This window comes from Nocardioides sp. Z24_21 (genome assembly GCF_058134345.1).
In genome coordinates, this window is the sequence record NZ_JBYTTH010000008.1 from 1 (window position 1) to 54222 (window position 54222).

The following is a 54222-nucleotide window of genomic DNA, read 5'->3' on the forward strand; positions in this document are numbered from 1 at the left end:
CGCTGACTGGGGGGGGTATTCCGACATTGGGGGGGGGTGGAAACGCTCTAGGGGTGGTGGGGTCCCTGTGGGGGGGGGGCCTCCGCCACGACCGACCAACACCCGCAGCCGGCGACGCGCCCAGAGCCCGGATCAGAGGCGGGCGAGCACCACGCTCGCCCCGGGGCCTGAGAGCTCGGCGGGGGCGGGCGCGCGGCCGTGGAGCAGGAGGAGCACCGCCTCCGCGCTCGTGCGGACCTCGGGGCCCGAGCCGTGGGACCAGCCGGCGTCCTCGGCGACGAGGCGTACGCCCGCCACCCGGCGCCGCGCGCTGCCGCCGACCACGGCGGTCAGCGGCCACGGCGTGCGGAGGGCGAAGTCGGCCACCGGGGCCAGGGCCTCCGGCGGCACCGCGTGGGGCAGGCCGAGCGGGCGGCGCACGTCGAGGCCGTGCACGACGGCGTCGGCCAGGGCGGCGACCACCGGCATCCCCGCCGGGCGGGCGTAATCGGCGAGGTTGCGCTCGAGCCGGTCCAGGATCGCCTTGTGCCCGCGACCGGACCACTCGACCGCCGACCGCTCGATCATCCGGTTGATCGAGAAGCCGTGGCGGGCCAGCGCGGCCGCGGCGGCGCCGGGGCCGAGGACGGGCGCCCATGCCAGGTGGGCGGCGACGTCGACCACCCGCCAGCCGGCGCAGAGGGACGGCACCTGCCACCGGGCGTCGTCCAGCGCGCGCAGCGTGTCGATCAACGCGCCTCGCTCGGTCCGGAGGAGGTCGAGAAGTGCGGAGTCGGTGGTCATGGCGCTCTCCTGCCGAGGGCGACGTCCGGGACCTGCCCGGGTCAGTCGAGTGGACGGTTCTCGTAGGGGGTCGACAGCACGATCGTGGTGCGGGTCGACACGCTCGCGGCCGCGCGGATCCGGGCCAGCATCTCCTCGAGCGCGTACGGCGTGGCGACGCGGATCTTGAGGATGTAGGACTCCTCGCCGGCGACCGACCAGCACGACTCGATCTCCGAGATGCCCATCAGCCGCTCGGGGTAGTCGTCGGGCTGGGAGGGGTCGATCGGGGTGATCGAGATGAACGCCGTGAGCGGGCGGCCGAGCTGCTCGTGGTCGATCGTCGCGCCGTAGCCCTTGATCAGCCCGCGTTGCTCGAGCCGCTTGACGCGCTGGTGCACCGCGGAGGTCGACAGGTCGGTCGCCTTGCCGAGGTCGGTGAACGACATCCGGCCGTCGGTCGCCAGCAGCGCGAGGATCTGGCGGTCCTTGGCGTCGACCTCGGAGGAGCTCACGCTCGCCACCCTAGTCCGATCCCGACAGCGCCTGCACGAGGCGCACGGCAGACGAGCCGAGGCCCCAGCGGGCGTCGAGGGCGACCACCGCGTCGTGGTCGGCGGGCGTACGCGGGCGGGTCAGGTCGGGCGAGCCGAGGTCGAGGTCGCGACGCACGGCGACCACGCGCGGCGCCACCGCCAGGTAGTCGGCGGCGGCCTTGATCTTGCCCCGCGGACCGGGTCCCATGTCGGAGTCGGGGTCGCCCGCCGCCGCGATGATCGCCTCGACCGTGCCGAACCTGCCGAGCAGCGTCGCAGCCGTCTTGTCGCCGACCCCGGCGACGCCGGGGAGGCCGTCGGAGGCGTCGCCTCGCAACGTGGCGAGGTCGGCGTACTGCCGGGCGTCGACGCCGTACTTGGCGCGCACCCAGGCGTTGTCGACCCGCTCGTGCTTGCTGACGCCGCGCGCGACGTAGAGCACCCGCACCTCGGCCTCGTCGTCGACGAGCTGGAACAGGTCACGGTCGCCGGTGACGATGTCGACCGGCATCCCCGCGCCGGTGGCCAGGGTGCCGATGACGTCGTCGGCCTCCATCTCGGCGTGTCCCACCACGGGAATGCCGTAGGCCGCGAGCACCTCGCGGATGACCGGCACCTGCGCCTCGAGCGGGTCGGGCACCTCCTCGACGTCGGGCCGCGGGCCAGGCACCTCGCGCACCACCCGGTGCGCCTTGTAGGACGGGAGCAGGTCGACGCGCCACTGCGGGCGCCAGTCGTCGTCCCAGCAGCAGGCCAGGTGCGTCGGGTCGTACTCCCCCACCAGCCGGCTGATGAAGTCCATCAGCCCACGCACCGCGTTGACCGGCGTCCCGTCGGGCGCCTTGACCGAGTCGGGCACGCCGAAGAACGCCCGGAAGTAGAGCGAGGCGGTGTCGAGCAGCAGGAGGCGGTCGCCGGTGGCCATGGCCGGAAGCCTTCCACATCCGGGCGTCGGCGACCGGCCGCACCGGTCGCCGACTCGCGGGGTCGTCAGTCGGCCAGGACGCTGTAGGCGATCACACCGCGCTTGAGCAGGCGGGCCGTCGCGCGGGCCGTCTCGCGCAGCTCACGCTCGCCCGCCGCGTCGGCCACCTGGCCGCAGAGGTCGAGGAGCTGCTTCATCCAGCGGACGAAGTCGCCGGCCGACAGCCCGGTCACCATCAGCACGTCGTCGAGGTCGTCGCCCTCGGCCCAGCGCCACGCCGCCCACGCGAACCCGAGGTCGGGCTCGCGGAGGAAGTCGAGGCGGTGGTCGCGCTCCAGCGCGTCGAGCTGGCCCCAGACGCGCACGAGCTCGGCCAGCACCGGCCGCACCTGCCCGCCGGGCATCTTCGGCGAGGAGGCGTCGTCGGCGCGGCGCGCCTCGAAGACCAGCGCCGAGAGCACCGCCGCCAGCTCCGACGGTGCGAGGTCGTCGAAGAGCCCGGCCCGGATCGCCTCGGCGGCGACGAGGTCCATGTCGGTGTAGAGGCGCCGCAGGTGCGAGCCCTTCTCGGTGACCGTGTCGCCCTCGAGGTAGTCGAGCGCCGTCAGCACGTCGCACACCCGGTCGAAGGTGCGCGCGACGGTGTTGGTGCGGTTGTCGACGCGGCGCTTGAGCGTCTCGGTGTCACGCTCGAGCTTGTACCAGCGCTCGGCCCAGCGGGCGTGGTCCTCGCGCTCGGGGCACTGGTGGCACGGGTGGGCCTTCAGCTCCGCGCGCAGCCGGCCGATCTCCCGGTCGGTGGGGGTGTCGCTGAACGAGTCGCGCTGACGGGTGCGGCGCGCGCCGGGGGCGTCGAGGCCGTGGGCCTTGGCGCGCAGCGCGGTGGCGAGGTCGCGCCGCATGGCGGGGTTGCGGCCGTTGAACGACTTGGGGATCCGCAGGCGCCCGATCGCCTCGACCGGGGTCGGGAAGTCCATCGGCGCAAGTCGCCGGGCCTGTCGGTCGGCGGTGACGACGTAGGGGCGGGGCTCGTCGCCGGAGTGGCCCGGGTCGATCACCACGGCGAGCCCGCTGAACTTGCCCGCCGGCACGTGGATCACGTCGCCGGGCCGCAGCTTGCCGAGGGACTTCATCGCCTCCTCGCGCCGGTCGAGGCGGCGCTCGCGCGCGGCGCCCTTCTCGAGGTCGGAGATGCGGCGGCGCAGGCCGGCGTACTCCATGAAGTCGCCGAGGTGGCACGTCGCCGCCTCGCGGTAGCCGTCGAGGGCCTCCTCCGCCTTGTGCACCTGCCGGGCCAGACCGACGACGGCCTTGTCGGCCTGGAACTGGGCGAACGACTGCTCGAGCAGCTCACGTGAGCGCGCGCGGCCGAACTGGTGCACCAGGTTGACGGCCATGTTGTAGGACGGGCGGAACGAGGAGCGCAGCGGGTAGGTGCGGGTGGAGGCGAGCCCGGCGACCTCGCCCGGGTTCATCCCGGGCTGGTAGAGCACGACGCCGTGTCCCTCGATGTCGAGCCCGCGACGACCGGCCCGCCCGGTGAGCTGGGTGTACTCCCCCGGGGTCAGCTCGGCGTGGGTCTCGCCGTTCCACTTCGAGAGCTTCTCGATCACGACCGTGCGCGCGGGCATGTTGATGCCGAGCGCCAGCGTCTCGGTGGCGAAGACGACCTTGACCAGGCCGTCCTGGAACAGCTCCTCGACGACCTGCTTGAACGCCGGCAGCAGCCCGGCGTGGTGGGCGGCGACGCCGCGGGTGAGGCCGTCGAGGAACTCGTGGTAGCCCAGGACGTGGAGGTCCTCCTCGGGCAGGGTGCGCGAGGCCTCCTCGACCCGCGCGAAGATCTCGTCGCGCTCGGCCGCCGTCGTGAGCCGGATGTTGGCCTGCACGAGCTGGGTGACGGCGGCGTCGCAGCCGGCCCGGCTGAAGATGAAGACGATCGCCGGGAGCAGGCCCTCGCGGTCGAGGCGCTCGACGACGTCGACGCGGCTCGGGATCCACACCCGGCGGCCGTTGCCGACGGCACGGGGGTTCTTCGACGAGCCTGGCCTGCCCTTGCGGGGCGAGCGCCGGTCGCGCATCAACCGGGAGCTGGCCCAGTCGTCGCGTGCGATGCGGGTGAGCTCGTCGTTGACCGGGGCCCCCTCCTTGACGAAGCCGGCGCTCGCGTCGACGTCGGAGGAGGCGAACAGGTCGAGCAGGCGGCGCCCCACCATGACGTGCTGGAACAGCGGCACCGGCCGCTTCTCCTCCACGATGGTGGTGGTCTCGCCGCGCACGGTCTCCAGCCACTCGCCGAACTCCTCGGCGTTGGACACCGTCGCCGACAGCGACACCAGCGTCACCGACTCGGGCAGGTGGATGATCACCTCCTCCCACACCGCGCCGCGCATCCGGTCGGCGAGGTAGTGGACCTCGTCCATCACGACGAAGCCGAGGTTGAGCAGCGTGCGCGAGCCGGCGTAGAGCATGTTGCGCAGCACCTCGGTGGTCATCACGACCACGGGTGCCTCGCCGTTGACGACGTTGTCGCCGGTCAGCAGGCCGACGTTGGCGGCGCCGTAGCGCTTGACCAGGTCGTGGTACTTCTGGTTGGACAGCGCCTTGATGGGCGTGGTGTAGAACGCCTTGCGCCCGGTCTGCAGGGCGAGGTGGATGGCGAACTCGCCGACGATCGTCTTGCCCGAGCCGGTCGGGGCCGCGACGAGCACTCCGCGCCCGTCCTCGATCTCGCGGCAGGCACGCACCTGGAAGTCGTCGAGCTCGAAGCCGTAGAGGCCGGCGAAGTCCTTGAGCATCGGGTAGGGCTTGTCGCGACGGAACGCGGCGTAGCGCTCCGCCGGGGTGGACTGGTCGTCGTGCTCGCTCATGCGATCACCTCCAGGGCGCCGGGGACGCAGTCGATGGTCAGGGGCAGTGGGCCGAAGCGCTCGCCGTCGGCGTACGACACGATGCCGGGCGCCGCGACCGTCACCGAGCGCACCCGGCGGTGGACGTACTCGGCGACGCCGTGGACCTTGCCGGTGAACAGCCGCGGGTAGGAGCGCACCAGCTTGGTCTTGCTCATCCGGGTGATCACGACGACGTCGAGCAGCCCGTCGTCGAGCAGCGCGCCCTCGGTGATGCGCATCCCGCCCCCGAACGACGGACCGTTGCCCACCGCGACGAGCATCGCCTCGTGCTCGACGGTGTCGTCGTCGAGCTGCAGCACGTAGGGAATCGGCCGGAACGTGCGCAGCTCGGCGAGGGTGGCGAGGGTGTAGCGCATCTGCCCGCGCGGCCACGTCATCGCGTTGGCGCGCTCGTTGACGATCGCGTCGAACCCGGCGGCGAGCACCGTGACGAACCAGCGGTCGCCGCTGCGGGCGAGGTCGATGGTGCGTCGCCGCGAGGCGATCACCCGATCGGCGGCCGCTGCCGGGTCGGTGCGCGGGAGGCCGAGGTAGCGCGCGACGTCGTTGCCGGTGCCGCTCGGGATCAGGCCGAGGGGTACGCCGGTGCCGGCCACGGCCTGCAGGCCGAGGTGGACCAGCCCGTCACCGCCGCACAGCACGAGCGCCTCGACACCGTCGGCGACGCAGGCGCTGGCCAGGTCGGCCGCCTCGTCAGCGTCGCGGCCCTGGAGGTTGCGCACCACGAACCCGGCCTCGCGGAGCCGGGCCAGCGCGACGTCGCGGTGCCGGGCTCCGCGGCCGCCGCCGGCCGTCGGGTTGGTCAGCAGGGCGATCTCGCGCCCTCGCACCTGGTGCTCGGGAGCCGCGGGGTGGAGCATGGCGCGACCCTATCCCCCGGCACCGACTCGGGCGGGCGGGCACGTCGCCGGTGCGCGCCGCGAGGGGTCAGCCGAGCCGCAGCAGGGCGGCGTAGCGCTCCGGGCGGGCCCCCACCGCGCGGGCCAGACGCCCGAGGGCCTCCAGGACCAGCTCGGGGCCGAAGCCGGTGCCCGGGACGGCCAGGGCCAGCCGCGACCCGCGCTCACCGACCATCACCTGGCCGTGCCGCCAGGCCTGGTGCACCCGCAGCCGCGTCGGGTCGTCGACCACCGGGGCGGGGTAGGCCTCGTCGACCGCCAGCAGGTCGCACACGATCTCCTGCGCCGGGTCGTCGGCGGCCGTCAACCGGCCCTCCACCAGGTGCCCGGTGCGCAGCCCGGCGTCGGCGCGCCAGACCACGTCACTGGTGCCCAGCCACTCCGGCAGGTCGAACGGGTCGATGTCGGTGAGGGCGGCGTGCTGCATGGCACCACCCTGTCAGAGCGCCCTCAGAGGGGTGACAGCTCGTCCGGCGCGAGGCCCGCGTTGGGCGCGCGCCGCTCGCGTCGCCGGTCGTTGAACCGGGCGATCGCCTCGGAGGCGAAGAACAGCAGCACCATCGGCACCGCCATCAGCGTCATGGTGAAGGGGTCGGCCGAGGGCGTCGCGACGGCGGCGAAGATGAAGGTGCCGATGACGATCCACGGCCGGTAGGCCTTGAGGGCGGAGCCCTTGACGACGCCCGCGAAGTTGAGCAGCACCACGAACACGGGGATGTTGAACGCCAGCCCGAACACGAACAGGGTGCGGGTGAAGAACTGCAGGTAGTCGTTGAAGTCGATGAGGTTGGTGACGCCCTCGGGGTTGAAGCCGATGAGCACCTCGAGGGCCACGGGCAGCGTCACGTAGCCCAGGACGATGCCGGCGAGGAAGAGGGGCCCGGCGACCGCCACGAAGATGCGGCTCATCCGCCGCTCCTGCTCGTAGAGCCCGGGGAGGACGAACGCCCAGATCTGGTAGAGCCAGTAGGGCGCGGTCACGATGGCGGCGGCGAACCCGCACAGGGTCAGCCAGAGCAGCAGGCCGGCTCCGGCGCCGCTGGTGGTCGCGGTGGTGGTGCCCTCGGGGAGCTTGGCCTGCGCGTCCTCGTAGGGGCCGTAGACGAGGTCGATCAGGAAGTGCCGGAACACCAGCGCCACGGCCAGTGCCAGCACGAAGACGAGCAGGCACCGCAGCAGCCGGGCCCGGAACTCGCGGAAGTGGTCGGCGAGCGCCATCCGGCCGTCGGGGCCCACGGCGTCCTTCGGCGGCCCCTTGAACAGGCCGACGAGACCGGCGATCCTCACGCTCCTCGGGACTCCTGGACTCAGGCGGTGGTGTCGTCGCGCCGCTCGCGGAGCACCTCACCCGACGCGTCACCGCGGGGCGCGCGGTCGAGGGTCTGGTCGTGGGACTGGCCGTGGGTCTGGTCGCGGGCGGCGTCGGCGGCCTTGGCGCGCGCCTCGATCTCGCGCTGCTCGGGCGTCTTGTCGGTGTCGTCGTCGCGCAGGCCCTTGGTCTCCGTCTTGAAGATGCGGAGCGCCTGTCCGGAGCTGCGGGCGAGGTCGGGCAGCTTGGCGGCACCGAACACGAGCACCACGATCGCCAGGATCACGAGCCACTCGAGACCCTGCGGCATGCCGATCATCGGGTTGAACATGGTCTCACTCCGTCATTCGTGCGGTTGTGTGGATGTCGCTCGGGCGATCAGTCGGAGTCTACGCCGTCGTGCGCGTAGAGGCGGAGCGCCGCCCGGGCGGCCGCCGTGAACGCCTCGGCCCAGGCCGTCGGCGCGAGCAGGGTGGCGTGGGGCGCCAGCCGCAGCAGCAGCGACTTGGCCCACTCCTCGCTGGCGACCTCCAGGTCGACGTCGAGCGTGCCGTCCGGGCCGGGACGGCGCCCCGTCACCGGGTAGTACTCGGCCACCCACCGCGCGGGGGGCGCCAGGCGCAGCGTCACGGTGGTGGTCTCGGCGTCGGTGAACCAGCCGCCGGTGAGGTCGCGGGCGCGCGCCCCGGGGTCGGCGACGGGGCTGTCGAGCTCGGTGGCGGCCACGATGCGGTCGACCCGGAACGCCCGGTCGCCGCCGGCCGTGTGGCACCAGGCGTCGAGGTAGAGCAGGTCCTCGACGCGGGCGAGGCCGCGCGGGTCGACGACCCGCTGGGACTCCTGGTCGCGCGACGGCACGTGGTAGGTGATCTCGACCTGGTGGCCGTGGGAGATGGCCGACTCCAGGACCGGCACCACGGCGCTGCGCTCGAGCGGGGTGGGGGCGACGTGGAGGCGCAGGAGGCCCTCGTCGTCCTGGCCCGCCGCCTCCTCCAGCTTGGCGAGGGTGCGCTCGATGAGCTCGCGGGCCTCGGCCGGGGCGGTGTCGACCATGGTGCGGAGCGCGACGACGAGCGAGGTGGCCTCGGCGGGCGAGAAGCGCACCGGACGGGCGAGGTAGTCGGCGTTGTCGACGCGGATGACCCGGTCGCCCTCGAGCGCGTCGAGGTCCACCTCGATCAGGTCGCCGGGCAGCCCCGGGGAGAGCCCGGTCATGAACAGCAGCCGCAGATCACGCTCGATCTGCTCGGCGTCGGTGCCGAAGTGCGCCGCGGCGTCCTCGAGGCGCACCTCGCCGCGGGCGAGCAGGTAGGGCACCAGCGCGAGCAGGCGCGCGACCTGGTCGGGCGCGGTGTCTCCGGCCTGCGCGGTCATCGGTCCTCCCCCGCTCCGGCCACGGCGCGCAGCCGGGCGACGACCTCGTCGCGCAGCGACTGCGGCGCCTCGGCGACCGCGTCGGCGCCGCAGGTGAGCACCTCGTCGGACAGCTCGGGCACCGTGCCCTCGACCACCACGGCGTCCCAGCCGGGACGGTCCGCGAGCGGGGTGACCGACTCCGCGCGCCGGCGCAGCCCGACACCCGTGCCCTGGCGCACCCGGATCTCCGCGCGGACCGACGGCACCGACGGCGAGAGCCGCCGCGCGACCTCACGGACGTCGGTGCCCGCGGGGACGTCGTACGCCCCGGACCGGCCGCTGGCCCGGACCGGGCCGACGATGCGCGAGAGCCGGAAGACGCGCTCGGCGCCGCGGTCGACGTCGAAGCCGACGACGTACCAGCGGCCCGACGACCGCACCAGGCCCCACGGCTGGACGCGGCGGGTGGTCGGCTCGGTCTCGTCGGCGCGCTGGTAGGGGAAGCTGACCTGTCGGCGCTTGCCGGTCGCGTCCCACAGCGGCTCGAACGCCGGCTCGTCGGCGGTGATGGCGGGAGCGACGACCTCGAGGCGCGAGGGGTCGATCTCGACGCCCTGTCCCTTCAGCTTGGCCAGGGCGCGGCCGGTCGCCTTGGCCAGCGTCGCCTGCTGCCAGACCTGCGCGGCGAGGCCCAGCACGGCGGCCTCGTCGGACTCGAAGCGGATCTCGGGGAGCGACGTCTGCTCGGTGGGGATGCGGTAGCCGATCTCGTCGTCGAAGAACGCGTCCGCGCTGCCGACCTCGATGACCGCGCCGATCTGGCGCAGCGCGTCCTTGTCGCGCTCGAAGGCCCGTTCGAACGCCTCGTCGCCGGCCGGCCCGCGGGGGTGCTCGGGATAGCACGCCTCGCGGATCGCGTCCTTGCCGATGAAGCGCTTGGCTCCGAGCAGCAGGATGTGCAGGTTCATCAGCCGCTCTGCTCGTGGCGTCGCCATGCCTGCCCCGCTCCTCCCGCCGGCCCCTCGGATCAGGAGGCGGCCAGGATGTCGACGACGAAGAACAGGGTGTCGGTGCCCTTGATGCCGGCCTGGTCGTTGCCCTTGCCACCGTAGCCCTTGGCCGGCGGGATCTCGATGATCACCCGCGAGCCGACGGTGCGCCCGACCAGTCGCTCGTCCCAGCCCGGGATGACCTGCCCGACGCCGATGGGGAACTCGGCCGGCTCGCCGCTGTAGGACTCGTCGAAGGGCGCGTCGGCCCCGTAGACCTGGCCGAGGTAGTCGACGGTCAGGGTCTGCCCCGCCTTCACCTTGGCGCCGTCGCCCTTGACGAGCGTGGTGGCGATCAGCTCGCCGCTGGGCTCGTGAGCCGTCGTGAAATCGAGGCCGGTGATCACGCCGTCCTTCTCGACCAGGCTCGGCGCCCAGCCCGCGGGCTTCTTCTTCTCGCCCTGGGGGCCGTCGAGGGGCGGCACGGTCTCGGCCGTGCCGAGGATGTCGACGACCGCCAGCACGGCGTCGCGGTTGCCGATGCCGATGTCGGGGCGGCCGCCCTCGCCGAACGCCTTCTCGGCCGAGGTCAGCAGCACCACGCGGTCGCCCACCTGGTTGCCGATGATGGCCTCCCGCAGGAACGGCAGCACGTCGTCGGCCATCTCCACCGACTTGGTCCCGCCGCCCTTGGTCCAGGTGCTCTGCGCCTCCTCCTCGGTGAAGCCGTTGCCGATCCACCAGTTGGCCTGCACGGTGTCGCCGTCGGCGACCTCGTCGCCGTCTCCCTCGACGAGGACCTCGGTCTCGTCCTTCGAGCCGTCGAGGCGCCCGTCGAAGGTCACCTTGGGCTCCTCGCCCTGCTTGCCCTCGATGGTCACCGAGCTGAGCGGCGCGCCACCCTCGTCGGTGTCGCTGGACTCCGAGCCGCACGCGGCCAGTCCGAGCATGCTGAGGGCGAGGACACCGCTGAGGGCAGCGGAACGTACACGAGACACGGATTCACCTGTTCGATCGGTCGGCGTTGCCCGGTCACCCTATCCAGCGATCCCCACCCGGCAGGCCCCGACACCGCCACGCGCGGCGTCGAGGATCCTCACATGCCGTCGATCAGCCGCTGGACGCGCTCGTCGTAGGCCTTGAACGGGTCCTTGCAGAGCACGGTGCGCTGGGCCTGGTCGTTGAGCTTGAGGTGCACCCAGTCGACGGTGAAGTCGCGGCGGCGCTCCTGCGCGCGGCGGATGAACTCGCCACGCAGCCGGGCGCGGGTGTTCTGCGGCGGCACGCTCTTGGCCTCGAAGATCTTGAGGTCGCTGCTGACCCGGGCGACGGCCCCGCGCTTCTCCAGCAGGTAGTAGAGGCCCCGGCCTCGGTGGATGTCGTGGTAGGCGAGGTCGAGCTGCGCGATCCGGGCGTCGCCCAGCGAGAGCCCGTGCTTGGCGCGGTAGCGCTCGATCAGCTTGAGCTTGATGACCCAGTCGATCTCGCGGTCCACCAGGCCCAGGTCGTCGGACTCGACGGCCTTGAGGCCGCGCTCCCACAGGTCGAGCGCCCGCTCGATCGTGGGGGTGGAGATCTGACGGCGGTCGACGAAGTCGCGGGCCTTGGACAGGTATTCGGCCTGGATCTCCAGCGCGCTCGCCTCGCGACCGTTGGCGAGGCGGACCTTGCGGCGCCCGGTGGTGTCGTGGCTGATCTCGCGGATGGCGCGGATGGGGTTCTCCATGCTGAGGTCGCGCATCACCACCCCCTCCTCGATCATCCGGAGCACGAGGTCGCAGGAGGCGACCTTGAGCAGGGTGGTCGTCTCGCTCATGTTGGAGTCGCCGACGATCACGTGCAGGCGGCGGAACCGCTCGGCGTCGGCGTGCGGCTCGTCGCGGGTGTTGATGATCGGGCGGCTGCGCGTCGTGGCGCTGCTGACGCCCTCCCAGATGTGCTCCGCGCGCTGGCTCACGCTGTAGGACGCGCCGCGCGGGGTCATCACGACCTTGCCGGCGCCGACCACGATCTGGCGCGTCACCAGGAACGGGATCAGGATGTCGGCCAGTCGGCTGAACTCGCCGGCGCGGCCGACCAGGTAGTTCTCGTGGCAGCCGTAGGAGTTGCCGGCGGAGTCGGTGTTGTTCTTGAACAGGTAGATGTCGCCCGCGATGCCCTCCTCGTGGAGGCGCTGCTCGGCGTCGAGGAGCAGGCCCTCGAGGATCCGCTCCCCCGCCTTGTCGTGCGTGACGAGGTCGACGATGTCGTCGCACTCGGGAGTGGCGTACTCCGGGTGGCTGCCGACGTCGAGGTAGAGGCGGGCGCCGTTGCGCAGGAAGACGTTGGACGAGCGTCCCCAGCTCACGACCTTGCGGAAGAGGTAGCGGGCCACCTCGTCGGGGCTCAGCCGGCGCTGCCCCTTGAACGTGCACGTGACGCCGTACTCGTTCTCGATGCCGAAGATGCGCCGGTCCATGTCCACACCCTAGGACCGGGTGCCACGCGCGGTGGTCCGCCACGCACCGAAATCCCGGTGGGCGGTCCACGGTCTTGCCCCGACGTCTACCTTCTCGGGCATGGACGACACCCTCCTCGCCCCTGCCCACCCCCCGCGCACCAGCGCGCTCGACTCGTGGCCGGCCCACCTGGTGACCGCGGCGCTCACCGGTGTCGCGACCGCGCGCCTGCCGATGCAGCGCTGGTCACGACCGGCGCGCTGGGCGATGCACGGCGGGATGGGGGCGCTGGCCGGAGCGAGCGCCGCGCTGGTGGCCCACGACCCCGGCCGCTTCACCCCGGCCTCCGGCCGGGACGGTGACGCCCGCGGGCTGGGCACGGGCACCGCGGCGGCCGTCGGCCTGGCCACGGGCCTCGTCGTCGGCGGGGTGAGCCGGGCGACCGAGTCGGTCGACGGCTGGGCCGAGGGCTGGCTGCGCCGGCGCGGCGTACGCCGCCCGCGCCTGTGGATGGGCGTCGCGGCGGCCGGTGCCTCGCTGGCGATCAGCGCGCTCGACCGCCGGGTCGCGGCGCAGCGTGAGACGAGCCGGGAGGCTCAGATCTCGCCCGGCTCGGTGGGCGGCGGAGGGGTGCCCGGGGCCGGCGGCTGACCGGGGGCCGGAGACGGCGGCGGGGTCGTCGGAGGCGCGACCGGAGGAGCGACGGGAGGCGCCACGGGCGGCTCGGCCGTGACCGGGTCCTCCAGGGGCGCGATGGCTCCCGAGACCTGGTCGGTCGGGTCGGCCGGGTCGTCCTCGCCGGACTGGCGGGGACCGGCCCCGGCGACGGCGTCCTCGTCGGCCTGCTCCGCTCCGCGTCCGCCGAGGATCTCGGTGATGCGGGAGGCCCGCACGCGCAGGAACTTGCGCGGCTGGGTGCGGGTGCGGTCGAGCGCGGCGACCTCGAGGGCGTCGGCGGGGATCACCCGGTCCTCGGTGTCGCTGTGCCCCAACGCCGCCACCGCCACGCGGAGGACGTCCTCGAGCGAGGCGCCGGCGACGTAGTGCTCGGCCAGGTGGCTCGCCACGACGTCGGCGGCACCACCCATCACGGCGTAGCCGTGCTCGTCGGCCACCTGGCCGTCGTAGGTGAGCCGGTAGAGCTGGTCGTCCTCGGGCGCGTCGCCGATCTCGGCGACGAAGATCTCGACCTCGTACGGCTTCTCGCCGCCGGAGGAGAAGATCGTGCCGAGCGTCTGGGCGTAGGCGTTGGCCAGCCCGCGGCCGGTGACGTCGCGGCGGTCGTAGGCGTAGCCACGCATGTCGGCGAGGCGTACGCCGGCGATGCGCAGGTTCTCGAACTCGTTGTAGCGCCCGACCGCGGCGAAGGCGATCCGGTCGTAGATCTCGCTGACCTTGTGCAGCGCCTGCGACGGGTTCTCCGAGACGAACAGCACGCCGTCGGCGTACTGGACCGCGATGACCGAGCGCCCGCGGGCGATGCCCTTGCGGGCGAAGTCGGCCCGGTCCTTCATCAGCTGCTCGGGCGAGACGTAGAACGGCATGCTCATGGGATGGGTGACTCCTGCGTCAGGTGAGGGGCGCGGCGGGGCCGTCGGGCCGCAGCATGCGGGCGGCGATCATCCGGTCGGCGATGACGGCGACCTCCGCGTCGGTCAGCCGGTGGCCGCCGTCGGGGGTGATCACGTGGACGACCGGGAAGATGCGCCGGGTCAGGTCGGGCCCTCCGGTCGCCGAGTCGTCGTCGGCGGCGTCGTAGAGCGCCTGGACCACGGCCGTGACCGCTCCCTCGGCGTCGAGGTCCTCGCGGTAGAGCTTCTTGAGCGACCCGCGCGCGAACAGCGAGCCCGAGCCCACGGAGTGGAAGGCCGTCTCCTCGTAGCGCCCGCCGGTCACGTCGTAGCTGAAGATCCGGCCGTGGCCGGCGGCGACGTCGTAGCCGGCGAAGAGCGGCACGACGGCCAGGCCCTGCATCGCCAGGCCGAGGTTGGCGCGGATCAGCGCGGCGAGACGGTTGGACTTGCCGTCCATCGACAGCGTGGTGCCCTCGATCTTCTCGTAGTGCTCCAGCTCGGTCTGGAACAGCCGCACCATCTCCACCGCCAGGCCCGCCGTGCCGGCGATGCCGACCACGGAGAACTCGTCGGCCGGGAAGACCTTCTCGATGTCGCGCTGGGCGATGATGTTGCCCATCGTGGCCCGGCGGTCGCCGGCCATCACGACGCCGCCGTCGAACGTGGCAGCGACGATGGTGGTGCCGTGCGGGGCGAGGTCACCGGCCTCGCCGGCGGGCACGGCACGCCGCGACGGCAGCAGGTCGGGGGCCTGCGCCCCGAGGAAGTCGGCGAAGCTGGACGTGCCGGGGGTCATGAACGCCGTGGGCAGGCGGCTCTCGCTCACTGTCCGCCCTTCTGGATGAACGACTTCACGAAGTCCTCGGCGTTGGTCTCGAGGACCTCGTCGATCTCGTCGAGGATCGCGTCGACGTCCTCGTCGATCATCTCCTTGCGCTCGGCGACGTCGGTCTCGGCGACCTCCTCGGTCGCCGTCTCCTCCTGCGAGGACTTACGCGGCTGCTTCTGCTCCTGGGCCATGACTCGACCCTATCCACTCCCACCGACGCCACAAGGAGGTTCCACGTCGACGGGCCGGCGCGTCGGCCGGCGACTCGGCCGGCGACTCGGCTGGCGACTCGGCTGGCGACATGGAGGGGAAGTCCGACACCTGGAGGGGGTTGCAACGGCCTCCAGGTGTCGGAGTCCCCGCTCGAGCGGGGACTCCGACAGCGGGCCGGCGAGAGCTCGCGGACCCGGAAAGCCCTCCTCGAGCCCGTCAGCGGGTGATCGCGGCGACGAGCGCCTGGGCGGTGTCGCAGCGGTCGATCAGCTCGCCGACGTGGGCGCGGGTGCCGCGGAGCGGGTCGATCGTGGGGACCCGCTGGAGCGACTCGCGGCCGGGGAGGTCGAAGATCACCGAGTCCCAGGACGCGGCGGCCACCGAGTCGGCGTACTTGTCGAGGCAGCGGCCGCGGAAGTAGGCACGGGTGTCGGTCGGCGGGTCGTGCATGGCCGCCTCGATGGTGGCGTCGTCGAGCAGCCGCTCGATGCGGCCCGCGGCGGCGAGGCGGTGGTAGAGGCCCTTGTCGGGGCGTACGTCGGCGTACTGCAGGTCGATCAGGTGCAGCTTGGCGTCGTCCCAGTCGAGGTCGTCGCGGTCGCGGTACTGGCGCAGCAGCTTCAGCTTGGCGACCCAGTCGAGCTCGGTGGCGCACTCGAAGGGATCCCGCTCGAGGCGGGTCAGCACCGACTCCCATCGCGTGAGGACGTCGACGGTCTGCTCGTCGGCGTCGGCGCCGTAGCGGTCCTCGACGTACTTGCGGGCGAGCTCGAGGTACTCCAGCTGCAGCTGCACGGCGGTGAGCCGGCGCCCGTCACGCAGGGTCACCAGGTGCCGCAGCGTCGGGTCGTGCGAGACGTCGCGCAGCGCCTTGACGGCGCCGTCGACGCTGAGGTCGCGGTCGATGAAGCCGTCCTCGATCATCGCCAGCACGAGCGACGTGGTGCCGGACTTGAGGTAGATCGACACCTCGGCGAGGTTGGCGTCGCCGAGGATGACGTGCAGGCGGCGGTAGACCGCCGGGTCGGCGTGCGGCTCGTCGCGGGTGTTGATGATCGGTCGCTTGAGCGTGGTCTCGAGGCCGACCTCGACCTCGAAGTAGTCGGCGCGCTGGCTGATCTGGAAGCCGCGCTCGGCGGTGGTGTCGCGCCCGTCCTGGCCGATGCCGACGCGTCCCGCGCCCGTGACCACCTGGCGGGAGACGAAGAACGGCGTCAGGTGCCGCACGATCTCGGCGAACGGCGTCGAGCGCCGCGTCAGGTAGTTCTCGTGGGCCCCGTAGGAGGCGCCCTTGTTGTCGGTGTTGTTCTTGTAGAGCACGATCGGCGTGCTGCCGGGCACCTGAGCGGCCATCCGCGAGGCGTCGAGCATGACCTGCTCCCCCGCCTTCTCCCACCGCACGACGTCGAGCGGGGTCGTGACCTCCGGCGAGGAGTACTCCGGGTGCGCGTGGTCGACGTAGAGCCGCGCGCCGTTGGTGAGGATGACGTTGGCCAGGCCGAGGTCCTCGTCGGTGAGCTGGCTCGCGTCGGCCACCTGGCGGGCCATGTCGAAGCCGCGCGCGTCGCGCAGCGGGGACTCCTCCTCGAAGTCCCAGCGCGCCCGCCTGGCCCGCACCGTCGAGCTGGCGTAGGCGTTGACGATCTGCGACGACGCGACCATCGGGTTGGCCGACGGCAGCCCCTGCACCGAGATGCCGTACTCGACCTCCGTGCCCATCACGCGTCGTACGCTCATGAGATGAGCCTACGGGTGTGGGACGAGCGGGTGGTGCCGCGACTGACCGACCTGAGCCTGCGCGGCCACGAGGTGGGCGAGCTGCGCACGCTCGCCTGCGCGGGCCTCACCGGGCGGGTGCTCGAGGTCGGCTTCGGCAGCGGGCTCAACGTCCGCTGGTATCCCCCGGCGGTCACCTCGGTGACCGCGATCGACCCCTCCGACCTGGGCTGGGAGCTCTCCGAGCCGCGACGGGCGCGCGGCGACGTGCCGATCGAGCGGGCCGGGCTCGACGGCCAGCGCCTCGACCTGCCGGACGGATCGCACGACAGCGCCCTGGTGACGTTCAGCCTGTGCACGATCCCCGACCCGGTCGCGGCGCTGCGCGAGGCGAGGCGGGTGGTCGGCCCGGGCGGACGGCTGCACGCGCTGGAGCACGGTGCGGCTCCCGAGGAGTCCGTACGCCGCTGGCAGCGGCGCCTCGAGCCCGTGCAGCGCGCCGTCGCCGGCGGCTGCCACCTCACCCGGGACGTCGTCGCGCTCGCGGCGGACGCCGGCTGGCGGGTGGACCAGGTCGAGCAGTCCTACCTCCCGGGTCCGGGAGTGTCCCGGCCCTGGACGTACGTCTACCGGCTCGGGGCCGGCTGACGTCCGAGGTCAGCGGCCGCGGCGGAGGAACCCGACGAGGAAGAGCACGACAACGACGACGACGACGATGATCAGGATGGTTCGCATCCGCACAACCTAGTGGTCCGCGCGTCGGCGTCAACCCCTCCCAGGAGGGGTCAGGGATCGCGCCGCTGCCCGTTGACCGCGGAGACATGGGCGGCGTTGACCCCGATGATGCCCAGCCACGCGACGACCACGGCGGGCAGGCCCCCTCCGTCGGTGGCGACGGTGGTCGCGACGGTGATCGGGATGCCCGCGCCGACGGAGACGAGGCCGAGCACGAACTGCCGGATCCGGGCGCCCTCGTTGCCCGTGGAGCGGCGAAGTTCGAGCGCGCGCTCCTCGGCGACCCGCCGCTCCACGGCCCGGTGGATCCGCTCGGCGAACCCGTCGACGAGCTCGGCGTCGTAGCGCGCCCCGAGCTCGCGGCGGGTCTCGAGGGCGGCCTCGATGTCGCGGTGACCGAGGTCCTCGTCGCGCGTCACCACCGTGGCCTCAGAGGTACTGGCCGGTGTTGGCGACCGTGTCGATGGACCGGCCCGGCTCGGTGCCCTGCTTGCCGGTGATGAGCGTGCGGATGAAGACGATCCGCTCGCCCTTCTTGCCCGAGATCCGCGCCCAGTCGTCGGGGTTGGTGGTGTTGGGCAGGTCCTCGTTCTCCTTGAACTCGTCGACGCATGCCTGGAGCATGTGCTGGACCCGCAGCCCGCGCTGGGCGGGGTTGAGGTCGCTGTCGAGGAGGTCCTTGATCGCCATCTTCTTGGCGCGGTCGACGATGTTCTGGATCATCGCACCGGAGTTGAAGTCCTTGAAGTAGAGGACCTCCTTGTCGCCGTTGGCGTAGGTGACCTCGAGGAACCGGTTCTCCTCCGACTCGGTGTACATCCGCTCGACGGTGGCGCGGATCATCGCGTCGACCGTGGCGGTGCGGTCCTGGCCGAACTCGGCGAGGTCCTCGGCGTGCAGCGGCAGGGTCGGGGTGAGGTACTTGGAGAAGATGTCGCGTGCCGACTCGGCGTCGGGGCGCTCGATCTTGATCTTCACGTCGAGTCGTCCCGGGCGCAGGATCGCCGGGTCGATCATGTCCTCGCGGTTGGAGGCGCCGATGACCAGCACGTTCTCCAGCGCCTCGACACCGTCGATCTCGCTGAGCAGCTGGGGCACGATCGTGTTCTCCACGTCGGAGGAGACGCCCGAGCCGCGGGTGCGGAAGAGCGAGTCCATCTCGTCGAAGAACACGATGACGGGCGTGCCGAGCGAGGCCTTTTCCCGCGCGCGCTGGAAGACGAGGCGGATGTGGCGCTCGGTCTCGCCGACGTACTTGTTGAGCAGCTCGGGGCCCTTGATGTTGAGGAAGTAGGACTTGCCCGAGGCGCCGGTGCGCTCGGAGACCTTCTTGGCCAGCGAGTTGGCGACCGCCTTGGCGATCAGCGTCTTGCCGCAGCCGGGGGGCCCGTAGAGCAGCACGCCCTTGGGTGGCTTGAGCTCGTGGTCGCGGAACAGCTCGGGGTGCAGGTAGGGCAGCTCGACGGCGTCGCGGATGGCGTCGATCTGGGTGGTGAGGCCGCCGATCTGCGTGTAGTCGATGTCGGGCACCTCCTCCAGGACGAGCTCCTCGACCTCCGACTTCGGCACGACCTCGTAGACGTAGCCGGCGCGGGTGTCGAGCAGCAGCGAGTCGCCGGCGCGGATGGTGACGTCCTCCGCGCACAGCGGCTCGGCGAGGCGGACGACCCGCTCCTCGTCGGCGTTGGCGATCACCAGCGCGCGCTCGCCGTCGGCGAGGATCTCCTTGAGCATCACGACCTCGCCGACCTGCTCGAAGTCGAGCGCGGCGACGACGTTGAGCGCCTCGTTGAGCATGACCTCCTGCCCGCGCACCAGGCCGTCGAGCTCGACGGCCGGGCTCACGCTGACGCGGAGCTTGCGGCCGCCGGTGAACACGTCGACCGAGTCGTCGTCGTTGCGGGCGAGGAAGGTGCCGAAGCCCGCCGGCGGCTGCGCCAGCCGGTCGACCTCCTCCTTGAGCGTGGTGATCTGGTCGCGGGCGTCGCGCAGCGTCTGCGCGAGCCGCTCGTTCTGGCTCGAGACCGCCGCGAGGGAGCGCTGCGTGTCGGCGAGGCGGCTCTCGAGGCCGCGGGACTGCGCGGGCAGGTCCTCCAGCCGGCGGCGCAGGTCGGTGACCTCCGCCTCCAGGTATCGCACCTGCGTGGCAAGCTGCTCGCGTGTCGACTCAGACATCTCGCACCTCCTGTCCGACGACACTACCCATCGGGCCACGGGACGGAAGTGGATATCTCGCGTGTTGCCACACCGTTTCGCGACGTCGCCGCCGGAGCCGGGTCACCCGCCGTTGAGGCGGCGGATCTCGTCGAGCTCCTCGGGGGCCAGCCGACCGGACGCCTCGAGCACCTGCTGCAGCACCGCCGACTTCCCGGCGAGGTAGGAGTCGATGTCCATCCCGGGCTCCGCCGCGAGGGCGCGCTTGACGGCGGCGTACGCGTCGCGCAGGTCGTCGCGGGTGCGCAGCACGTCGCGGACCGCGAGGTGGTTGCGCACGTGCAGGGTGCCGGCGGTGCACACGTAGACGTTGCGCCGTGGCGGGCCGGGCGCGTGGAACGCCTCGCGGCCGGTGACGCCGAGGTCTCCGCGGTGGACGTGTCCGACGGACTCCAGGGCGGCGACAGCGGCGGCCACGTGCTCGGCCGCCACGATGACGTCGATGTCGAGCACCGGTTTGGCCGCCAGACCGGGCACCGACGTGGAGCCCACGTGCTCGACCCGGGCGGTCGGGACCTCGGCCAGCGCGGCGCGCAGGCCCGTGGCGACCTCCTCGAACTGCTCGGCCCAGCGGGGCGAGGGGTCGACGACCTCGATCCCGCTCATGCCTCGTCGGGCTGGGTGACCTCGGGCTGCTCGACCGGCTCGTGCGGAGGGATGTCGGCGGGGCGGGGCCCGGTGTAGTCGGGCCCGTAGGCGCCGGGTGCGGGGCGCCGGGTCTTGCGCGGCGGCTTCGCCCCCGGGGCCATGCGTCGCGCGGTGACCAGGAACGCCGTGTGTCCGATCATCTTGTGGCCCGGCCGCACAGCGAGCCCCTCGACGTGCCAGTCGCGGACCATGGACTCCCACGGCTGCGGCTCGGTGAAGCCGCCGTGGGTGCGCAGCGTCTCGACCACCCGGGACAGCTGCGTCGTGGTGGCGACGTAGGCACAGACGATCCCGCCGGGCACCAGGGCGTCGGCGACCACGTCGACGCAGTTCCAGGGGTCGAGCATGTCGAGGATGACCCGGTCCACCTGGCCGCCGAGGGCCGGCAGGCCCTCCTTGAGGTCACCGAGGCGCAGGTCCCACGCGGGGTGGGTCTGCCCGTCGGGAGCGGAGAAGAACTGGTGCACGTTGCGGCGGGCGACCTCGGCGAACTCCTCGCGCAGCTCGAACGACGTGACCCGTCCCCACGGACCCACGGCGCGCAGCAGCGAGCAGGTCAGCGCCCCCGACCCGGCCCCCGCCTCCACCACGCGGGCCCCGGGGTAGATGTCGGCCAGCGCGACGATCTGCGCCGCGTCCTTGGGGTAGACGACCGCCGCACCGCGCGGCATCGAGACCACGAACTCGTTGAGCAGCGGCCGGAAGACGAGGTACTGCCCGCCGGCCGACGAGGTGACGGTGAAGCCCTCGTCGCGACCGATCATGTCGTCGTGGTCGAGGTGGCCCTTGTTGGAGAAGAACCGCTTGCCGGCGACCAGCTCGAAGTTGTGCTTGCGGCCCTTCTGATCGGTCAGGCGCACCCACTCACCCTCGCGCAGGGGGCCGCGGTGGACGCCGGACCAGGCCTCGGCGGGGACGTCGGGAGAGGGCTCGGACGGCTCGGACATGGCCCGCACCCTAGTGTCAGGAGGCCGGATTCCCCTCAGCGGCGGGCGTTCTCGCGGAACGCCCGGTCGACGTCGGCGGTGGCCAGCACGCCGTAGATGCGGCCGTCGTCCTCGACGAGCAGGTACTCCTCGGCCGGGCGGCGGCTGATCGCCGTGACGAGGTCCTCGCCGGCCACCGTGGCGGGCAGCATCAGCCCGTCCTCCATCGTGCGCGCCACCGCGGACACCGCGACCCACGGACGCCGGTCGGCGGGCATGGCCGTCACGGCCGCCTCGCTGACGATGCCCACGGGCGTGCCGTCGGCGGCGACGGTGACGATGCTGCCGGCCTGTGCCTCCTGGGCGCGGCGCACGGCCTCGGCGAGGGGGAGGTCCTCGGGGACGGTGAGCGTACGCCGGGCGAGCGGCCGGGCGACCAGGTCGGGCAGGCGGCGTCGGAGCTGGGCGTGCGCCATCGCGGCCGTCGCGCCCGTCCACAGGAACAGGCCGACGACGAAGACGAGCACGATGTCGAGGACGGTGGGCGTCGTCCCGGTCAACGGCTCCATCGCGAGCGGCCACGCAAGCAGGGCCAACGCGGTGACCCGGCCGCCCCACCCCGCGACGATGGTGCCGCGGTGCGGGTCGCCGCTGGCACCCCACACGGCCGCCTTGAGCACCCGGCCCCCGTCGAGCGGGAGCCCGGGCACGAGGTTGAGCACGCCGATCAGCAGGTTGGACGCGGCCAGGCCGCCCACCGCCATGCCCACGAGCCCGTCGGGGAGCACCAGCCACGCCGCACCCGCGACGAGGCCGACCCCGAGCGAGGTGAGCGGGCCGACCACGGCGATCCAGAACTCGTGGCGGGGCGTGCGGGACGTGCCGTCGATCTCGGTCATGCCGCCCAGGAAGTGGAGCGTGATCGAGTTGACGCCGTAGCCGAGGCGTTGGGCGACGACGGCGTGGGACGCCTCGTGGAGCAGCACGGAGAGGTAGAGCACGACCGCGAACACGAAGCCCGCGACGTACTTCCAGAACCCGAGGCCCGGCTCGACCGCCTCGATCCGTGGACCGAACGCGACGGAGATCAGCAGCGCGATGACGAACCACGAGGTGGTGATCAGCACGTCGATGCCGGCGATCGACCCGATCCGGAAGGTGCCCGGCGCGCGGGGCGCCGCCTGACGGCGTGCGTCGGCGGGGGCTGGTTCGGTCGGGTCGGCCACGTCTGAACCCTAACGAACCCCGCCCACAGCGACCGTCCGCCGCTGCGCGCCGGGACCTCCGGTGTCGTATGCCTCGCCTAGGGTGAGCCGAGCCATGACGAACCCGCTTGCCGCTCCCACCGATGCCGTGACCGAGTCCCCCGCCGAGCGGGTCTCGACACCGGTGGACGGTGTGGACGTGCTGGGCGCGATCTCGCCCAGCCGGGCAGGCGACTTCATGGCCTGTCCCCTGATGTACCGCTTCCGCACGATCGACCGGCTGCCCGAGGAGCCGTCGCCCGACGCCGTGCGCGGCACGGTCGTGCACAAGGTGCTGGAGGACCTCTTCGACCTCCCCGCCCCCGACCGCACCCCCGCGCGCGCCGACGACATGCTCGAGCCGGCGTGGGAGGCGCTGCTGGAGGCCGAGCCCGACCTGGGCGCGATGTTCGGCGGCGAGGGCCCCGACGTGGCGGCGTGGCTCACGTCCTGTCGCGCGGTGCTGGCGCGCTACTTCGACCTCGAGGACCCCCGGCGCCTCGAGCCGGCCGAGCGCGAGCTCTACGTGGAGACGCTTCTCGACTCGCGACTGCTGCTACGCGGCTTCGTCGACCGGGTCGACGTCGCTCCCGACGGCCGGATCAGGGTGGTCGACTACAAGACCGGTCGCAGCCCCGGCGAGGGCTACGAGGCCAAGGCCCTGTTCCAGATGCGGTTCTACGCCCTGGTCCTCTGGCGGCTGCGCGGCGTCGTGCCGTCGGTGCTCCAGCTGATCTACCTCGGCAACGGCGAGATCCTGCGCTACGAGCCCGACGAGGACGACCTCCGCGCCACCGAGCGCAAGGTCGAGGCGGTGTGGCGGGCGATCCAGGCCGCCCGCGAGTCCGGCGACTGGCGGCCGAGCCCGTCGCGGCTGTGCGACTGGTGCTCCTTCCACCAGCACTGCCCGACCAAGGGCGGCACGATCCCGCCCCTCCCCGCTCCCACCCCGCCCGTCACCGACGCCTCGGCCGACGAGTCCGCCGACTGACCTCGTCAGGGCGTGACGTACGCGTCGGGAGGCGTCGTGGGACCCGCGTCGATCGCGCCCAGCCCCTCGGTCACCAGCTCGGCGTCGACGCGGTGCGGCTGGATCGTGCCCGCGGCGATCTCCTCGGCGAAGTGGCACGCGACGCGGTGGTCGGACGAGGCGCCCTCGACCTCCACGACGCGCAGCTGGGGACGCTCGGTGTCGCAGCGCGTCTCCTGCCGCCACGGGCAGCGCGTGTGGAAGCGGCACCCGGTCGGCGGGTTGGCGGGCGAGGGCAGGTCGCCGGTGAGCAGGATCTGCTCGCGCGAGTCCTCGACCAGCGGGTCGGGCACCGGCACCGCCGACATCAGCGCGCGCGTGTAGGGGTGCAGCGGCACGTCGTAGAGCTCGGCGGCGCCGGACTCCTCGACGAGCCCGCCGAGGTACATCACGCCGATCCGGTCGCTGATGTGACGCACGACCGCGAGGTCGTGGGCGACCACCAGGTAGGTCAGGCCGAGCTCGTCCTGGAGGTCCTGGAGCAGGTTGATGACCTGCGCCTGGATCGAGACGTCGAGCGCGCTGACCGGCTCGTCGGCGACGATGAGGTCGGGTCCCACGGACAGGGCCCGGGCGATCCCGATGCGCTGGCGCTGGCCGCCGGAGAACTCGTGGGGGTACTTGCTGAGCGCCGCGGGCGGCAGTCCGACCGCCGACATCAGCTCGCGGAGGCGGGCGTGGGTCTTCGCCTTGTCGTCGGCCATGCCGTGGGCGCGCATCCCCTCGAGCACGAGCGACTCCACGGTCTGACGGGGGTCGAGGCTCGACATCGGGTCCTGGAACACCATCTGGAAGCGCTTGCGCTCGCGCCGCAGCGCCTCGCCCTTGAGCGAGGCGATGTCGGTGCCGTCGAAGACCACCGAGCCGGCCGTGGGCGGCTCGAGGTTGAGGATGGCCTTGCCGAGCGTGGACTTGCCGCACCCCGACTCGCCCACCAGGCCGTAGGTCTCGCCGCGGCGGATGACCAGGTCGACGCCGTCGACGGCGCGCACGTGGCCGACCGTGCGGTCGAACAGCAGGCCGCTCTTGATCGGGAAGTGCACCTCGAGGCCACGGACCTCGACGAGGACGTCGGACTCCCCCGTGCCTCGTGCCGGCTCCGTCATCGGACGCCTCCCTCAGGGTTGAAGCAGCGGAACCCGACCACCTGGTCGCCCTCCCACTGGGGCGTCTCCTCGGTGCAGACGTCGACCCGGTTGGCGCAGCGCGGGGCGAACGCGCACGCGGAGTCCCACGGCAGGTTGTCGGCGACCGACCCCGGGACGGGGTCGAGCTTCTCCCCGCGTGGGGCGTCGAGGCGCGGGATGGAGTGGAGCAGGCCGACCGTGTAGGGGTGGCGCGGGCGGGCGAACAGGCCGTGGCGACCGCCACGCTCGACGACCTTGCCGCCGTAGAGCACGTTGACCTCGTCGCACAGCCCGGCGACGACGCCGAGGTCGTGGGTGATCATCACCAGCGCGGTGCCGGTGTCGACCACGAGCTCCTTGAGCAGCGCCAGGATCTGGGCCTGGATCGTCACGTCGAGGGCGGTCGTCGGCTCGTCGGCGATGAGCAGCCGCGGGTTGCAGGCCAGCGCCATCGCGATCAGCGCCCGCTGGCGCATCCCGCCGCTGAGCTGGTGGGGGTAGTTGATCAGCCGGGCCTTGGGGTCGGGGATGCCGACGCGGTCGAGCAGGTCGGCTGCCTTCGGGGTGGCCGCCTTGCGGCTGAGGCCCTGGTGGCGCTCCATCACCTCGGTGACCTGGCGACCGATCGTCACGACGGGGTTGAGCGAGGACAGCGGGTCCTGGAAGATCATCGCGATGTCGGCCCCGCGGCGGTCGCGCATCTGCGACGGCGACAGCGTGAGCAGGTCCTCACCGTCGAAGAACGCCTGTCCCTCGACGGTGTTGCCGCGGCCGGGCAGCAGGCCCATGATCGCGAGCGACGTGACCGACTTGCCGCATCCGGACTCGCCGACCAGGCCGACGGTCTGTCCGGGGCGGACGTCGAAGCTCACGCCGTCGACCGCCCGGAACGGCTGCTCGCCGTGCCGGGTGAACGTGACGCGCAGGTCGCGCACGGAGAGCAGCGGCTCGCCGGACGCCGCCGAGCGAACGGGCTGGTGCAGGGACTGGGTCATCGAGATCACCTCCTCGACTTCGGATCGAGCGCCTCGCGGAGGGACTCCCCCATGAGCGTGAAGCCCAGCGCGACGACGATGATGCACCCGGCCGGGTAGAACGCCAGGTGCGGGGCCTCGGAGATGTAGTCCTGGGCGAGGCCGAGCATCTGCCCCCACTCGGGCTGTCGCTGGTCGGGGTTGCCGAGGCCGAGGAAGGACAGCGCAGCGGCGTCGACGATCGCCACGGCCAGCGAGAGCGTGGCCTGGACGATCACCGGTCCGAGCGAGTTGGGCAGCATGTGGCGGAACACGATCGAGCTCGGTCGCACCCCCAGCGACCGCGCGGCGAGCACGTGGTCGCTGCCGCGCTGCGCGAGCATCGAGCCGCGCAGCAGGCGCGCGAAGACCGGCACCTGGATGATCGCGATGGCGATGATCAGCGTCCACTGGCTCGGCTCGCGGGCGAGCGAGGCGACCGTGAAGGCCAGGAGCAGCGACGGGATCGACAGCATCACGTCGACGATGCGCATCACGACCGCGTCGACCCAGCCGCCGATGGCACCGGCGATCGTGCCGAGCGTCAGGCCGCCGATGAGCCCGAACAGCGTGGCGAACACGCCCACGATGAGGGTCTGGCGGCTGCCGACGAGCAGGCGGGAGAGCAGGTCGCGCCCGCGGTCGTCCGCGCCGAGCAGGTGGCCGGCCTCGGGGCCCGGCACGGGGTTGGACTGCGGTCGCACCTTGTCGAGCAGCGGCCGCGCGGTGGGGTCCCACGGCGCGAGCCACGGCGAGATGATCGCGAGCACGACGAAGGCCACCGTGATCACGAGCCCGAGGATGAAGATCGGATTGCGTCGCAGTCGCTTCCAGGCGCTCCGGATGAGCGAGACGCCGGGCTCGTCGTCGACGGTGCCCGCCGTGGCGAGGGCGTCGATGCGGTCCCTGCGCATCCGGCCGTACGACGGTCGCCGCGGCGCGCGCTCGGGCGTCGGGCTCGTGGGGGCCGGGGTGGGGGTCGGGTCGGGCACGGGGCTCACCTCGTCCTGATCCGGGGGTCGATGACCGCGTAGGCCATGTCGACCAGAAGGTTGACGAGGACGTAGATCACCGCGGCGGCCATGATCAGCACCTGCAGCACGGGATAGTCCTTCTCGCGGAAGGCGGTGGCCAGGGCCTCGCCGATGCCGCGGTAGGAGAAGACGGTCTCGGTCAGCACCGCGCCGGCGAGCAGGCCGCCGACCTGCAGGCCGATGGTGGTGACGACGGGCAGCATGGCGTTGCGGAGCACGTGCCGGGCGCGGATCACGCGGGTGGTGAGGCCCTTGGCCTCGGCCGTGCGCACGTAGTCCTCGTCGAGCACGTCGAGCACCGAGGCGCGGGTGATGCGGAAGATCACTGCGAACGGGATCGTGGCCAGCGCCAGCGCCGGCAGGATCAGGTGCTTGAGCGCGTCCCACGCGGCGTCCCACTCGCGCGTCAGGATCCCGTCGAGGACGAACATCCCGGTCACCCGGGTGGCGTCCATGCCGGTGCTCTGGCGCCCGGACACCGGCAGCAGGTTCCACTCGACGGCGAAGAAGTACTTGAGGAGGAAGGCGGTGAAGAACACCGGCACCGCCACGCCCACGAGGGAGAAGATGACCGCTCCCGTGTCGACGACGGAGCCCTTGCGCCGCGCGGCGAGGTAGCCGAGCGGGATGCCGAGGGCGATCGCCAGCGCGAGCGCGAGGAACGACAGCTCCACCGTGGCCGGCAGCCGGTCGAGGAAGATCTGGAGCGCGTCCTCACCGGGCAGCACCTTGGTGGAGACGCCGAAGTCGCCCTGCACGGCCCGCTCGAGGAACCGGAGGTACTGCACGGGCAGGGGCTGGTCGAGCCCGAGCGCCGCCTCGAGGGCGGCGCGCCGCTCGGGCGTCTGCCGCTCGCCCAGGATCGCGGACACCGGCCCGCCGGGCAGCGAGCGCAACCACGCGAAGACGAGCACGGACAGCACGAGGACCACCAGGCACATCTGCAGCAGTCGTCGTACGACGAAGCGGATCACACGTTCTCCTCACACACGCCGACACGGTCCGGGGGCCGTCGCTGGGACGGCCCCCGGACGTCGTGCACTGTCGATCGGTCAGCGGACGGGGGTCACTTCCCACCCACGACGACCGTGTCGAACTCCTCGGCGGTGAGCGGGCTCGGCGTCACGCCGTCCACGCCGGGTCCCACGACGAGCGCGGGCGGCGAGTGGCTGATCGCCAGGCCGGGGAGGTACTCCTCCATGATCTGGCGGTTGATCTCCTCGAACGCCGCGCCGCGCTCGCCCTCGTCGACGATCGCGTCGGCGGCCTGGAGGTCGTCGGCGAGCTGCTTGCCCCACGGGTAGGCGGTGGTGCCGAAGTCGTTCTCCTTGAGGTTGCCGAAGAACGTGCCGATGAAGTTGTGCGCGGAGTCGTAGTCGCCGGTCCAGCCCAGGATGTAGGCGTCGTAGCGGCCGGCGGTGACGTTGTCGAGGTAGCCGCCGTTCCACGAGGCGGTCTTGACGTTGACCTTGACGCCCACGGCCTCGAGGTCGCTGCGCAGCGCCTCGAAGATCTTCTCCGGGTCCGGCATGTAGGGCCGGCTGACCTCGGTCGGGTAGGCGAACGTGAGCTCCAGGCCCTCGGCCCCGGCCTCCTGCAGCAGGCGCTCGGCCTCGTCGGGGTCGTAGGGGTAGGCCTCGAGGCTGGTGTTGTAGCCGCTCACCGTGTCGGGCATGAACTGCGTGGCCACGGCGGCGCCCTCGGGCAGCTGGGTCTGGACCAGCTGCTCACGGTTGAGGGCGTGGTAGAGCGCCTGGCGGACCTTGAGGTCCTTGAGCTTCGGGTTGGCCTCGGGGTTGAAGCCGAGGTAGAGGATGTTGAACGGGTCGCGCACCTCGACGCTGTTGCCGTCCTCCTCCAGACCGGCCCAGTCGACCGGGTTGGGCAGGTCGTAGCCGTTGATGCTGCCGGCCTCGAGCTCCTGGCGGCGGGTGCTCTCGTCGGGGATCACCCGGAAGACCAGCTCGCTGACCTTGGCCTTGTCACCCCAGTAGTCGTCGTTGCGCTCGAGGGTGATCTCGCCGTTGGCCTCGTCGTACTCACCGAAGGTGAACGGACCGGTGCCGACCGGGTTGTCGGCGTAGGCGGGGAAGCTGAAGCCCTCGCCCTCGGCGGCGATGCCGTTGGCGTCGCCCTCCTCGAGCGCCTTGGGCGACTGCATCGAGAGCGACTCGAGGGTCAGCATCGTCGGGAAGCCGGACGTCGGACCGCTAATGGAGACCACGGCCTCGAACTCGTCGGTGGCCTCGCAGCCCCGGTAGAGCGAGTTCTTCGCGTCGTTGGCGAACGCCCCCATGACGTAGCCCCAGTACTCGCCGGCGGTCTGCCCGGCCTCGTTCTGGTCGAACATCCGCTCGAAGTTGGCGCACACGGCCTCGGCGTTGAAGGGCTCACCGTCGTGGAAGGTGACGTCGTCACGCAGCGTGAAGGTCCACTCCGTGCCGTCCTCGTTGGGCTCCCAGTCGGTGGCGAGCTCGGGCACGACCTCGGCGCTGCCCGGCTCGATGCCGAGCAGGCCCTCGAACATCTGGCGGGTGACGCGGAACGTCTCGCCGTCCGTCGCGTAGAAGGGGTCGAACATCTCCGGCGCACCGGCCGCACCGAAGACGAAGGTGCCGTCGTCCCCGCTGCCGCTGCCGCCGCTCTCGCCGTCGTTGCGCTCGCTGTCGGCGCAGCTCGCCAGGGTGGCGGCCGCCAGGACCGCCGTGGTCCAGGTCGCCACGGTGCGTCTCACAGACATCCTGAGTCCTTCCGTCCGGTATTCGATCAGGTGTGTCCCGCACCCTAGACCGGCGGACGTGGGCCGGACCACAACGACATGGTCACGGTCGGATCACAGGTGGTGGGCGCCGCGGCCCGCGTCGAGCGCCACCCCGCCGCGAGCCCCCTCGTCGTCCGCGTCGTACGCCTCGACGAGGGCGGCCAGCCGAGCGGCGTCGAGCCCGACGAGCGTCTCGGCGAACACCCGCCGCTCCCCCGCCGGGACCGGTACGTGGTGGGGCACGCAGAGAACCGTGCAACCGGCTGCGACGGCCGACGTGGCTCCGGTGTCGGAGTCCTCGATGGCCAGGCAGTCGCCCGGCGCCAGACCCAGGTCGGCGGCAGCGGTGAGGTAGGGCTCCGGGTGCGGCTTGCCCTGCGTGACCCGGTCGCCGACGACGATGCTGTCGAACGTGCCCGGCGGGAGCTGGGCCAGGATGGGGTCGACGAAGCGCTGCCACGACATGGTCACCAGCGCGCACGGGACGCCGCTCTCGCGCAGGTCGGCCAGCAGCTCGCGGGCGCCGGGACGCCACGGCACCTGGGTCTGCACGCGCGCCACCACGCCGTCGAGCAGCTCGTCGACGATCTGCTCGGGGGTCCGGTCGATGCCCATGTGCTCGCGGATGTAGGCGCCCGAGTCGAGCAGCGCGCGCCCGACGAGGTTGAGCGCGTGCTCCTGCGACCACGTGCCGCCGTACCTCTGCGCGAGGGCGTACTCGGTGTCGATCCAGTAGGGCTCGGTGTCGACGAGGGTCCCGTCCATGTCCCACAGGACAGCTGCCGGCATCACGGGCACATCGTCCCACGCGGCGCCGGGCCGACCCGTCGCGGGTCAGCCCTCGGTGAGCTCGGCCAGGAAGGCCCGGCCACGCTCGCTCGTGGGACGTTCGAGCACCTGCTCCGGGGTGCCCTGCTCGGCGATCCCGCGATCGGCCATCAGCACGACGCGGTCGGCGGCCCGGCGGGCGAAGCGCATCTCGTGGGTCACCACGACCATCGTCATCCCGTCGTCGGCCAGCGAGCGCATCACCTGCAGCACCTCGCCGACCAGCTCGGGGTCGAGCGCCGAGGTCGGCTCGTCGAAGAGCATCAGCTCGGGATCCATGGCGAGCGCCCGGGCGATGGCCACCCGCTGCTGCTGGCCACCCGAGAGCCGGTCCGGGTAGGCGTCCACCTTGTCGGGCAGGCCGACCCGCTCGAGCAGCTCCACCGCCCGGGCCCGCGCCTCGGCCCGGGACCGGCCGAGCACGTCGACCTGGGCCATCGTCACGTTGTCGATGACCTTGAGGTGCGGGAAGAGGTTGAAGGACTGGAAGACCATGCCGATCCGGCTGCGGGCGCGGTTGAGCTCCTTCTCCTGGTAGGACAGCTCCTCCCCGGCGAACCGGATGGTGCCGCCCTGGATGCGCTCGAGACCGTTGATGCACCGCAGCAGGGTGCTCTTGCCGGCGCCGGACGGGCCGATGAGCACCACGACCTCGCCTCGGTGCACGTCGAGGTCGACCCCCTCGAGCACCACGGTGTCGCCGTAGGACTTGAGGATGTCGCGCATCTCGACGACGAGCTCGCCCCCCTGGGGCGCGGACGTCTCGGGGCTGGTCATGCCGCTCACCTCCGGTGGGCGCTGAGTCGGTGCTCGAGGCGGTTCACCACGAAGGTGAGCGCGAGCACGATGGCCAGGTAGTAGAGGGAGACGATGAGGTACATCGTCAGCGGCTCGTAGGTGGCCGCCGCCTCGTTGCGCGCGCTGAGGAAGAGCTCCTGCAGGCCGATGAACGCCACCAGGGAGGAGTCCTTCACCGCGATGATGAACTGGCTGCCGAGCACCGGGAGGATCGCCCGCAGCGCGAGCGGGGCGCGCACCCGGCGCAGCGTCTTGAGCCGCGACATCCCCAGCGACCGGGACGCCTCGTCGAGTCCCTTGGGGACGGACTGGAAGCCGGAGCGGATGATCTCGGCGATGTAGGCCGCGTTGTGGACTCCGAGCGCGATCGCTCCCGCCCAGAACTTGTCCAGCGTGACGATCTCGGCGATGCCGAAGTAGAGGACGAAGATCTGGGCGATCAGCGGCGTGCCGCGGATGAGCCCGATGAACCCGGTCGCGATCCAGCGCAGGACCGCGACCCCGCTCATGGACATCGCCGCCACCACGGAGCCGAGGAGCAGGGCGAACACGAGCGCCGTGGCGGTGAGCCGCAGCGTGATCCACGTGGCGTCGAGGAAGACCGGCGCCGTGTCGACGAGGTGGTCGAGGAAGCTCATGGCGTCAGGAGATGTCCTGTCCGAACCACTTCTCGCTGATCTCGGCGTAGGTGCCGTCGTCCTTGATGGCGGCCAAGGCATCGTTGAGCTCGTCGACGAGCGCGGTGTTGCCCTCGTCCACCGCGAACGCGGGCTCCTCGCTGTAGAGCGGGTCGCCGCACGCGCGCAGGTCGCGCTCGGCGCGGTCGATCTGGTAGAGCCCGACGAGGCGGTCGGTCATCGCCCCGTCGAGTCGCCCCGCCTCGACGTCCTGGAGGGCGGTGACGTCCGAGGTGAAGGTCACCACCTCGCCTGCGAGGCCCTCGTCCTCGAGGAAGGTCTGGTAGGTCGTGCCCGACGCGACCCCGACCTTCGGCGAGTCCATCTCCCGGGGGTCCTCGCAGTCGCTGTCCTGGGTGACGAACATCGTCGCGCCGGAGGAGTAGTAGCTGTCGGTGAAGTCGACGGCCCTGTCGCGCTCCTCGGTCGGCGTCATCGACGCGATGAGCACGTCGTAGCGCTGGCTCTTCACGCCCTGGATGAGCGTGTCGAAGGCGCCGGTCTCGGTCTTGGGCTCGAGCCCCATCTCCTCGGCGATCGCGACACCGATGTCGTAGTCGAAGCCGGTGAGCTCGTTGTCCTCGAAGTAGCTGAACGGCTGGAACTCGCCGCTCATGGCGATGACCAGCTCGCCGTCATTGATCAGGCGGGGCCCGTCCGAGGCCGCGTCACCGTCGTCACCACACGCGGCGAGGGTCATCAGGGCAGCAGTCGTGAGGGCCACGATGCCCCCCGTCCGCCGTCGGTCGGTCATCCTGCGGGGGAGCTTGTGCATCGTCGTCCTGCCTCCGTTCGGCCACCCCACGCGGTCGTGGGGCCGAGAGTCTCGCTTCGGTCAGGCGCACGAGGGTAGCGCCAGTCGCGAGAGCGTCGGCGACGCCCCCTGTCGGCATCCGGCCGGGATCCGGGCCTGATCCCGGCGTGCTGGGTCTCCGGACAGCCTCTGGCGAACTCCCGCCGTCAGCGGTAGACAGGGGGCACTCGGGAGCGTCTCGGGCCGCTGTCATCGGGAGAACCATGGTCGCCCTGCACACCGCCGTCGCGATCGTCCTGGTCGTCGCCCTGATCATCAAGGGACGCATCGACCCGGTGATCTCGCTGATCCTCGGCTCGCTCTACCTCGGGCTCGCGGGCGGGGTCGGCTTCGCCGGCACGGTCGAGGCGATCACGACCGGCTTCGGCGGGATCATGGCCGAGGTCGGGCTGCTGATCGGCTTCGGGGTGCTCATCGGGGCGCTGCTGCACTCCACGGGCGCCTTCCGTCGCCTCGTCGCGCTGCTCGTGCAGAAGGTCGGCTCGGGACGGCTGCCCTACGCGCTGAGCTCGATGCTGGCGGTGGTCATGCCGTCGATCTACGTCGACGTGCAGGTCGTCCTCGCCGCGCCGGTGGCCCGGTCGGCGTCGCCGTTCGTCGGCAAGGTGGGCCTTCCGGTGCTCGCCTCGGCGCTGGGCTGCGGGATCTTCGCCGGCTACGTCTTCGTCATCCCCGGCCTGGCCGCGATCTCGATCGCCGGGCTCCTCGACATCCGCCTCGGTGACTGGCTCGTGTACGGGGTCGTGATCGGCCTCGTGACGGCGCTGGTGTCCACCTTGCTGATGCGCCTGTTGTTCGCCGCCGGCGGCTTCTGGAAGCCCGAGACCGACGAGGAGCTCGACGAGGCGATGGCCGAGCAGGAGGCCGCCGACCGGGCCTACCTCACCGGTGAGGCCGGCACGGCGCGGGAGGCACTGGCCCAGCGGGAGTCGGAGGCCGCTGCCGCCGAGGCGAAGGAGGGCGTACGCCGCCTGCCGCTCGCGGTGCTCATGCTGCCGATCGTGGTGCCGCTGCTGCTGATCGCGCTCGGGGCGTTCGCGGAGCTCGGCGGCTGGTCCACGACCTTCATCGCCTTCCTCGGCGACGCCAACATCGCGCTCTTCATCGGCCTGATCGGGGCCTACGCCCTGTCCCGCGCCTCCTCGGGCGGCGAGCACACCAACGAGGCCATGGAGGACGGCTTCCACACCACCGGCGAGATCCTGCTGATCACCGGTGTCGGCGGCTCGCTCGGCGCGGTCATCGAGGCCACCGGGCTCGACAGCGTGCTGGGCGACCTGTTCCAGGCCGACGCGGGCGCGCCGGTCGTGCTGAGCATCCTGCTGGCATGGTTCATCGCCGCGGTGCTGCACCTGGCGATCGGCTCGGTGTCGGTGGCCGCGATCACCGCCGCCGGGATCATCGCCCCCATCCTCGACTCGCTGAGTGTCTCCCCCATCGTCATCGGCCTGGCGATCGCGTCGGGCGCGATGTTCGCCCTGCAGGTCAACAGCAACTTCTTCTGGATGTTCAAGTCGCTGCTCGGCCTGTCGACCAAGGGCACGCTCAAGACGCTGACGCTCGTCACGTCGGTCGCCTCGGTGGTCTCGCTCCCGCTGGTGATGCTGGCGGCTCTCGTCCTCTGAGTGGCGCCCCCCGGTCACCCCCCGTCGCCCGACGGGTCAGTCCTCGGGGTCAGTCCTCGGGGTCAGTCCTCGGGGTCGTAGCCCAGGTTGGGCGAGAGCCAGCGCTCGGCCTCGGCGAGGGTCCAGCCCTTGCGCTCGGCGTAGTCGGCGACCTGGTCGCGGGCCAGGCGGCCCACCACGAAGTACTGCGACTGCGGGTGGGAGAGGTAGAAGCCGCTGACCGAGGCGCCCGGCCACATGGCCATCGACTCGGTGAGCGTGATCCCGGTGTGCTCCTCGACGTCAAGGAGCTCCCAGAGGGTGCGCTTCTCGGTGTGCTCGGGGCAGGCGGGGTAGCCCGGGGCGGGGCGGATGCCGTCGTACTGCTCCTTGATCAGCCCGACGTTGTCGAGGTGCTCGTCGGGCGCGTAGCCCCACAGCTCCTTGCGCACGCGCTCGTGGAGGCGCTCGGCGAACGCCTCCGCCAGCCGGTCGCCGAGCGACTCGAGCAGGATCGCGTTGTAGTCGTCGAGCTCGTCGCGGAAGGCCGCGACCCGCTCCGCGAGGCCGTCGCCGGCGGTCACCGCGAAGGCGCCGACGTGGTCGCGCAGGCCGGTCTCCTTGGGCGCGACGTAGTCGGCGAGCGAGCGGTTGGGCACGCCGTCGCGGTGCTGCCCCTGCTGGCGCAGGTGGTGCAGCGTGGCGTGGACCCGGCTGCGGTCGCCGTCGAGGTAGAGCTCGACGTCGTCGCCCACCGCGTTGGCGGGGAAGAACCCGACCACGCCGTGGGCGCGGATCCACTTCTCCTCGATGAGCCGGTCGAGCATCGCCTGCGCGTCGTCGTAGAGCCTGCGCGCGGCGGGGCCGGAGCTCGGGTTGTTGAGGATGTCGGGGAAGGCGCCCTTCATCTCCCACGCGTTGAAGAACGGCTGCCAGTCGATGTAGCGGCGCAGGGTCGAGAGGTCCTGGTCGCGGATCACGCGTACGTGCTGGGTGACGGCGGTGCCGGTGAACGGCGACACGTCGTGGTCCTGCTGGAGCAGCATGTGCGGCTTGGGCGGGTGGTAGTCGGACCAGTCGAGGGGCGTGGCGTTGGCCCGGGCCTGCTCCAGCGTCACGAGCGGCCGGTCGTTCTTGGCCGCGTGGCGCGTGCGGAGCGAGTCGAAGTCGGCCTGCACGTCGGCCATCAGCTTGTCGCGGCCGGTCGGGCTGAGCAGCGCGGCGGCGGTGGGCACCGAGCGCGACGCGTCCTTGACCCAGACCACCGGGCCGTCGTACTTCTGGTCGATCTTGACCGCGGTGTGGGCCCGCGAGGTCGTCGCGCCGCCGATGAGGAGCGGCAGGTCGAGGCCGACGCGCTGCATCTCGGAGGCGAAGCTGACCATCTCGTCGAGCGAGGGGGTGATCAGCCCGGAGAGCCCGATGATGTCGGCGTCGTGCTCCTGCGCCGCGTCGAGGATCTTCTGGGCGGGCACCATCACGCCGAGGTCGATGACCTCGTAGTTGTTGCACTGCAGCACCACGCCCACGATGTTCTTGCCGATGTCGTGGACGTCGCCCTTCACCGTCGCCATGACGATGGTGCCGTTGGTCTCCTTCTGCGCCGCCAGCGCGGGGTCCTTGACCTTCTCCTCCTCGATGTAGGGGATCAGGTAGGCCACGGCCTTCTTCATCACGCGCGCGCTCTTGACCACCTGCGGGAGGAACATCTTGCCCGCGCCGAACAGGTCGCCGACGACGTTCATGCCGTCCATCAGCGGACCCTCGATCACCTCGATCGGACGCCCGCCGGCCGCGGCGATCTCGGCCCGCAGCGCCTCGGTGTCGGCCTCGACGTGGGCGTCGATGCCCTTGACCAGGGCGTGGGTGATCCGCTCGCGCAGCGGCAGGCCGCGCCACTCGTCCTCGGTCACCTCGACGGCGCCTGCGGCGACGTTGAAGCGCTCGGCGATCTCGAGCAGGCGCTCGGCGGCGTCGGGGCGGCGGTTGAGCACGACGTCCTCGATGCGCTCGCGCAGCTCGGGGTCGACCTCGTCGTAGACGACCAGCGCACCGGCGTTGACGATGCCCATGTCGAGCCCGGCTCGGATCGCGTGGAACAGGAAGACCGCGTGGATCGCCTCGCGCACGGGGCCGTTGCCGCGGAAGGAGAACGACACGTTGGAGATGCCGCCGCTGACCTTGGCCCCGGGGAGGTGGTGCTTGATCCAGCGGGTCGCCTCGATGAAGTCCTCACCGTAGGTGGCGTGCTCCTCGATGCCCGTGGCGACGGCGAAGACGTTGGGGTCGAAGATGATGTCCTCGGGCGGGAAGCCGACCTCGTCGACGAGGATCCGGTAGGCCCGCTCGCAGATCGCCTTGCGGCGCGCGAGGTTGTCGGCCTGGCCGTCCTCGTCGAACGCCATCACCACCACCGCCGCGCCGTACTTGCGGCACAGCCGCGCGTGGTCGCGGAACGCCTCCTCGCCCTCCTTCATGGAGATGGAGTTGACGATGGGCTTGCCCTGCACGCACTTGAGCCCGGCCTCGATGACCTCCCACTTGGAGGAGTCGACCATCACCGGGACGCGGCTGATGTCGGGCTCGGCGGCGATCAGCTTGAGGAAGCGGTCCATCGCCGCGACCCCGTCGATCATGCCCTCGTCCATGTTGACGTCGATGACCTGCGCACCGGCCTCGACCTGCTGGGCCGCCACGCTGAGCGCGGCGTCGTAGTCGCCGTCCTTGATCAGCTTGCGGAAGCGGGCCGACCCGGTGATGTTAGTGCGCTCGCCGACGTTGACGAACAGGCTCTCGTCGGTGATCGTCAACGGCTCGAGCCCGGCCAGCCGCATGACCGGCTGGTGCTCCACGGGCTCGCGGCGGGTCTTGTCGGCCACCGCGCCCGCGATGGCGGCGATGTGCTCGGGGGTGGTGCCGCAGCAGCCACCGACCAGGTTGAGGAAGCCGGCCTCGGCGAACTCGGCGAGCACCGCCGCGGTCTGGTCGGGCGTCTCGTCGTACTCGCCGAACGCGTTGGGCAGCCCGGCGTTGGGGTAGACGCTCACGAAGGAGTCGGCCAGGCGGGACAGCTCGGCGACGTAGGGGCGCATGTCGCGCGCGCCGAGCGCGCAGTTGAGGCCGACGGCCAGCGGGCGGGCGTGGCGCACGGAGTCCCAGAACGCCTCGGTGACCTGGCCCGACAGGGTGCGCCCCGAGGCGTCGGTGATGGTGCCCGAGATGATCACCGGCCAGCGCCGGCCCTGCTCCTCGAAGAGCGTCTCGACCGCGAAGATCGCGGCCTTGGCGTTGAGCGTGTCGAAGATCGTCTCGATCATCAGCAGGTCGGCGCCGCCGTCGACCAGGCCGCGGGCGGCGGTCAGGTAGGCGTCGGCGAGCTGGTCGAACGAGACGTTGCGGGCGCCCGGGTCGTTGACGTCGGGCGAGATCGACGCCGTGCGGGTGGTCGGGCCCAGCGCTCCGGCGACCCAGCGCGGCCGGTCGTCGGTCGAGACCGCGTCGGCGGCCTGGCGCGCCAGCCGGGCGGACTCGAGGTTGAGCTCGTAGGCGAGGTCCTCGAGGCCGTAGTCGGACAGCGAGATCGCGTTGGCGTTGAAGGTGTTGGTCTCGATGATGTCGGCCCCGGCGCCGAGGTAGTCCTCGTGGATCGCGCGGATCAGCTGGGGCTGCGTGAGCGTCAGCAGGTCGTTGTTGCCGACCAGGTCGCTGGGGTGGTCGGCGAAGCGCTCGCCGCGGTAGCCCGCCTCATCGGGACGGTCGCGCTGGATCGCCGTGCCCATCGCGCCGTCCAGCACCATGATCCGCTCGCTCAGGATCGCCGTCAGGGCGGCGGTGGCGTCAGGACGGTGCTGTGGCTCCACGGTGCGTGGCTCCTCTCGGGTGGCGGTGACACCAGCCTAGGAACGGCGTCCGACAGGCGGACCGGGTTCCCACATGGTGGCACCGGCGCGTCGGGCGGCGAAATCACGACGGACGCGCTGGGGACGGGCCCTAGGCTGGAGTGGTGATCGAGTTCGACGACGTGCAGGACCTGGTCTCCCCCGTGGTGATCGCCGCCTTCGAGGGCTGGAACGACGCCGCCGACGCGGCGTCCGGTCTCGTGGACCACCTCATCGAGCAGTGGAGGGCCGAGGTCATCGGGGCCATCGACCCCGAGGAGTTCTACGACTTCCAGGTCAACCGCCCGATCATCAGCACCGACCCCCACGGGCACCGCCGGCTCAGCTGGCCCACCACCCGCATCGCCGTCGCCCGCCCGGCCGAGCTCGACCGCGACGTCATCCTGGTGCGCGGCATCGAGCCCAACATGAAGTGGCGCCAGTTCTGCGCCGAGCTGCTCGCCGCGTGCGACGACCTCGGCGCCGAGCTCGTCGTGACGCTCGGCGCCCTGCTCGCCGACACGCCGCACACCCGGCCCATCCCGGTCACCGGCACCGCGAGCGAGCCCGAGCTGGTCGACCGCCTCGCGCTCGAGCAGTCGACCTACGAGGGCCCGACCGGCATCGTCGGGGTCTTCAACGACGCCTGCACCCAGCTCGACATCCCGGCCGTCTCCTACTGGGCGGCGGTCCCCCACTACGTCGCCCAGCCGCCCTGCCCCAAGGCGACCCTCGCGCTGCTCGGCCAGCTCGAGGAGCTGCTCCAGGCCCCGATGCCCATCGGCGACCTCGCCGACGACGCCAAGGCGTGGGAGCGCGGTGTCGACGAGCTCGCCGCGGAGGACGAGGACGTTGCCGACTACGTCCGGGCGCTCGAGGAGACCCGTGACACCGCCGACCTCCCCGAGGCGTCCGGCGAGGCGATCGCCCGGGAGTTCGAGCGCTACCTCAAGCGCCGCGACACCGACTGACCCGACTGACCGGGCGCCGCCCGACCCGACGGGCCCCGCGCGCGGCGTACGTCAGAGCGACAGGCCGAGCGCGGCGTCGAGGAGGCGGTGCACGGTCGCCGCGGCCTCCGGGTCGGAGGTGTCGGCGAGCCCGGTGGTGCCGAGCGTCGACTCGACCCACTCCTGCACGGCGGCGACCGCCGACGGCGCGTCGAGGTCGTCGGCCAGCGCATCGAGGACGGCCGTGACGACGGGCGCCGAGGGTGCGCCGGCGCCCAGCGCCAGTGCCCGGCGCCAGGTGCAGAGGGTGTCGACGGCGTCCCACAGCTGGTCGTCGGTCCACTCCCAGTCACTGCGGTAGTGGTGGCGCAGCAGCGCGAGGCGGATCGCCATCGGGTCGACGTCGCTCCTGCGGAGCGCGGAGACGAAGACGAGGTTGCCGCGCGACTTCGACATCTTCTCGCCGTCGTAGGCGACCATGCCGGCGTGGGCGTAGGCCCGGGCGAACGGCTCACCGGGGTGCGCGACCTGGGCGTGACCCGCCGACATCTCGTGGTGCGGGAAGGCCAGGTCGCTGCCGCCGCCCTGGACGTCGAACGCGGCGCCGAGGTGGTCGAGCGCGATCGCGGAGCACTCGACGTGCCAGCCCGGTCGGCCCGGACCCCACGGGCTGTCCCACGAGGGCTCGCCCGGACGCTCGGCACGCCACAGCACGCAGTCGAGCGGGTCCTTCTTGCCCTCGCGGTCGGGGTCGCCGCCGCGCTCGGGGAAGATCGCGAGCATGGCGTCGCGGTCGAGGCGCGACACCGAGCCGAACGTGTCGTCGGCGCCGACCGAGAAGTAGAGGTCGTCCTCGACGCGGTAGACCGCGCCGGCCTCGTCGAGGCGCTGGATCAGCGCGACGACCTCGGGGATCGACTCGACCGCTCCGGTGTAGTGGGCCGGCGGCAGGACCCGCAGGGCCTCCATGTCCTCGCGGAACAGCTGGGTCTCGCGCAGGGCGAGATCTGCCCAGTCGACACCGACCTTCGCGGCGCGCTCGAGCAGCGGGTCGTCGACGTCGGTGACGTTCTGGACGTAGCTCACCTCGTGCCCGGCGTTGCGCCACGCACGGTTGAGCAGGTCGAAGCCCACGTAGGTGGCGGCGTGGCCCATGTGGGTGGCGTCGTAGGGGGTGATGCCGCAGACGTACATCCGCGCCGCACCGTCGGGCCGGGTCTCGACCAGGGAGTCGCTCGCCGTGTCGTGCACCCGCACGACGGGGCCCGTCACGGGCAGGGTGGGAACGTCGGGGGACGACCAGGCGCGCATGCCGCGCAGCCTATCCGCCGGTCGTGAGCGGCCCGCGGCGCGCCTCGGTCGGGGCTGCTCGGCTCAGAACGGCGGCCAGGGGATGACGGGGTACGCCGACGACGCGGGGCCGGGGAACTCGCCCGCGGCGAGGAGCCGGGCGACCCGCCGCACGGTGGTCGCCACCTCGTCGTCGACCAGGAGGCCCGAGAGGACAGCCCCGAGCGCGCCGTCGAGCGCGGCGGCGAGTCGGCGCAGGCCGTCGGCCTCGTCGGGGCTGATCGGCTCGCCGACGAAGCCCCACAGCACGGTGCGCAGCTTGTGCTCCACGTGGAAGGTCAGCCCGTGGTCGACGCCGTGGCGGTGCCCGTCGGGCATGGGGAGGACGTGTCCGCCCTTGCGGTCGGCGTTGTTGACGACCACGTCGAAGAGCGCCATGCGGCGCAAGGGGTCGCTGTCCTCGTGCACCAGCGACACGGCCCGGTCGTGGGCGTCGAGGCCGTCGAAGACGTGGCGGTAGCCGGGCGGCACCTCCCCCTCGCCGACGATGTCGACGGGCGAGGCGTCAGGCACCTCGTCGCGCCACAGCTGCACCATGCCGGGCCCGTGCGGCCCCTCGCGCAGGACCGTGGGCGGCACGACGTCCCAGCCCAGCGCGTCCGAGACGGCGTACGCAGCCACCTCGCGCGCGGCCAGCGTGCCGTCGGGGAAGTCCCAGAGAGGCCGCTCCCCCGCGATCGGCTTGTAGACCACCCGCACGCCGTCGACCTCGCCGACGAAGGTCGCGTTGGAGGCCGGCAGCACCCGTCCGTGGAGCGTCAGCTCCCCGGTGGGGAAGCCCTCGGGCAGGTCAGGGATCACGGCGCCGGAAGCCGTTGGCACGCACGCACAGGTGCCCGTCCGGGTCGACGGGCTCCCCGCAGAACGGGCAGTCGGGGCGACCGGCGCCGATCACCGACAGCGCCCTCTCCACGAACGAGCGGGCGGCGGCGGCGGTGAGGCGGACCAGGAAGATCTCCTCCGGATCGGGCTCGAGCAGCTCCTCGAGGCCCTCCTGGAGCTGCTCGGGCGAGACCACCGCGGCCTCGGTGAACGGGAACACCTCGATCACCACGCGCTCGGCGGCGCCGTCCCACGACAGCGTCATCGTGCCGGCGCGGAACTCCTCCTCGATCGGCTGCTCGAGGGGCTGGGTGTCGGTCATGTCCCGCGGGGCGATCGCCGGGATGAGCACGTCTCCCCCGACGGCCCGCATCAGCTCGTCGAGCAGCTCGTCGATGCGCTCGGCGAGCGCCTGCACCTGCTGCTTCTCCAGCGAGACGCTCACCAGCCGCGCGCCGTCACGCGCCTGGAGGAAGAACGTCCGCTGGCCGGGCTCGCCAACGGTGCCGGCGACGAAGCGCTCGGGCGGGTCGAAGCGGTGCACGACGGGCATGTCACTCACCCTAGGACCCGTCCGTCTGGGGCCCAGCGCCTCCACCCACCTCGGCGTCCGCGCGTCGGCCCCGCGGGGCTCGCCGTGACTTCGGCGGCGGGGTCAGCCAGGCGAGGTCGCCGGCATGGGTGTTGGTGCCGATGACGAAGGGACGCGACTCGGTGTAGCGCACGACCGACACCGAGGCCGGGTCGACGTGGATGCGCTGGAAGAGGTCGAGGTGGGTGCCCAGCGCGTCGGCGAGGATGGATTTGATGACGTCGCCGTGGCTCACCGCGACCCACACGGCGTCCTCGCCGTGCTCGGCCGCGACCCGCGCGTCGTGGCGCCGGACTGCGGCCACCGCTCGGTCCTGCATCGCCCGCATCGACTCCCCGCCCGGGAACGTCGCCGCCGACGGCTGGGCCTGGACGGTCGTCCAGAGCCTCTCCTTGGCGAGGTCCTTGAGGGGACGCCCCTGCCAGTCGCCGTAGTCGCACTCGGACAGCTGCTTGTCGGTGCCCGCGCGCAGCGGGCTCGCCTGGCGCCGGGTGATCTCGCGACACGTCTCGCGGCACCGCTCGAGCGGGCTGGTCACCGCCGCGGCGAGGCGTACGCCCGCCAACCGCTCGCCGACCGCGACCGCCTGCCGCAGTCCGGTCTCGTCGAGGTGGACGCCGGGCTGTCGTCCGGCCAGGACGCCGGTCGCGTTGGCCGTCGACCGGCCGTGGCGCACGAGGATCACGGTGGGCATGCACCCGAGGCTAGTGGGACTAGCCTCGAGGGGTGATCGTCGACAACGCGTACTACCACCAGGGCAGGCGGGTCCCGCTCGGCGGCGAGGACCAGAGCCTGGGCATCGCCCGGGTGCCGTGCGACTCCGGCGACTTCCAGTGGATCGGCATGCACGACCCGAGCCCCGAGGAGCTCGAGCGCGTCGCCAAGGAGTTCGACCTCCACCCGCTCGCGGTCGAGGACGCCGGCGACTCCCACCAGCGGCCCAAGCTCGAGCGCTACGGCGACACGTTGTTCCTCGTGCTCAAGACGCTGTGGTACGTCGACGAGGACGACGCGGTCGAGACCGGCGAGATCAACGTCTTCGTCGGCGCGGACTTCGTGGTGACCGTCCGCCACGGCCTGGGCCTCGACCTCGCCGACGCGCGCCGCGACCTCGAGCGCCGGGCGACCGTGCTCGAGCACGGGCCGATGGCGGTGCTCTACGCCATCTGCGACCGGGTCGTCGACGAGTACGAGCGCGTGGGCGCGTCGTTGGAGGAGGACGTCGACGAGGTCGAGGCCTCGGTGTTCTCCGCCATGCGCACCGACGACTCCTCCCGCATCTACGTCCTCAAGCGCGAGATCGCCGAGGTCCGGCGCGCCGTGCTCCCGCTCCGCGAGCCGATGCGCCAGCTCGAGGCGGGTGGCGACGACCGGATCACGGTCGAGACTGCCACCTACTTCCGCGACGTCGTCGACCACCTGCAACGCGTCGCCGAGGTGGTCGACAACCTCGACGCCCTGCTGTCGACGGCCTTCGACGCGCACACCGCCCGCATCTCGGTGCAGCAGAACGACGACATGCGCAAGATCTCCGCCGGGGCCGCGGTGATCGTGGTCCCCACCCTGATCGCCGGGATCTACGGGATGAACTTCACCCACATGCCCGAGCTGCAGTGGACCTACGGCTACCCGTTCGCGCTGCTGCTCATGGTCGGCTCCGCGATCGTTCTCATCGTCTGGTTCAAGCGGTCCGGCTGGCTGTGACCCGTCCGGTGACCCGACCCGGTCAGGCGGCCAGCACCCCGGCGCCGAGCAGGATCAGCGTGCCGGCGCCCAGCAGGATGCGGTAGACCACGAACGGCGTGTAGGAGCGGGTGCTGACGTAGCGCAGCAGCCAGGCGATGGCGGCGTAGCCGACGACGAAGGAGACGACCGTCGCGGTGAGGGTCGGTCCCCAGCCGAAGTCGTTGTGCCCGTGGGGGATCTCCTTCAGCTCGAACAGCCCGGCGCCGACGACGGCGGGGATGGCCAGCAGGAAGGCGAACCGGGTCGCGGCCTCGCGCTCGAAGCCGAGGAGGCGGCCCATCGAGATGGTGGCGCCGGAGCGGGAGACCCCGGGGATCAGGGCGAGCGCCTGGGCGCCCCCCATCAGCAGCGCGTCCTTGAGCGTCAGCTTGCGCAGCGGCCGGTCGGTGCGTCCGACGCGGTCGGCGACGCCCAGCACGACACCCATCACGATCAGCGTGCAGCCGATGATCCACAGGTTGCGGAAGTCGCGCTCGATGACGTCCTTGAGCAGCACGCCGAGGACCACGATCGGCAGGGAGCCGACGATGATGAACCAGCCCATCCGCGCGTCCAAGCTGCCGCGGTACTCGGCCTTGAACAGCGAGCGCACCCAGGCGTTGCCGATCCGCCAGATGTCCTTGCGGAAGTAGATGAGCACGGCCAGCTCGGTGCCGATCTGGATGACGGCGGTGAAGGCGGCTCCCGGGTCGCCCCAACCGAAGAGCTCGGGGTAGATGCGCAGGTGGGCGCTGCTCGAGATCGGGAGGAACTCGGTCAGTCCCTGGATCACGCCGAGGACCACGGCCTTGAGGAGATCGGTCACGGGGGACGAGCCTACGGGCGAGTCAGATGTGATCCGCGCACCACCCGTGGCTACCCTCACCCCCATGCAGCAGCGTTCCCTCGGCGCGACCGGGCTCAAGGTCTCCCGGCTCGGCCTCGGCACCATGACCTGGGGCCGTGACACCGACGAGCACGAGGCACGCGACCAGCTCGTCGCGTTCGCCGAGGCCGGCGGCACCCTGCTCGACACGGCCGCCGGCTACGGCGACGGTGCGAGCGAGGAGCTCATCGGCACGCTCGTCGGCGACGTCGTCGCCCGTGCGGACCTGGTGCTCGCCACCAAGGCCGGCATCTCGCGCCGCACCGGCGAGCGGGTGACCGACACCTCGCGCGGCCACCTGCTGACCGCACTGGACGCCTCGCTCAAGCGGCTGCGCGTCGACCACGTCGACCTGTGGCAGGTCCACGTGTGGACCGACGAGACCCCGCTCGAGGAGACCCTCAGCGCCCTCGACCTCGCCGTCAGCTCCGGCCGGGCGTCCTACGTCGGGGTCTCCAACTACACCGGCTGGCAGACGGCCCAGGCCGCCACCTGGCAGCGCGCGGTCCCCGGGCGTACGCCACTGGCCTCCACCCAGGTGGAGTACTCGCTGCTCAACCGGCACGTCGAGCACGAGGTCGTGCCCGCGGCCCGGGCGCTCGGCCTCGGCGTGCTGCCCTGGTCGCCGCTGGGCCGTGGCGTGCTCACGGGCAAGTACCGCACCGGCACCCCGTCCGACTCCCGTGCCGCCACCGAGCACTTCGGCCGGTTCGTCGGCGCCTACCTCGACGAGCGGGCCCGCGGCATCGTCGAGGCCGTCGCCCGCGCCGCCGACGGACTGGGCTGGTCGCCGCTGGAGGTCGCCCTCGTGTGGGTGCGCGACCGCCCCGGGGTCACCGCACCGATCGTCGGCGCGCGCACCGCCGCCCAGCTCGACGGCGCTCTCGGCACCGAGGAGCTGACCCTGCCACCGGAGATCGTCGAGGCCCTCGACGACGTGTCCACCGACTGACGTCTCACCCCCCGCGAGAAGGGAGAGAAGACATGGCGAGGATCCAGCGCCGCCCGCCCGGGCGTGGCGTGGAGTGGGAGTTCGAGACGCTCGTGCTCCCCAAGGACTTCTCCCGCAACGTGGTGACCCGGGTGCTCGTGGAGCGGGCCGAGCACGGCGGCTGGGAGCTCGACCGGCTCCGCATCGGCAACGACGGCAAGCGCCGCGTGGTGCTGCGCCGCAAGATCATCCGCCAGCGGCTCACCCTCTTCGCCGGCTGACCCGACAGCACCGCGGACCTCGGTCCACGTCGATGGGGTCCGGACCCCATGTACGTCCCCCGACTCGGGTGGTCGACTCGAAGGGACGGGGCCACCCCGGACCCGGTGAGGGGACGACGCAGATGGCGACACGCAAGCACAGGCCGGCACTCGGGATCGTCGAGCTCGCGGTCGACCCGGCGGACGTGGACCGCGAGACCTACCCGGTGCGGATCCGGCTGACCCGGTCGCTGACGACCTACGAGGTGGACGGGCTGGCATCCGCCGAGCCCGGACTGCGGAGTGAGGGCGACGCGATCGTGCTGCCCGCCGCGCGGCTCGACGACGTCGCCCGCGAGGTCGACTCCTGGATCACGCGGCTCGAACAGGTGCAGGCGCGCGCCGACGAGCTGGAGGGCGGGACCCTGGTGGCCGACCACCGGCGGCTGGAGGAGCAGACGCGGCACGGCTCGCACCTGCGCAGCCAGCAGGTCGACGACCGCGGCCTGCACTGACGCGCGTCGTCGGAGCTACCAGCCCGAGGAGCCCGGCACGCCCTTCACCGGCCCGTCGGCCGAGCGCAGGAGCACCGCGTACGGCTCGCCCACGGCCGCGAGCTCGCTCACGACGTGAGTCATCCCCTCGAACCCGCGCAGAACCCAGTCGAGGACGAAGCCGGAGCACAGGACCCCGGCCAGGGTGCCGGTCAGCGCCAGCACGCGCGCCAGCACGCGCGCGCCGGGTGGGCCGCCTGAGCCGGCGCCTCATCCGGCACCCCCTCCGGCACCCCCTCCGCCCGTGGCCTCCCGGGGCCCCAGCGCGTAGTCCCGCGCCACCTGCCCACGGCGACCCCCGCGCCCAGCGCCACCACCGGAGGGCATCGCCGCGGACTCACCGTCGGCTCCGGGTCGGGCCCGGGCGTGCCGCGCAGGTCGAGGACCGGCAGGTCCCCGTCCGTCCGGATCCGGTCCCCTCCCCCGTTGCGGTGGTGGTAGCCGGAGGAGAAGTTCGTGATCACCGAGAGCCCGGCCGAGGGCACCGCACGCTGGACCGACGCGAGCACGAAGTCGCGCTCGACGTCGACGTCCGCGTCGATGCGGTGCGTGAACTGCCCCGTGAAGAGCGAGGGTCCGACCCGGCGGTCGTAGGTGGCAGCGGCCAGCCAGTCGGCCCGGAACCCGCCCGGGAGCAACCAGCCGTCGAGGACGGAGGCGGAGTGCCTCCGGTCCTCCTGAGGCCCCTCCCCGTCGATGCCCCGCATCTGGTCAGGATCCACGAGGGACCGCCGGGCGACCAGAGTCTGTCGGGCTATCGTGGCAGGGTGCTCGCGGGACTGGTCGCTGCAGCAGGGGCCGCCTGGTGCTACGGCGTGTCCTCGATCCTCCAGGCGCTCGCCAGCCGCAGCGCCGCCCCGGTCGAAGGGCTGGACCCCCGGCTGCTGGTCCGACTGCTGCGAAACTGGCGGTACGTGCTGGGCGTCTGCCTCGACGGGCTCGGCTTCCTGCTCAGCCTGGTGGCGGTGCGCAGCCTCCCGCTCTTCGTCGTCCAGTCGGTGGTGGCGAGCTTCCTGGCGATCACCGCCATCCTCGGCGCCGTCTTCCTGCGGATGCCGCTGCGCCGGCTCGACAGGATCGGCCTGGTCGTCGTGGTCGCCGGCCTCGTGCTGGTCGGGGTCTCGGCGACCGAGGACCGCAGCGTGGACGTCAGCCGCGCCGAGCAGTGGGGGACGTTGGTCGCCGCCATGCTCCTCGGGCTGGCGGCGGTCCCGCTGGCCCGGCTCCGCGGTGCGGCGGGCGCCACCGCCCTGGGCGCTGTCGCCGGCCTCGCGTACGGCGTCACCGCGGTGGCCTCCCGGATCCTCCCGGGCGACCTCTCCCCCGAGCACCTCCTCGACGAGGTCGGACCCCTGCTGCGTAGTCCGGCCACCTATGCGTTGGCGGTCGCCGGCGGGGTGGCCATGCTCACCTACTCGATCGCCCTGCAGCGCGGCAGCGTCACCCGGGCGACCGCGCCGCTGGTGGTCGGTGAGACGGTCGGGCCGGCGCTGGTCGGGCTCTTCCTCCTCGGCGACCAGACGCGGGCCGGCTGGGGGCCGGTCGCCGCCGCCGGCTTCCTGCTCTCGGTCTGCGGTGCGGTCAGCCTGGCGCGGCACGGCGAGGTGGAGGCACCCAGCGAGGAGGCCGCCAGCGTGCCGTAGTCCCCTTGCCGCACGCGATTCGCAACAAGGGGCCATCCGTGCGCCCCACCGGGCTCACCGACGAGAGCCCGCCGGCTGGCCGGGCGTGCCCTGCGAACTCGTCAGCCTCGGTCATGCGGCCGATCCGCGGACCGCCCCCACCCCGACGGCCGGCTCAGGTCGCGGCGGCCTCCGCGGCCGCGCGGAGCTCGCGCACCATGGCGTCGGGGTCGTCGGCGGAGTAGACGGCCGAGCCCGCGACGAAGACGTCGGCCCCGGCCTCGGCGCAGCGCTCGATGGTCTCCAGCGACACCCCGCCGTCCACCTGGAGCCAGGTCTCCACGCCGTGCTTGCGCATGAGCGCGCGGGCGGTGCGGATCTTGGGCAGGCACAGGTCGAGGAACTTCTGCCCGCCGAAGCCGGGCTCCACGGTCATCACGAGCACCATGTCGAGCTCGGGCAGCAGCGCCTCGTAGGGCTCGATCGGCGTCGCCGGATTGAGCGCCATCGCCGCGCGGGCGCCCTGCGCCCGGATCTCGCGGGCGAGCCGCACCGGCGCCCGCGTCGCCTCGACGTGGAAGGTGACCGACGCGCAGCCCGCCTCGGCGTACGCCGGCGCCCACCGGTCGGCGTCCTCGATCATCAGGTGCGCGTCGAGGGGCTGGCTCGCGTGTCGGCCGAGCGCCTCGACGACCGGCAGGCCGAGCGTGAGGTTGGGGACGAAGTGATTGTCCATCACGTCGACGTGGACCCAGTCGGCGCTGGGGATCCGGGCGACCTCGTCGGCGAGGCGCGAGAGGTCGGCGTTGAGGATGCTCGGCGTGATCTGGATGCCCACGGGACGAGCCTAGTGACTACGCCGGGCCGCACGGTCCCGGGTCGTCCCCGACCCGTGGGGGCCGTGGCGATCGACTGCTCCCGGGCGGGCATCGTGGTGGCGCTGCCCGGCGACGCACCACCGCCCTGGAGGCGTGGCCAGGAGGCGAGTCCTCACGTAGGGTCGCCCGCCATGAGCTCGGCTGCCCGCGACGCCCGGGACCGCGTGTTCACGCGACGTGAGTACATGGTCTACCGCGCGGTCATGGCCGGCGCACCCGCGCTGCAGGCGACCGCGGCGGTCTCCTCCACGGCGCTCGACCACCCCGACTGGGACATGGACGAGACGATGACGTGGGCCCAGTGGGAGGCCCACGTCCGTCGCGTCAGGGCAGCGGGTCGGCGCTCGCCCACGACCCGCTGACGGACGTCAGGCCGCCGCGGTCGGTGGGCCTGGGGACTACGCGTCCTCGGGCTCGGGAGGCGCCTCCGCGCCCGCGGCCTCGTCGCGGTCGGCCCACGCCAGCAGGGGCGCGATGTCGAAGGGGTGGTCGTCGATGTCGGCGTGGAGGTCACCGATCTCGGCGAACCGCGCGGGCATCGTGAAGAGGGTGAAGTCGTCGGGCACGCAGTCGTCGACCTCGTCCCACCGGACCGGCGCGGAGACGCGCGCCTCCGGCACGCCACGCACCGAGTAGGCGGCGGCGATCGTGTGGTCGCGGGCGTTCTGGTTGTAGTCGACGAAGAGCTGCGAGGGGTCGCGATCCTTGCGCCACCACGCGGTGGTGACCTCTCCCCCGGCGCGCCGCTCGACCTCCCGCGCGAACGCCAGCGCGCCACGCCGTACGTCCTGGAAGCCGTGGTCGGGTGAAATCCGCACGTACACGTGCATCCCGGACCCGCCACTGGTCTTGGGGAAGCCGACGGCGCCGAGCTCGTCGAGCACCTCGTGGGCCACGTGGGCGACCCGTTGCACCACCTCCCAGGGGCACTCCGGGCCGGGGTCGAGGTCGATGCGCCACTCGTCGGGCTTCTCGGTGTCGGAGCGCCGGCTGTTCCACGGATGGAACTCGACGGTCGACATCTGCACCGCCCAGATCACGCTGCCCAGCTCGGTCACGCACAGCTCGTCGGCCGTGCGCTTCCAGCGCGGGAAGAACAGCTGCACCGTCTCGACCCAGTCCGGGGCGCCGGCCGGCAGCCGCTTCTGGTGCACCTTGTCGCCGGCCAGGCCCTTGGGGAAGCGGTGCAGCATGCACGGGCGCTCGAGGAGTGCGTTGACGATACCGTCGCCCACGGCGAGGTAATACTCGACGAGGTCGAGCTTGGTCGCCCCCTGGGGCGCGGCCGAGGTGGGCGGGAAGTAGACGCGGTCGGGGTTGGTGACCTTGACGACGCGGTCGTCGACCTCGATCTCGGTGAACGGCGACGGCACGTCAGGAGCCTAGCCGGGACGGGCGCCTCCGGCGCGCTACTGCGAGGTGGGGTTCTCCGACGCGGGCTCGGGCTGCTGCTCCCCCGGCTGGCCACCGCCGTTGCCCTGGCCGCCGCCCTGACCCTGGCCGCCGCCCTGACTCTGGCCGCCTGCCTGGCCCTCGGGGCCGTCCTGCGGCGCGACGCTGACCGTCACGGTGTCCGACCAGCCCTCGTCGGCGTACTGGCTCTCGGGGCGGTGCCAGCGGTAGTCGGTGGTCGCCGAGACGGGGACGACGACGCGCGAGACCGCGTCGCGGCCGGCGAGGACGGGCTTGCCGACCGGGGCCCACTGGCCGCCCGGCGAGCGGGACTCGAGCACGAGCGGGTCGCCGGTCAGGCGTCCGGAGGCGTCGGTGACGCGTCCGGTGAGCTCGACTTCCTGGCCCGCCTGCACCTGCTGCCTGCCGGCGGCCACGGTGGTCGTGAGGGAGACGCCCTCGAAGTCGAGGGTGGACCCGGAGGCGCGCACGGCGTCGAGGTTGAACGCCCGGCCGTCGCAGCCGAAGCCGGTGATCGCGAAGCCCGGGCCGTCACCGTGCTCGGCGGCGAAGCCCGCGGGCGTCGCCGTCCCGGCGCGGTCGAGCACCCTGCCGGAGGCCAGGTCGACCAGCGCCCAGTCGTAGGTGGTCGCGGAGGTCGACACGGTCGTCCAGCCCCCGGGCGGCGCCGAGAGCGCGGCCCGGCCGCGCCAGGCGGTGCCCCGGGGGCTCTGCCGGGTGACGGCCATGACCCACGAGACGCCGGAGCTGCCGCCCGTCGCCGCGACCGCGACCGAGGAGTCGAGGCGGGCCAGCGACGGGAACGATGCGTAGGGCCCGGAGGCGCTGCCCCCGCCGGCCGGGACGAGACCCAGCGAGCGGCGGCCGAGCGGAGCGGCGTAGGGACCGAGGTTGATGCGGGAGCCGGGCGCGGCCGCGTCGGCCATGAGGTCGTCGCAACGGACGTAGGTGAGGTAGAGATCGGGGTCGCCCGTGGCGGGACCCGACAGCGTGTGGGAGCCGCCCTCGGCGCCGGCGGGACCGGACAGGGACGTCCCCAGCGTCACCGCCACGGCGGTGGCGGCGACGGCCCCCCAGATCCTGCGCACCCGCATGTCCCCTGCTCTCGTGCCACGGCACCCCCTTGGCGGTGCGCCGAGCTTGTGTCCCATCATGCGCGTCCGTCACGCGGATGGGAACCTTCGGGGTCTCGAAGTCACCCCGATGGTGACCCGCCCCGGGCCGTTCGGCCGGAGCCCGATCGCGCTCGCTAGGTTGTCGCCATGCCACTGTGGGGAGAGGACCTTGCCCGCCATCCCGTACGCCGGATCGAGGCGCGCGGTGACCACGAGCTCGCTCCCGGCCGCTATCCCGCCTCCGTCCCCGCCGTCGCCCAGGTGATGAACGAGGGGCTCGACCTGGGGCCGGGAGTCACCTTCCTCGTCGGCGAGAACGGCTCGGGCAAGTCGACCCTGGTCGAGGCAGTGGCCGTGGCGTTCGGGCTCTCACCTGAGGGCGGCAGCACCCACAGCCGGCACTCGACACGGCCCACCGAGTCGCCGCTCAGCGACGCGCTCCAGCTGGTGCGTGGCGCCGGGGCGAGCAGGTGGGGCTTCTTCCTGCGGGCCGAGACGATGCACGGGTGGTACTCCTACGTCGAGGACCTCGGCGGCGACATCGCGTTCCACGAGATGAGCCACGGCGAGTCGTTCCTGGCCGTGCTGGAGTCGCGGTTCACCGGGCCGGGGTTCTTCTGCCTCGACGAGCCGGAGGCCGCCCTGTCGTTCTCCTCGACGCTGGGCCTGGTCGCGGCCCTGCAGCGGGTGGTCGCGCGACGCGGTCAGGTGCTGTGCGCGACGCACTCCCCCGTGCTGGCCGCCATGCCCGGGGCGCGGATCCTGGAGGCCGGGCCGTGGGGGCTGCGCGAGGCGGCCTGGGACGAGCTCGAGGTGGTGGAGCACTGGCGTCGCTACCTCGCCGACCCGTGGGCCTACCTGCGGCACCTCCAGGACGACTGAGGTCCGCGTCCGGTCAGTCCCTGTCGGACCAGGCCCGGCGCCGCAGGGTGGAGGCGAACATCGCGTCGGTGCCGTCGCGGTGCGGCCAGAGCTGGAAGCGGTCGGCCTCGTCGGCGTCGGCGCGTCGGGCGAGCACCGAGCGCACCACCTCGGTGGTCTCGGCGACGACGGGCGAGCAGGTCGCGTAGACCACCACGCCGCCGGGTCGCACCGACTCCAGCGCGGCGTCGAGCAGCGCCTGCTGGAGGCCCGCCAGCTCCGCGACGTCGTCGGGCCGTCGCCGCCAGCGCGACTCGGGTCGGCGTCGGAGCGCGCCCAGCCCGGAGCAGGGGGCGTCGACGAGCACGCGGTCGAAGGTGCCCGGCACCCACGCCGGCCGGACGCCGTCGCCGGCGACCACGTGTGCGGTCCCGTCGGGCAGTGCCCGCAGGGCCGACGCGACGAGCGCCGCACGGTGGGGCTGGCGCTCGTTGGCGAGGAGCACGGCTCCGCGTCGAGCGGCGAGGGCGCCGAGCAGCGCCGACTTGCCGCCGGGGCCGGCGCACAGGTCGAGCCAGCGGGAGTCGCGGCCCTCCAGCGGAGCGTCGGCGAGGGCGATCGCGACGAGCTGGGACCCCTCGTCCTGCACGCCGGCGCGGCCCTCGGCGACGGCCGGGACGGCACCCGGGTCGCCACCGGTCAGCGTGACGGCGTAGGGCGAGCGTCCGGTGCGGGTGCCGCCGGCGGCCTCGAGCTCCTCGACGCTCGCCAGGCCGGGTCGGGCGACGAGGGTGACCCGCGGGCCCGCGTTGTCGGCCTCGAGCAGCGCGTCGAGCTCGTCGTCGGAGCCGAGCGCCTCGGCCAGCGCGTCGACCACCCAGCGGGGATGGGAGCGGGCCACGGCGAGGTGGCCGTGCGGGTCGGTCGCCGCATCGGGCGCGACCTCGGCGACCCACCCGGCGAGGTCGCGGCGGCTGACGGTGCGCAGCACGGCGTTGACCAGCCCCGCCGGGCCCTGGCCCACGCTCGCCCGGACGAGGTCGACGCTGGTGGAGATCGCGGCGTGGTCGGGCACCCGCATGGAGAGCAGCTGGTGCGTGCCGAGCCGCAGCACGTCGCGCACCTCGGGCTGCAGGCGCGGACGGGTGAGGCAGGCGTCGATGACGGCGTCGTAGAGCCCGTGCATCCGGATGGCGCCCGACGCCAGCTCGGTGGCCAGGCCGGCGTCGCGGCCGTCGAGCCCGTGCTTGCGCAGCACCTGGGGCAGCACGAGGTTGGCGTACGCGTCGTCCACGCGCACGGCGGTCAGGACGTCGAGCGCGGCACGGCGCGCCTTGTCGACCGGCCGGCGTCGGCTAGTCACCGAGGTGCTCCCGCACCAGCTTCCTGGGCGCCTTGGCGGCCCAGGCGTCGGTGATGATCTCCTCCAGCTCGTCGCGGTCGATCTCCCCGAGCCGCGAGAGCCGCACCAGCACGGCGCTGTGGCCGCGGAAGTGGTCGATGGTGAAGAACGGGGTCGACTCGTCCGCGACGAGCGCGTTCTTCTCGACCTCGGTCGGGGTCGTGATGACCACCAGGTCGTCCCACATCTCGCCGGTCTCGGGGTCGACCGCCGTCTTGTGCGGTGCCCGGTAGAGCACGAAGCCCTTGCCCTTCTCGCCGCGAGGGACCTTCCAGGTCGGCCGGTCGCCCCACGAGATCCCGAGCTCGGTCTCCGGCAGGCCGCCGCAGATCGCGTCGACGTCCTCGGGGCAGGCCGGCCTGGTCACGACGGCACGTCCGCCTCGCCAAGCGTCGCCCCGGACTGCAGGCGTACGCCCCGGGCCCAGTCGGCCGCGGACATCTGCTTCTTGCCGAAGGCCTTGACCTGGCCCAGCTCGACCGGCGTGGTGGCGGTGCCGACGAAGACGGCGTTCTTGGTGACCTCGAGGACGCCGGGAGCCAGTGCGTCCCGATCGACCGGGCGGACGGGGCCGAGCTTGATGCGCTCGCCCTCGTACGTGCTCCACGCGCCCGGCGCGGGGTCGCACGCGCGCACCTGGCGGTCGATGGCGACGGCGGGGTGGGTCCAGTCGACCCGGGCGTCCTCGACCAGGATCTTGGGCGCGAACGAGACGCCGTCCTCGGGCTGCTCACGCGCCTCGAGGGTGCCGTCCTCGATCCCGTCGAGGGTCTGCACCAGCAGTCCGGCGCCGCCCTCCGCGAGCCGGGCGAGGAGGTCGCCCGCCGTGTCGGTCGGGCGGATCCGCTCGGTCATCACCCCGAAGACGGGTCCGGCGTCGAGCGCCTTGACGATGCGGAACGTCGTGGCGCCGGTGACCTCGTCACCGGCCCAGAGCGAGTGCTGCACCGGGGGGGGGGCGCGAGAAGAAGGGGGGAAAGGGAAAGGGGGGGGGGGGCACCCACGTGGTACCAAAGCGAGAGCAAAACGAGGAAGAAAGGGACAGTAGGGCGCCACAGGGGGCGCGTTTTGG

The 54222-nt window shown here is 72.4% G+C and carries 56 protein-coding genes; 12 read left to right on the forward strand and 44 right to left on the reverse strand.

Features of this window, described 5'->3' with window-relative positions:
• Positions 1-132: 132 nt before the first annotated feature.
• The 12 genes from AC3X7Z_RS19330 to pafA all read right to left on the reverse strand — a co-directional run bounded on the left by AC3X7Z_RS19330 (position 133) and on the right by pafA (position 12146).
• Positions 133-783 (reverse strand): maleylpyruvate isomerase family mycothiol-dependent enzyme, encoded by a 651-nt coding sequence (locus AC3X7Z_RS19330; protein ID WP_489976934.1) that lies wholly within the window; start codon positions 781-783, stop codon positions 133-135.
• 41 nt (positions 784-824) lie between these two features.
• Entirely contained in the window at positions 825-1277 is a 453-nt protein-coding gene (locus AC3X7Z_RS19335; RefSeq protein WP_489976935.1) for an Lrp/AsnC family transcriptional regulator, read from the reverse strand.
• Positions 1278-1287: 10 nt separating this feature from the next.
• Positions 1288-2223, reverse strand: coding sequence for a 5'-3' exonuclease (locus AC3X7Z_RS19340; RefSeq protein WP_186342168.1), 936 nt, complete (start codon positions 2221-2223; stop codon positions 1288-1290).
• 65 nt (positions 2224-2288) lie between these two features.
• Entirely contained in the window at positions 2289-5093 is a 2805-nt protein-coding gene (locus tag AC3X7Z_RS19345) for a DEAD/DEAH box helicase (RefSeq protein ID WP_186342167.1), read from the reverse strand.
• On the reverse strand, positions 5090-5995 hold the full coding sequence (locus AC3X7Z_RS19350) for a diacylglycerol kinase (protein WP_489976936.1): 906 nt from the start codon (positions 5993-5995) through the stop codon (positions 5090-5092). Before AC3X7Z_RS19350 ends, AC3X7Z_RS19345 begins: the two co-directional genes overlap by 4 nt.
• A gap of 67 nt (positions 5996-6062) precedes the next feature.
• Complete coding sequence (locus tag AC3X7Z_RS19355) at positions 6063-6461, reverse strand: hypothetical protein (RefSeq protein ID WP_186342165.1); 399 nt, start codon at positions 6459-6461, stop codon at positions 6063-6065.
• A gap of 23 nt (positions 6462-6484) precedes the next feature.
• On the reverse strand, positions 6485-7321 hold the full coding sequence (gene tatC / locus AC3X7Z_RS19360) for a twin-arginine translocase subunit TatC (protein WP_186342164.1): 837 nt from the start codon (positions 7319-7321) through the stop codon (positions 6485-6487).
• A 20-nt stretch (positions 7322-7341) separates the two neighbouring features.
• Positions 7342-7674, reverse strand: a complete 333-nt coding sequence (gene tatA, locus AC3X7Z_RS19365) for a twin-arginine translocase TatA/TatE family subunit (protein WP_186342163.1) — start codon at positions 7672-7674, stop codon at positions 7342-7344.
• 47 nt (positions 7675-7721) lie between these two features.
• Positions 7722-8717 carry a helix-turn-helix transcriptional regulator gene (locus AC3X7Z_RS19370; protein WP_186342162.1) on the reverse strand — a complete coding sequence of 332 codons (996 nt, stop codon included), beginning with the start codon at positions 8715-8717 and terminating at the stop codon, positions 7722-7724.
• A complete protein-coding gene (locus AC3X7Z_RS19375) occupies positions 8714-9667 on the reverse strand; it encodes a helix-turn-helix transcriptional regulator (RefSeq protein ID WP_241005406.1) in 954 nt (317 codons plus the stop codon). The genes AC3X7Z_RS19370 and AC3X7Z_RS19375 overlap by 4 nt, the downstream gene beginning before the upstream one ends.
• 59 nt (positions 9668-9726) lie before the next feature.
• Entirely contained in the window at positions 9727-10686 is a 960-nt protein-coding gene (locus tag AC3X7Z_RS19380; protein WP_186342160.1) for an FKBP-type peptidyl-prolyl cis-trans isomerase, read from the reverse strand.
• Positions 10687-10784: 98 nt separating this feature from the next.
• The gene (gene pafA, locus AC3X7Z_RS19385; RefSeq protein WP_186342159.1) at positions 10785-12146 is read right to left on the reverse strand and encodes a Pup--protein ligase; all 1362 of its coding nucleotides are present in this window, start codon (positions 12144-12146) and stop codon (positions 10785-10787) included.
• Between the two features lie 100 nt (positions 12147-12246).
• Here pafA and AC3X7Z_RS19390 point away from each other — a divergent pair, with 100 nt between their 5' ends.
• Complete coding sequence (locus AC3X7Z_RS19390; RefSeq protein ID WP_186342158.1) at positions 12247-12777, forward strand: hypothetical protein; 531 nt, start codon at positions 12247-12249, stop codon at positions 12775-12777.
• On the opposite strand, the gene prcA is transcribed toward AC3X7Z_RS19390, so the two are convergent.
• The 4 genes from prcA to dop all read right to left on the reverse strand — a co-directional run bounded on the left by prcA (position 12723) and on the right by dop (position 16479).
• The gene (gene prcA, locus AC3X7Z_RS19395) at positions 12723-13676 is read right to left on the reverse strand and encodes a proteasome subunit alpha (RefSeq protein ID WP_489976937.1); all 954 of its coding nucleotides are present in this window, start codon (positions 13674-13676) and stop codon (positions 12723-12725) included. The two genes, AC3X7Z_RS19390 and prcA, sit on opposite strands and share 55 nt — an antisense overlap.
• 19 nt (positions 13677-13695) lie before the next feature.
• Entirely contained in the window at positions 13696-14526 is an 831-nt protein-coding gene (gene prcB / locus AC3X7Z_RS19400; RefSeq protein ID WP_241005405.1) for a proteasome subunit beta, read from the reverse strand.
• Positions 14523-14720 carry a ubiquitin-like protein Pup gene (locus AC3X7Z_RS19405; protein ID WP_186342156.1) on the reverse strand — a complete coding sequence of 66 codons (198 nt, stop codon included), beginning with the start codon at positions 14718-14720 and terminating at the stop codon, positions 14523-14525. The genes prcB and AC3X7Z_RS19405 overlap by 4 nt, the downstream gene beginning before the upstream one ends.
• Before the next feature lie 238 nt (positions 14721-14958).
• A complete protein-coding gene (dop, locus tag AC3X7Z_RS19410) occupies positions 14959-16479 on the reverse strand; it encodes a depupylase/deamidase Dop (protein ID WP_186342155.1) in 1521 nt (506 codons plus the stop codon).
• A gap of 3 nt (positions 16480-16482) precedes the next feature.
• Here dop and AC3X7Z_RS19415 point away from each other — a divergent pair, with 3 nt between their 5' ends.
• Positions 16483-17106, forward strand: coding sequence for a class I SAM-dependent methyltransferase (locus AC3X7Z_RS19415; RefSeq protein ID WP_489976938.1), 624 nt, complete (start codon positions 16483-16485; stop codon positions 17104-17106).
• A gap of 137 nt (positions 17107-17243) precedes the next feature.
• Here the strand turns inward: AC3X7Z_RS19415 and AC3X7Z_RS19420 are convergent, their stop codons facing one another.
• From AC3X7Z_RS19420 to AC3X7Z_RS19440, 5 genes are all read right to left on the reverse strand, one after another.
• Positions 17244-17612, reverse strand: a complete 369-nt coding sequence (locus AC3X7Z_RS19420; protein WP_489976939.1) for a hypothetical protein — start codon at positions 17610-17612, stop codon at positions 17244-17246.
• 10 nt (positions 17613-17622) lie between these two features.
• On the reverse strand, positions 17623-19368 hold the full coding sequence (gene arc, locus AC3X7Z_RS19425) for a proteasome ATPase (RefSeq protein WP_489976940.1): 1746 nt from the start codon (positions 19366-19368) through the stop codon (positions 17623-17625).
• Positions 19369-19470: 102 nt separating this feature from the next.
• Positions 19471-20013 carry a GrpB family protein gene (locus tag AC3X7Z_RS19430; protein ID WP_186342151.1) on the reverse strand — a complete coding sequence of 181 codons (543 nt, stop codon included), beginning with the start codon at positions 20011-20013 and terminating at the stop codon, positions 19471-19473.
• Positions 20010-21002, reverse strand: a complete 993-nt coding sequence (locus AC3X7Z_RS19435; protein ID WP_489976941.1) for a tRNA (adenine-N1)-methyltransferase — start codon at positions 21000-21002, stop codon at positions 20010-20012. The genes AC3X7Z_RS19430 and AC3X7Z_RS19435 overlap by 4 nt, the downstream gene beginning before the upstream one ends.
• A 35-nt stretch (positions 21003-21037) precedes the next feature.
• Complete coding sequence (locus AC3X7Z_RS19440) at positions 21038-22207, reverse strand: site-2 protease family protein (RefSeq protein WP_489976942.1); 1170 nt, start codon at positions 22205-22207, stop codon at positions 21038-21040.
• 94 nt (positions 22208-22301) lie between these two features.
• On the opposite strand from AC3X7Z_RS19440, the gene AC3X7Z_RS19445 reads away from it, so the two are divergent.
• Positions 22302-23216, forward strand: coding sequence for a RecB family exonuclease (locus tag AC3X7Z_RS19445; protein ID WP_489976943.1), 915 nt, complete (start codon positions 22302-22304; stop codon positions 23214-23216).
• A 5-nt stretch (positions 23217-23221) separates the two neighbouring features.
• Here the strand turns inward: AC3X7Z_RS19445 and AC3X7Z_RS19450 are convergent, their stop codons facing one another.
• The 9 genes from AC3X7Z_RS19450 to AC3X7Z_RS19490 form a co-directional block, all read right to left on the reverse strand.
• Positions 23222-24361, reverse strand: a complete 1140-nt coding sequence (locus AC3X7Z_RS19450; protein ID WP_186342147.1) for an ABC transporter ATP-binding protein — start codon at positions 24359-24361, stop codon at positions 23222-23224.
• Positions 24358-25377 (reverse strand): ABC transporter ATP-binding protein, encoded by a 1020-nt coding sequence (locus AC3X7Z_RS19455; RefSeq protein ID WP_186342146.1) that lies wholly within the window; start codon positions 25375-25377, stop codon positions 24358-24360. The genes AC3X7Z_RS19450 and AC3X7Z_RS19455 overlap by 4 nt, the downstream gene beginning before the upstream one ends.
• Positions 25378-25382: 5 nt before the next feature.
• The gene (locus tag AC3X7Z_RS19460) at positions 25383-26387 is read right to left on the reverse strand and encodes an ABC transporter permease (protein WP_241005404.1); all 1005 of its coding nucleotides are present in this window, start codon (positions 26385-26387) and stop codon (positions 25383-25385) included.
• Positions 26388-26392: 5 nt separating this feature from the next.
• Positions 26393-27403 carry an ABC transporter permease gene (locus tag AC3X7Z_RS19465; RefSeq protein ID WP_186342145.1) on the reverse strand — a complete coding sequence of 337 codons (1011 nt, stop codon included), beginning with the start codon at positions 27401-27403 and terminating at the stop codon, positions 26393-26395.
• Between the two features lie 92 nt (positions 27404-27495).
• On the reverse strand, positions 27496-29163 hold the full coding sequence (locus AC3X7Z_RS19470; protein ID WP_206054571.1) for an ABC transporter substrate-binding protein: 1668 nt from the start codon (positions 29161-29163) through the stop codon (positions 27496-27498).
• A gap of 99 nt (positions 29164-29262) precedes the next feature.
• Positions 29263-29979, reverse strand: a complete 717-nt coding sequence (locus AC3X7Z_RS19475; protein WP_489976944.1) for an HAD family hydrolase — start codon at positions 29977-29979, stop codon at positions 29263-29265.
• Positions 29980-30024: 45 nt separating this feature from the next.
• A complete protein-coding gene (locus AC3X7Z_RS19480; RefSeq protein WP_489976945.1) occupies positions 30025-30795 on the reverse strand; it encodes an amino acid ABC transporter ATP-binding protein in 771 nt (256 codons plus the stop codon).
• A gap of 5 nt (positions 30796-30800) precedes the next feature.
• Positions 30801-31454 carry an amino acid ABC transporter permease gene (locus AC3X7Z_RS19485; RefSeq protein ID WP_186342142.1) on the reverse strand — a complete coding sequence of 218 codons (654 nt, stop codon included), beginning with the start codon at positions 31452-31454 and terminating at the stop codon, positions 30801-30803.
• Positions 31455-31458: 4 nt separating this feature from the next.
• Positions 31459-32217: a transporter substrate-binding domain-containing protein gene (locus tag AC3X7Z_RS19490; protein ID WP_489976946.1), complete on the reverse strand. Its 759-nt coding sequence runs from the start codon at positions 32215-32217 to the stop codon at positions 31459-31461.
• Positions 32218-32510: 293 nt separating this feature from the next.
• Between AC3X7Z_RS19490 and AC3X7Z_RS19495 the strand changes: the two genes are divergently transcribed.
• Positions 32511-33932, forward strand: coding sequence for a GntP family permease (locus AC3X7Z_RS19495; protein ID WP_489976947.1), 1422 nt, complete (start codon positions 32511-32513; stop codon positions 33930-33932).
• Between the two features lie 62 nt (positions 33933-33994).
• On the opposite strand, the gene metH is transcribed toward AC3X7Z_RS19495, so the two are convergent.
• The gene (metH, locus tag AC3X7Z_RS19500) at positions 33995-37708 is read right to left on the reverse strand and encodes a methionine synthase (protein ID WP_489976960.1); all 3714 of its coding nucleotides are present in this window, start codon (positions 37706-37708) and stop codon (positions 33995-33997) included.
• 206 nt (positions 37709-37914) lie between these two features.
• Here metH and AC3X7Z_RS19505 point away from each other — a divergent pair, with 206 nt between their 5' ends.
• Entirely contained in the window at positions 37915-38760 is an 846-nt protein-coding gene (locus AC3X7Z_RS19505) for a PAC2 family protein (RefSeq protein ID WP_489976948.1), read from the forward strand.
• 51 nt (positions 38761-38811) lie between these two features.
• On the opposite strand, the gene mshC is transcribed toward AC3X7Z_RS19505, so the two are convergent.
• The 4 genes from mshC to AC3X7Z_RS19525 form a co-directional block, all read right to left on the reverse strand.
• Entirely contained in the window at positions 38812-40050 is a 1239-nt protein-coding gene (gene mshC, locus AC3X7Z_RS19510; protein WP_489976949.1) for a cysteine--1-D-myo-inosityl 2-amino-2-deoxy-alpha-D-glucopyranoside ligase, read from the reverse strand.
• Between the two features lie 63 nt (positions 40051-40113).
• A complete protein-coding gene (locus AC3X7Z_RS19515; RefSeq protein ID WP_489976950.1) occupies positions 40114-40890 on the reverse strand; it encodes an SCO1664 family protein in 777 nt (258 codons plus the stop codon).
• Positions 40880-41464 carry a DUF3090 domain-containing protein gene (locus tag AC3X7Z_RS19520; protein WP_186342137.1) on the reverse strand — a complete coding sequence of 195 codons (585 nt, stop codon included), beginning with the start codon at positions 41462-41464 and terminating at the stop codon, positions 40880-40882. The genes AC3X7Z_RS19515 and AC3X7Z_RS19520 overlap by 11 nt, the downstream gene beginning before the upstream one ends.
• A 10-nt stretch (positions 41465-41474) precedes the next feature.
• A complete protein-coding gene (locus AC3X7Z_RS19525; RefSeq protein WP_186342136.1) occupies positions 41475-42197 on the reverse strand; it encodes a histidine phosphatase family protein in 723 nt (240 codons plus the stop codon).
• Between the two features lie 32 nt (positions 42198-42229).
• On the opposite strand from AC3X7Z_RS19525, the gene corA reads away from it, so the two are divergent.
• A complete protein-coding gene (corA, locus tag AC3X7Z_RS19530; protein ID WP_489976951.1) occupies positions 42230-43207 on the forward strand; it encodes a magnesium/cobalt transporter CorA in 978 nt (325 codons plus the stop codon).
• A gap of 22 nt (positions 43208-43229) precedes the next feature.
• Here corA and AC3X7Z_RS19535 read toward each other — a convergent pair whose 3' ends face one another.
• A complete protein-coding gene (locus tag AC3X7Z_RS19535) occupies positions 43230-44054 on the reverse strand; it encodes an undecaprenyl-diphosphate phosphatase (RefSeq protein ID WP_241005401.1) in 825 nt (274 codons plus the stop codon).
• Between the two features lie 64 nt (positions 44055-44118).
• On the opposite strand from AC3X7Z_RS19535, the gene AC3X7Z_RS19540 reads away from it, so the two are divergent.
• From AC3X7Z_RS19540 to AC3X7Z_RS19550, 3 genes are all read left to right on the forward strand, one after another.
• Positions 44119-45066, forward strand: a complete 948-nt coding sequence (locus AC3X7Z_RS19540; protein WP_186342133.1) for an aldo/keto reductase — start codon at positions 44119-44121, stop codon at positions 45064-45066.
• 32 nt (positions 45067-45098) lie between these two features.
• On the forward strand, positions 45099-45326 hold the full coding sequence (locus AC3X7Z_RS19545) for a DUF5703 family protein (protein WP_179620627.1): 228 nt from the start codon (positions 45099-45101) through the stop codon (positions 45324-45326).
• A 122-nt stretch (positions 45327-45448) separates the two neighbouring features.
• Positions 45449-45820 (forward strand): hypothetical protein, encoded by a 372-nt coding sequence (locus tag AC3X7Z_RS19550; protein ID WP_489976952.1) that lies wholly within the window; start codon positions 45449-45451, stop codon positions 45818-45820.
• A 15-nt stretch (positions 45821-45835) separates the two neighbouring features.
• Here AC3X7Z_RS19550 and AC3X7Z_RS19555 read toward each other — a convergent pair whose 3' ends face one another.
• Both AC3X7Z_RS19555 and AC3X7Z_RS19560 read right to left on the reverse strand, forming a co-directional pair.
• Positions 45836-46036, reverse strand: coding sequence for a hypothetical protein (locus AC3X7Z_RS19555; protein ID WP_489976953.1), 201 nt, complete (start codon positions 46034-46036; stop codon positions 45836-45838).
• Positions 46012-46566: an LssY C-terminal domain-containing protein gene (locus AC3X7Z_RS19560; protein WP_489976954.1), complete on the reverse strand. Its 555-nt coding sequence runs from the start codon at positions 46564-46566 to the stop codon at positions 46012-46014. The genes AC3X7Z_RS19555 and AC3X7Z_RS19560 overlap by 25 nt, the downstream gene beginning before the upstream one ends.
• A gap of 60 nt (positions 46567-46626) precedes the next feature.
• Between AC3X7Z_RS19560 and AC3X7Z_RS19565 the strand changes: the two genes are divergently transcribed.
• On the forward strand, positions 46627-47502 hold the full coding sequence (locus AC3X7Z_RS19565; RefSeq protein ID WP_489976955.1) for a hypothetical protein: 876 nt from the start codon (positions 46627-46629) through the stop codon (positions 47500-47502).
• Positions 47503-47656: 154 nt separating this feature from the next.
• On the opposite strand, the gene rpe is transcribed toward AC3X7Z_RS19565, so the two are convergent.
• Positions 47657-48319, reverse strand: a complete 663-nt coding sequence (gene rpe / locus AC3X7Z_RS19570) for a ribulose-phosphate 3-epimerase (RefSeq protein ID WP_186342130.1) — start codon at positions 48317-48319, stop codon at positions 47657-47659.
• Positions 48320-48490: 171 nt separating this feature from the next.
• On the opposite strand from rpe, the gene AC3X7Z_RS19575 reads away from it, so the two are divergent.
• Positions 48491-48721 (forward strand): hypothetical protein, encoded by a 231-nt coding sequence (locus AC3X7Z_RS19575; RefSeq protein WP_186342129.1) that lies wholly within the window; start codon positions 48491-48493, stop codon positions 48719-48721.
• Positions 48722-48757: 36 nt separating this feature from the next.
• On the opposite strand, the gene ligD is transcribed toward AC3X7Z_RS19575, so the two are convergent.
• Both ligD and AC3X7Z_RS19585 read right to left on the reverse strand, forming a co-directional pair.
• Positions 48758-49732 carry a non-homologous end-joining DNA ligase gene (ligD, locus tag AC3X7Z_RS19580; protein WP_186342128.1) on the reverse strand — a complete coding sequence of 325 codons (975 nt, stop codon included), beginning with the start codon at positions 49730-49732 and terminating at the stop codon, positions 48758-48760.
• A gap of 36 nt (positions 49733-49768) precedes the next feature.
• Positions 49769-50866: a hypothetical protein gene (locus AC3X7Z_RS19585; protein ID WP_489976956.1), complete on the reverse strand. Its 1098-nt coding sequence runs from the start codon at positions 50864-50866 to the stop codon at positions 49769-49771.
• A gap of 168 nt (positions 50867-51034) precedes the next feature.
• Here AC3X7Z_RS19585 and AC3X7Z_RS19590 point away from each other — a divergent pair, with 168 nt between their 5' ends.
• Positions 51035-51769 (forward strand): AAA family ATPase, encoded by a 735-nt coding sequence (locus tag AC3X7Z_RS19590; protein WP_489976957.1) that lies wholly within the window; start codon positions 51035-51037, stop codon positions 51767-51769.
• A gap of 13 nt (positions 51770-51782) precedes the next feature.
• On the opposite strand, the gene AC3X7Z_RS19595 is transcribed toward AC3X7Z_RS19590, so the two are convergent.
• The 3 genes from AC3X7Z_RS19595 to AC3X7Z_RS19605 are packed head-to-tail and all read right to left on the reverse strand — an operon-like array spanning position 51783 to position 54098.
• On the reverse strand, positions 51783-53111 hold the full coding sequence (locus tag AC3X7Z_RS19595) for an RsmB/NOP family class I SAM-dependent RNA methyltransferase (protein ID WP_489976958.1): 1329 nt from the start codon (positions 53109-53111) through the stop codon (positions 51783-51785).
• Positions 53104-53517, reverse strand: a complete 414-nt coding sequence (locus AC3X7Z_RS19600) for an MmcQ/YjbR family DNA-binding protein (protein ID WP_186342124.1) — start codon at positions 53515-53517, stop codon at positions 53104-53106. Before AC3X7Z_RS19600 ends, AC3X7Z_RS19595 begins: the two co-directional genes overlap by 8 nt.
• Positions 53514-54098, reverse strand: coding sequence for a methionyl-tRNA formyltransferase (locus tag AC3X7Z_RS19605; protein ID WP_489976959.1), 585 nt, complete (start codon positions 54096-54098; stop codon positions 53514-53516). Before AC3X7Z_RS19605 ends, AC3X7Z_RS19600 begins: the two co-directional genes overlap by 4 nt.
• Positions 54099-54222: the final 124 nt, after the last annotated feature.

What these genes read in the sequence shown, in the direction of transcription:
- AC3X7Z_RS19330 (WP_489976934.1), bottom strand. Translation starts at nt 783, where the DNA reads ATGACCACCGACTCCGCACTTCTCGACCTCCTCCGGACCGAGCGAGGC.
- AC3X7Z_RS19340 (WP_186342168.1), bottom strand. Translation starts at nt 2,223, where the DNA reads ATGGCCACCGGCGACCGCCTCCTGCTGCTCGACACCGCCTCGCTCTAC.
- AC3X7Z_RS19345 (WP_186342167.1), bottom strand. Translation starts at nt 5,093, where the DNA reads ATGAGCGAGCACGACGACCAGTCCACCCCGGCGGAGCGCTACGCCGCG.
- AC3X7Z_RS19350 (WP_489976936.1), bottom strand. Translation starts at nt 5,995, where the DNA reads ATGCTCCACCCCGCGGCTCCCGAGCACCAGGTGCGAGGGCGCGAGATC.
- AC3X7Z_RS19355 (WP_186342165.1), bottom strand. Translation starts at nt 6,461, where the DNA reads ATGCAGCACGCCGCCCTCACCGACATCGACCCGTTCGACCTGCCGGAG.
- tatA (WP_186342163.1), bottom strand. Translation starts at nt 7,674, where the DNA reads ATGTTCAACCCGATGATCGGCATGCCGCAGGGTCTCGAGTGGCTCGTG.
- AC3X7Z_RS19370 (WP_186342162.1), bottom strand. Translation starts at nt 8,717, where the DNA reads ATGACCGCGCAGGCCGGAGACACCGCGCCCGACCAGGTCGCGCGCCTG.
- AC3X7Z_RS19375 (WP_241005406.1), bottom strand. Translation starts at nt 9,667, where the DNA reads ATGAACCTGCACATCCTGCTGCTCGGAGCCAAGCGCTTCATCGGCAAG.
- pafA (WP_186342159.1), bottom strand. Translation starts at nt 12,146, where the DNA reads ATGGACCGGCGCATCTTCGGCATCGAGAACGAGTACGGCGTCACGTGC.
- AC3X7Z_RS19390 (WP_186342158.1), top strand. Translation starts at nt 12,247, where the DNA reads ATGGACGACACCCTCCTCGCCCCTGCCCACCCCCCGCGCACCAGCGCG.
- prcA (WP_489976937.1), bottom strand. Translation starts at nt 13,676, where the DNA reads ATGAGCATGCCGTTCTACGTCTCGCCCGAGCAGCTGATGAAGGACCGG.
- AC3X7Z_RS19405 (WP_186342156.1), bottom strand. Translation starts at nt 14,720, where the DNA reads ATGGCCCAGGAGCAGAAGCAGCCGCGTAAGTCCTCGCAGGAGGAGACG.
- dop (WP_186342155.1), bottom strand. Translation starts at nt 16,479, where the DNA reads ATGAGCGTACGACGCGTGATGGGCACGGAGGTCGAGTACGGCATCTCG.
- AC3X7Z_RS19415 (WP_489976938.1), top strand. Translation starts at nt 16,483, where the DNA reads ATGAGCCTACGGGTGTGGGACGAGCGGGTGGTGCCGCGACTGACCGAC.
- arc (WP_489976940.1), bottom strand. Translation starts at nt 19,368, where the DNA reads ATGTCTGAGTCGACACGCGAGCAGCTTGCCACGCAGGTGCGATACCTG.
- AC3X7Z_RS19430 (WP_186342151.1), bottom strand. Translation starts at nt 20,013, where the DNA reads ATGAGCGGGATCGAGGTCGTCGACCCCTCGCCCCGCTGGGCCGAGCAG.
- AC3X7Z_RS19435 (WP_489976941.1), bottom strand. Translation starts at nt 21,002, where the DNA reads ATGTCCGAGCCGTCCGAGCCCTCTCCCGACGTCCCCGCCGAGGCCTGG.
- AC3X7Z_RS19445 (WP_489976943.1), top strand. Translation starts at nt 22,302, where the DNA reads ATGACGAACCCGCTTGCCGCTCCCACCGATGCCGTGACCGAGTCCCCC.
- AC3X7Z_RS19450 (WP_186342147.1), bottom strand. Translation starts at nt 24,361, where the DNA reads ATGACGGAGCCGGCACGAGGCACGGGGGAGTCCGACGTCCTCGTCGAG.
- AC3X7Z_RS19455 (WP_186342146.1), bottom strand. Translation starts at nt 25,377, where the DNA reads ATGACCCAGTCCCTGCACCAGCCCGTTCGCTCGGCGGCGTCCGGCGAG.
- AC3X7Z_RS19475 (WP_489976944.1), bottom strand. Translation starts at nt 29,979, where the DNA reads ATGCCGGCAGCTGTCCTGTGGGACATGGACGGGACCCTCGTCGACACC.
- AC3X7Z_RS19480 (WP_489976945.1), bottom strand. Translation starts at nt 30,795, where the DNA reads ATGACCAGCCCCGAGACGTCCGCGCCCCAGGGGGGCGAGCTCGTCGTC.
- AC3X7Z_RS19485 (WP_186342142.1), bottom strand. Translation starts at nt 31,454, where the DNA reads ATGAGCTTCCTCGACCACCTCGTCGACACGGCGCCGGTCTTCCTCGAC.
- AC3X7Z_RS19495 (WP_489976947.1), top strand. Translation starts at nt 32,511, where the DNA reads ATGGTCGCCCTGCACACCGCCGTCGCGATCGTCCTGGTCGTCGCCCTG.
- metH (WP_489976960.1), bottom strand. Translation starts at nt 37,708, where the DNA reads ATGGTGCTGGACGGCGCGATGGGCACGGCGATCCAGCGCGACCGTCCC.
- mshC (WP_489976949.1), bottom strand. Translation starts at nt 40,050, where the DNA reads ATGCGCGCCTGGTCGTCCCCCGACGTTCCCACCCTGCCCGTGACGGGC.
- AC3X7Z_RS19520 (WP_186342137.1), bottom strand. Translation starts at nt 41,464, where the DNA reads ATGCCCGTCGTGCACCGCTTCGACCCGCCCGAGCGCTTCGTCGCCGGC.
- AC3X7Z_RS19525 (WP_186342136.1), bottom strand. Translation starts at nt 42,197, where the DNA reads ATGCCCACCGTGATCCTCGTGCGCCACGGCCGGTCGACGGCCAACGCG.
- AC3X7Z_RS19540 (WP_186342133.1), top strand. Translation starts at nt 44,119, where the DNA reads ATGCAGCAGCGTTCCCTCGGCGCGACCGGGCTCAAGGTCTCCCGGCTC.
- AC3X7Z_RS19545 (WP_179620627.1), top strand. Translation starts at nt 45,099, where the DNA reads ATGGCGAGGATCCAGCGCCGCCCGCCCGGGCGTGGCGTGGAGTGGGAG.
- AC3X7Z_RS19550 (WP_489976952.1), top strand. Translation starts at nt 45,449, where the DNA reads ATGGCGACACGCAAGCACAGGCCGGCACTCGGGATCGTCGAGCTCGCG.
- AC3X7Z_RS19560 (WP_489976954.1), bottom strand. Translation starts at nt 46,566, where the DNA reads ATGCGGGGCATCGACGGGGAGGGGCCTCAGGAGGACCGGAGGCACTCC.
- AC3X7Z_RS19575 (WP_186342129.1), top strand. Translation starts at nt 48,491, where the DNA reads ATGAGCTCGGCTGCCCGCGACGCCCGGGACCGCGTGTTCACGCGACGT.
- AC3X7Z_RS19585 (WP_489976956.1), bottom strand. Translation starts at nt 50,866, where the DNA reads ATGCGGGTGCGCAGGATCTGGGGGGCCGTCGCCGCCACCGCCGTGGCG.
- AC3X7Z_RS19590 (WP_489976957.1), top strand. Translation starts at nt 51,035, where the DNA reads ATGCCACTGTGGGGAGAGGACCTTGCCCGCCATCCCGTACGCCGGATC.